General features: G+C 68.7%; 49 protein-coding genes (2 of these 49 running past the window's edge). 19 read left to right on the top strand and 30 right to left on the bottom strand.

The features are described from left to right. Together ACIBG5_RS03905 and msrB are read left to right on the top strand one after the other, a co-directional pair. Window positions 1-2210, top strand: the 3' portion of a protein-coding gene (locus ACIBG5_RS03905) for a lamin tail domain-containing protein (RefSeq protein ID WP_396389923.1). The gene continues 190 nt to the left of window position 1, outside the view; 2210 of the gene's 2400 nt are visible here — the last part of the coding sequence; its start codon lies off the left edge, out of view; it ends in the stop codon at window positions 2208-2210. 65 nt (window positions 2211-2275) lie between these two features. Next, window positions 2276-2692 (top strand): peptide-methionine (R)-S-oxide reductase MsrB, encoded by a 417-nt coding sequence (gene msrB / locus ACIBG5_RS03900; RefSeq protein WP_396389922.1) that lies wholly within the window; start codon window positions 2276-2278, stop codon window positions 2690-2692. A 22-nt stretch (window positions 2693-2714) separates the two neighbouring features. Here msrB and ACIBG5_RS03895 read toward each other — a convergent pair whose 3' ends face one another. Genes ACIBG5_RS03895 through hemE form a run of 5 tightly spaced genes read right to left on the bottom strand, consistent with a single transcriptional unit; the run spans window position 2715 to window position 6753 of the window. Beyond that, complete coding sequence (locus tag ACIBG5_RS03895) at window positions 2715-3098, bottom strand: VOC family protein (RefSeq protein WP_396389921.1); 384 nt, start codon at window positions 3096-3098, stop codon at window positions 2715-2717. A gap of 5 nt (window positions 3099-3103) precedes the next feature. Then, window positions 3104-3799, bottom strand: coding sequence for a hydrogen peroxide-dependent heme synthase (gene hemQ, locus ACIBG5_RS03890; RefSeq protein WP_360439592.1), 696 nt, complete (start codon window positions 3797-3799; stop codon window positions 3104-3106). Next, entirely contained in the window at window positions 3796-5205 is a 1410-nt protein-coding gene (gene hemG / locus ACIBG5_RS03885) for a protoporphyrinogen oxidase (protein WP_396389919.1), read from the bottom strand. Before hemG ends, hemQ begins: the two co-directional genes overlap by 4 nt. After that, window positions 5202-5696 (bottom strand): GNAT family N-acetyltransferase, encoded by a 495-nt coding sequence (locus tag ACIBG5_RS03880; RefSeq protein ID WP_396389918.1) that lies wholly within the window; start codon window positions 5694-5696, stop codon window positions 5202-5204. The genes hemG and ACIBG5_RS03880 overlap by 4 nt, the downstream gene beginning before the upstream one ends. Further along, window positions 5683-6753, bottom strand: a complete 1071-nt coding sequence (hemE, locus tag ACIBG5_RS03875) for a uroporphyrinogen decarboxylase (RefSeq protein ID WP_396389917.1) — start codon at window positions 6751-6753, stop codon at window positions 5683-5685. Before hemE ends, ACIBG5_RS03880 begins: the two co-directional genes overlap by 14 nt. A 107-nt stretch (window positions 6754-6860) precedes the next feature. Between hemE and ACIBG5_RS03870 the strand changes: the two genes are divergently transcribed. Both ACIBG5_RS03870 and ACIBG5_RS03865 read left to right on the top strand, forming a co-directional pair. After that, the gene (locus ACIBG5_RS03870) at window positions 6861-7463 is read left to right on the top strand and encodes a DUF3000 domain-containing protein (RefSeq protein ID WP_396389916.1); all 603 of its coding nucleotides are present in this window, start codon (window positions 6861-6863) and stop codon (window positions 7461-7463) included. Further along, window positions 7460-8722 carry a ribonuclease D gene (locus tag ACIBG5_RS03865; protein ID WP_396389915.1) on the top strand — a complete coding sequence of 421 codons (1263 nt, stop codon included), beginning with the start codon at window positions 7460-7462 and terminating at the stop codon, window positions 8720-8722. The genes ACIBG5_RS03870 and ACIBG5_RS03865 overlap by 4 nt, the downstream gene beginning before the upstream one ends. Here the strand turns inward: ACIBG5_RS03865 and ACIBG5_RS03860 are convergent, their stop codons facing one another. The 5 genes from ACIBG5_RS03860 to ACIBG5_RS03840 form a co-directional block, all read right to left on the bottom strand. Next, window positions 8723-9208, bottom strand: a complete 486-nt coding sequence (locus ACIBG5_RS03860; protein ID WP_396389914.1) for a VOC family protein — start codon at window positions 9206-9208, stop codon at window positions 8723-8725. A gap of 65 nt (window positions 9209-9273) precedes the next feature. Beyond that, the gene (locus ACIBG5_RS03855; RefSeq protein ID WP_396389913.1) at window positions 9274-11106 is read right to left on the bottom strand and encodes a DUF2264 domain-containing protein; all 1833 of its coding nucleotides are present in this window, start codon (window positions 11104-11106) and stop codon (window positions 9274-9276) included. Next, on the bottom strand, window positions 11076-12101 hold the full coding sequence (locus tag ACIBG5_RS03850; protein WP_396389912.1) for a family 43 glycosylhydrolase: 1026 nt from the start codon (window positions 12099-12101) through the stop codon (window positions 11076-11078). The genes ACIBG5_RS03855 and ACIBG5_RS03850 overlap by 31 nt, the downstream gene beginning before the upstream one ends. A 2-nt stretch (window positions 12102-12103) precedes the next feature. After that, window positions 12104-13597 carry a hypothetical protein gene (locus tag ACIBG5_RS03845; RefSeq protein WP_396389911.1) on the bottom strand — a complete coding sequence of 498 codons (1494 nt, stop codon included), beginning with the start codon at window positions 13595-13597 and terminating at the stop codon, window positions 12104-12106. Between the two features lie 71 nt (window positions 13598-13668). Beyond that, window positions 13669-14877: an ROK family protein gene (locus ACIBG5_RS03840; RefSeq protein WP_396389910.1), complete on the bottom strand. Its 1209-nt coding sequence runs from the start codon at window positions 14875-14877 to the stop codon at window positions 13669-13671. A gap of 34 nt (window positions 14878-14911) precedes the next feature. On the opposite strand from ACIBG5_RS03840, the gene ACIBG5_RS03835 reads away from it, so the two are divergent. Genes ACIBG5_RS03835 through ACIBG5_RS03820 form a run of 4 tightly spaced genes read left to right on the top strand, consistent with a single transcriptional unit; the run spans window position 14912 to window position 20004 of the window. After that, window positions 14912-16453 carry a sulfatase-like hydrolase/transferase gene (locus tag ACIBG5_RS03835; RefSeq protein ID WP_396390760.1) on the top strand — a complete coding sequence of 514 codons (1542 nt, stop codon included), beginning with the start codon at window positions 14912-14914 and terminating at the stop codon, window positions 16451-16453. A 2-nt stretch (window positions 16454-16455) separates the two neighbouring features. Beyond that, a complete protein-coding gene (locus ACIBG5_RS03830) occupies window positions 16456-17427 on the top strand; it encodes an ABC transporter permease (protein WP_396389909.1) in 972 nt (323 codons plus the stop codon). Beyond that, complete coding sequence (locus tag ACIBG5_RS03825; protein ID WP_396389908.1) at window positions 17424-18338, top strand: carbohydrate ABC transporter permease; 915 nt, start codon at window positions 17424-17426, stop codon at window positions 18336-18338. The genes ACIBG5_RS03830 and ACIBG5_RS03825 overlap by 4 nt, the downstream gene beginning before the upstream one ends. Before the next feature lie 37 nt (window positions 18339-18375). Then, entirely contained in the window at window positions 18376-20004 is a 1629-nt protein-coding gene (locus ACIBG5_RS03820) for a hypothetical protein (protein ID WP_396389907.1), read from the top strand. Between the two features lie 4 nt (window positions 20005-20008). Here ACIBG5_RS03820 and ACIBG5_RS03815 read toward each other — a convergent pair whose 3' ends face one another. From ACIBG5_RS03815 to ACIBG5_RS03800, 4 genes are all read right to left on the bottom strand, one after another. After that, window positions 20009-21271 (bottom strand): MFS transporter, encoded by a 1263-nt coding sequence (locus tag ACIBG5_RS03815; RefSeq protein ID WP_396389906.1) that lies wholly within the window; start codon window positions 21269-21271, stop codon window positions 20009-20011. After that, on the bottom strand, window positions 21268-21858 hold the full coding sequence (locus ACIBG5_RS03810; protein WP_396389905.1) for a winged helix-turn-helix domain-containing protein: 591 nt from the start codon (window positions 21856-21858) through the stop codon (window positions 21268-21270). Before ACIBG5_RS03810 ends, ACIBG5_RS03815 begins: the two co-directional genes overlap by 4 nt. A 150-nt stretch (window positions 21859-22008) precedes the next feature. Further along, window positions 22009-22497, bottom strand: a complete 489-nt coding sequence (locus ACIBG5_RS03805; RefSeq protein ID WP_396389903.1) for a glutathione peroxidase — start codon at window positions 22495-22497, stop codon at window positions 22009-22011. A gap of 109 nt (window positions 22498-22606) precedes the next feature. After that, a complete protein-coding gene (locus tag ACIBG5_RS03800; RefSeq protein ID WP_396389902.1) occupies window positions 22607-23278 on the bottom strand; it encodes a hypothetical protein in 672 nt (223 codons plus the stop codon). 188 nt (window positions 23279-23466) lie between these two features. Between ACIBG5_RS03800 and ACIBG5_RS03795 the strand changes: the two genes are divergently transcribed. Then, entirely contained in the window at window positions 23467-24666 is a 1200-nt protein-coding gene (locus ACIBG5_RS03795; RefSeq protein WP_396389901.1) for a thiolase family protein, read from the top strand. Next, a complete protein-coding gene (locus tag ACIBG5_RS03790; RefSeq protein ID WP_396389900.1) occupies window positions 24663-26774 on the top strand; it encodes a 3-hydroxyacyl-CoA dehydrogenase NAD-binding domain-containing protein in 2112 nt (703 codons plus the stop codon). Before ACIBG5_RS03795 ends, ACIBG5_RS03790 begins: the two co-directional genes overlap by 4 nt. Before the next feature lie 297 nt (window positions 26775-27071). Here ACIBG5_RS03790 and ACIBG5_RS03785 read toward each other — a convergent pair whose 3' ends face one another. The 5 genes from ACIBG5_RS03785 to dxs form a co-directional block, all read right to left on the bottom strand. Further along, complete coding sequence (locus ACIBG5_RS03785) at window positions 27072-28379, bottom strand: peptidase MA family metallohydrolase (RefSeq protein ID WP_396389899.1); 1308 nt, start codon at window positions 28377-28379, stop codon at window positions 27072-27074. 68 nt (window positions 28380-28447) lie between these two features. After that, window positions 28448-29929 carry an amino acid permease gene (locus ACIBG5_RS03780; RefSeq protein WP_396389898.1) on the bottom strand — a complete coding sequence of 494 codons (1482 nt, stop codon included), beginning with the start codon at window positions 29927-29929 and terminating at the stop codon, window positions 28448-28450. A 72-nt stretch (window positions 29930-30001) separates the two neighbouring features. Then, window positions 30002-31369, bottom strand: coding sequence for a hypothetical protein (locus ACIBG5_RS03775; RefSeq protein ID WP_396389897.1), 1368 nt, complete (start codon window positions 31367-31369; stop codon window positions 30002-30004). A gap of 81 nt (window positions 31370-31450) precedes the next feature. Further along, window positions 31451-32800, bottom strand: a complete 1350-nt coding sequence (locus ACIBG5_RS03770) for a hypothetical protein (protein ID WP_396389896.1) — start codon at window positions 32798-32800, stop codon at window positions 31451-31453. Window positions 32801-32835: 35 nt separating this feature from the next. Beyond that, window positions 32836-34728, bottom strand: a complete 1893-nt coding sequence (gene dxs, locus ACIBG5_RS03765; protein WP_396389895.1) for a 1-deoxy-D-xylulose-5-phosphate synthase — start codon at window positions 34726-34728, stop codon at window positions 32836-32838. A gap of 155 nt (window positions 34729-34883) precedes the next feature. Here dxs and ACIBG5_RS03760 point away from each other — a divergent pair, with 155 nt between their 5' ends. From ACIBG5_RS03760 to ACIBG5_RS03740, 5 genes are all read left to right on the top strand, one after another. Then, window positions 34884-35396: a DUF402 domain-containing protein gene (locus tag ACIBG5_RS03760; RefSeq protein ID WP_396389894.1), complete on the top strand. Its 513-nt coding sequence runs from the start codon at window positions 34884-34886 to the stop codon at window positions 35394-35396. Window positions 35397-35600: 204 nt separating this feature from the next. After that, the gene (locus ACIBG5_RS03755) at window positions 35601-36098 is read left to right on the top strand and encodes a DUF402 domain-containing protein (RefSeq protein WP_396389893.1); all 498 of its coding nucleotides are present in this window, start codon (window positions 35601-35603) and stop codon (window positions 36096-36098) included. Window positions 36099-36102: 4 nt separating this feature from the next. Continuing rightward, a complete protein-coding gene (locus tag ACIBG5_RS03750) occupies window positions 36103-36687 on the top strand; it encodes a dihydrofolate reductase family protein (RefSeq protein WP_396389892.1) in 585 nt (194 codons plus the stop codon). A gap of 97 nt (window positions 36688-36784) precedes the next feature. Next, entirely contained in the window at window positions 36785-38692 is a 1908-nt protein-coding gene (locus tag ACIBG5_RS03745) for a Na+/H+ antiporter (RefSeq protein ID WP_396389891.1), read from the top strand. Beyond that, window positions 38692-39108: an HIT family protein gene (locus tag ACIBG5_RS03740; protein ID WP_396389889.1), complete on the top strand. Its 417-nt coding sequence runs from the start codon at window positions 38692-38694 to the stop codon at window positions 39106-39108. The genes ACIBG5_RS03745 and ACIBG5_RS03740 overlap by 1 nt, the downstream gene beginning before the upstream one ends. On the opposite strand, the gene ACIBG5_RS03735 is transcribed toward ACIBG5_RS03740, so the two are convergent. Both ACIBG5_RS03735 and ACIBG5_RS03730 read right to left on the bottom strand, forming a co-directional pair. Then, window positions 39105-40748, bottom strand: a complete 1644-nt coding sequence (locus ACIBG5_RS03735; RefSeq protein ID WP_396389888.1) for an alkaline phosphatase D family protein — start codon at window positions 40746-40748, stop codon at window positions 39105-39107. The genes ACIBG5_RS03740 and ACIBG5_RS03735 overlap by 4 nt on opposite strands. Window positions 40749-40807: 59 nt before the next feature. Then, complete coding sequence (locus ACIBG5_RS03730) at window positions 40808-41380, bottom strand: HEAT repeat domain-containing protein (RefSeq protein WP_396389887.1); 573 nt, start codon at window positions 41378-41380, stop codon at window positions 40808-40810. 81 nt (window positions 41381-41461) lie between these two features. On the opposite strand from ACIBG5_RS03730, the gene ACIBG5_RS03725 reads away from it, so the two are divergent. Together ACIBG5_RS03725 and ACIBG5_RS03720 are read left to right on the top strand one after the other, a co-directional pair. Next, window positions 41462-42067, top strand: a complete 606-nt coding sequence (locus ACIBG5_RS03725) for an RNA polymerase sigma factor (protein WP_396389886.1) — start codon at window positions 41462-41464, stop codon at window positions 42065-42067. Continuing rightward, complete coding sequence (locus ACIBG5_RS03720) at window positions 42064-43119, top strand: hypothetical protein (protein ID WP_396389885.1); 1056 nt, start codon at window positions 42064-42066, stop codon at window positions 43117-43119. The genes ACIBG5_RS03725 and ACIBG5_RS03720 overlap by 4 nt, the downstream gene beginning before the upstream one ends. A gap of 77 nt (window positions 43120-43196) precedes the next feature. Here ACIBG5_RS03720 and acnA read toward each other — a convergent pair whose 3' ends face one another. The 5 genes from acnA to ACIBG5_RS03695 all read right to left on the bottom strand — a co-directional run bounded on the left by acnA (window position 43197) and on the right by ACIBG5_RS03695 (window position 54010). Beyond that, window positions 43197-45971, bottom strand: coding sequence for an aconitate hydratase AcnA (gene acnA, locus ACIBG5_RS03715; RefSeq protein ID WP_396389884.1), 2775 nt, complete (start codon window positions 45969-45971; stop codon window positions 43197-43199). Between the two features lie 143 nt (window positions 45972-46114). After that, window positions 46115-47047, bottom strand: a complete 933-nt coding sequence (locus ACIBG5_RS03710) for an LLM class F420-dependent oxidoreductase (RefSeq protein ID WP_396389883.1) — start codon at window positions 47045-47047, stop codon at window positions 46115-46117. Window positions 47048-47057: 10 nt separating this feature from the next. After that, the gene (locus ACIBG5_RS03705) at window positions 47058-50753 is read right to left on the bottom strand and encodes a hypothetical protein (protein WP_396389882.1); all 3696 of its coding nucleotides are present in this window, start codon (window positions 50751-50753) and stop codon (window positions 47058-47060) included. A 36-nt stretch (window positions 50754-50789) separates the two neighbouring features. Then, on the bottom strand, window positions 50790-51986 hold the full coding sequence (locus tag ACIBG5_RS03700; protein WP_360439682.1) for a class I SAM-dependent RNA methyltransferase: 1197 nt from the start codon (window positions 51984-51986) through the stop codon (window positions 50790-50792). Beyond that, window positions 51983-54010, bottom strand: coding sequence for an APC family permease (locus tag ACIBG5_RS03695; protein ID WP_396389881.1), 2028 nt, complete (start codon window positions 54008-54010; stop codon window positions 51983-51985). The genes ACIBG5_RS03700 and ACIBG5_RS03695 overlap by 4 nt, the downstream gene beginning before the upstream one ends. Window positions 54011-54130: 120 nt before the next feature. Between ACIBG5_RS03695 and ACIBG5_RS03690 the strand changes: the two genes are divergently transcribed. Both ACIBG5_RS03690 and ACIBG5_RS03685 read left to right on the top strand, forming a co-directional pair. Next, window positions 54131-54793: a TrkA family potassium uptake protein gene (locus ACIBG5_RS03690; protein ID WP_360439688.1), complete on the top strand. Its 663-nt coding sequence runs from the start codon at window positions 54131-54133 to the stop codon at window positions 54791-54793. Continuing rightward, the gene (locus ACIBG5_RS03685) at window positions 54793-55467 is read left to right on the top strand and encodes a TrkA family potassium uptake protein (protein WP_131352281.1); all 675 of its coding nucleotides are present in this window, start codon (window positions 54793-54795) and stop codon (window positions 55465-55467) included. The genes ACIBG5_RS03690 and ACIBG5_RS03685 overlap by 1 nt, the downstream gene beginning before the upstream one ends. 6 nt (window positions 55468-55473) lie before the next feature. Here ACIBG5_RS03685 and ACIBG5_RS03680 read toward each other — a convergent pair whose 3' ends face one another. The 4 genes from ACIBG5_RS03680 to dut all read right to left on the bottom strand — a co-directional run. Continuing rightward, window positions 55474-56304 carry a DUF3159 domain-containing protein gene (locus ACIBG5_RS03680; protein WP_396389879.1) on the bottom strand — a complete coding sequence of 277 codons (831 nt, stop codon included), beginning with the start codon at window positions 56302-56304 and terminating at the stop codon, window positions 55474-55476. Beyond that, complete coding sequence (locus tag ACIBG5_RS03675; RefSeq protein ID WP_360439694.1) at window positions 56297-56686, bottom strand: OB-fold nucleic acid binding domain-containing protein; 390 nt, start codon at window positions 56684-56686, stop codon at window positions 56297-56299. The genes ACIBG5_RS03680 and ACIBG5_RS03675 overlap by 8 nt, the downstream gene beginning before the upstream one ends. A gap of 18 nt (window positions 56687-56704) precedes the next feature. After that, a complete protein-coding gene (locus ACIBG5_RS03670; protein ID WP_396389877.1) occupies window positions 56705-57343 on the bottom strand; it encodes a DUF3710 domain-containing protein in 639 nt (212 codons plus the stop codon). A 77-nt stretch (window positions 57344-57420) separates the two neighbouring features. Then, window positions 57421-57671 carry the 3' portion of a dUTP diphosphatase gene (gene dut, locus ACIBG5_RS03665; RefSeq protein WP_396389876.1) on the bottom strand. It continues 202 nt past the right edge of the window, so 251 of the gene's 453 nt are visible here — the last part of the coding sequence; its start codon lies beyond the right edge, outside the window; the stop codon is at window positions 57421-57423.

Here is a 57671-nt window from a genome sequence, read left to right as displayed (position 1 = left end):
TGACCAACAACGGCACGGCGCCGATCGACGTGAGTGGCTGGTCGGTCCAGTACGCCTCCGCGGCCGGAAGCTCCTGGCAGGTCACCAACCTCACCGGCAGCATCGCCCCGGGCGCCGCCTACCTGGTCCAGGAAGGGGCCGGCGCCGGCAACGGTCAGCCGATGCCCGCACCGGACGCCACCGGCAGCATCCTGATGTCCGCGACGGCCGGGAAGGTTGCCCTCGTCACCACTCAGACGGCGCTGTCCTGCGGGACGACGGCCTGCCACAACGCTCCCGAGGTCAAGGACTTCGTCGGCTACGGTTTGACGGCGAGCGACTCCGAGACCGCTCCGGCGCCGGGCCTGTCGAACACGACCTCGGCCACCCGGAAGGTCCCCACCCAGGACGCGGACGACAACGCGGCCGAGTTCGCGGCGGTCAACCCGTCCCCGAAGACGCTGACCTCGACGCCGCCGGATCCGGACCCGGTGGACGCGAAGATCCACGACATCCAGGGCGCCGCGCACCTGTCGCCGCTGAACGGCAAGCTGGTCAAGGACGTCACCGGTGTGGTCACCGCGAAGAGCACCAACGGCTTCTGGTTCCAGGACCCCCAGCCCGACGGCGACCCGGCCACCAGCGAAGGCGTCTTCGTCTTCACCAGTTCCGCGCCGACCGTGGCCGTCGGTGACGCACTGACCGTCCAGGGCACCGTCGCCGAGTTCCGCCCCGGCGGCTCCGGCGGCACCGACAACCTGACCACCACGGAGATCACCAACCCGACGATCACCGTCACCGGCGCCGCGCCCGTACCGGCCCCGACGATCGTCGGCACGGGCGGCCGGGTCCCGCCGTCGACCGTGATCGACGACGACTCCAACGGCGACGTCGAGACGACCAGTACGGCGTTCGACCCGGCCAACGACGGCCTCGACTTCTGGGAGTCGCTGGAGGGCATGTGGCTCGGCATCGACAAGCCCGAGGTCACCGGTCCCACCAGTTCGTTCCGCGAACTGTCCGTCGTACCGGCCGGATCGTCGGTCCGGACCGTCCGCGGCGGCATCCTGCTGCAGAAGACCGACAGCAACCCCGAGCGCGTGCTGCTCGACGACGTGCTGACGCCGATCCCGGACGCGAAGACCGGCGACACGCTGGCCGGAGTCGTGGCGGGTGTCCTCGACTACTCCTTCGGCAACTTCAAGTTCCTCCCGACGCAGACGCCGACCGTGATCGACGGTGGCGTGAAGCGTGAGACGACCAAGGCCTCCTCACCGCTGCAGGTCTCGGTGGCGACGTTCAACGTCGAGAACCTCGACCCGTCCGACGGCGACGCCAAGTTCGACGGACTGGCCCAGGCGGTGGTGAAGAACCTCGGGGCTCCGGACATCCTCGGTCTCGAGGAAGTACAGGACAACGACGGCGCCACGAACTCCGGCGAGACTGCCGCGAAGAAGACCCTCGACATGCTCGTCGCCGCGATCCAGAAGGCGGGCGGACCGAAGTACGCCTACCGCCAGATCGACCCGGTCAACAACAAGGAGGGCGGCGAGCCGGGCGGCAACATCCGGGTCGCGTTCATGTACCGCACCGACAAGCCGGTGAAGTTCGTCGACCGTCCCGGTGGCACCTCGACCGCCGCCACGACGATCGTCACGGACCAATTCGGCAAGCCACACCTGAGCTACTCTCCCGGCCGGGTCGACCCGGCCAACCCGGCGTGGGACGCCACCCGGGTCCCGCTGGCAGGCGAGTTCACCTGGCACGGCCAGAGCCTGTTCGTGGTGGTCAACCACTTCAGCTCGAAGGGCGGCGACGACCCGCTCTGGGGCCGGACCCAGCCGCCGGTCCAGGTGACCGCGCCGAAGCGGCACCAGCAGGCGCAGTCGGTGCGCGGCTTCGTCGACCAGATCCTGGCCAAGGACAAGGGCGCCAACGTCATCGTCCTCGGTGACCTGAACGACTTCGACTGGTCGGAGACGGCCGACATCCTGGTCGGATCCGGCAAGACGTCACTGATCGACATGCCGCGGACACTGCCGGTGAAGGAGCGCTACAGCTACGTGTTCGAGGGCAACAGCCAGATCCTGGACCAGATCCTGATCTCCCGGAACCTGCAGCCCGCCTCGACGTACGACGTGGTGCACATGAACGCCGAGTTCCCGGACCAGATCAGCGACCACGACCCACAGGTGGTGCAGGTGATCCCGCTACCGTCCTGGGTGCACTGATTGCGGGAGTCTTACGGTGGCCGCCCGGGCGGGGTTTTGCTTGCCCGGGCGGCCACAATGGAGTCGTGACAGACGACACCAAGCAGTACGCCGTGAACAAGTCCGACGCGGAGTGGAAGGCGCAGCTGTCCCCCGCCGAGTTCCATGTGCTGCGCAAGGCCGGTACCGAACGCCCCTTCGTCGGTGAGTACACCGACACCAAGACGGTCGGCGTCTACAAGTGCCGCGCCTGCGACGCGGAGCTGTTCCGCAGCGAGACCAAGTTCGACTCGCACTGTGGCTGGCCGTCCTTCTTCGCCCCGCTGGCCGAGGAGCGGGTCGAGTACATCGAGGACACCGACCTCGGCATGAAGCGCGTCGAGGTCCGCTGCGCCAACTGCGGCTCCCACCTCGGCCACGTCTTCGAGGGCGAGGGCTACGACACCCCCACCGACCTCCGCTACTGCATCAACAGCATCAGCCTGAACCTCGAGCCCGCCTGATCGGCAGGCTGCCACCCCGGACTCAGATCGGGGTGGCGAGGGCTATCGGGTTGCCTTCGGGGTCGGCGGTGTAGGCCTGGCGTTCGCCCCAGGGCATGGTGGCGGGTTCCTGGAGGATGGGGTGGCCGGCCTCGCGGAAGAGCTCGACTGTGGCCTCGACGTTGTCGACGTACACGAAGAGCTCGAAGCGGGGCGCGGTGCCAACGGTGATGCCGAGTTGGGCCTCGGGCCAGTTGGCGTCGGCGATGCCCAGGGACGAGTCGCCGCGCTCGAGGCCGACGTAGTGCGGGTCGCCCTCGAGCGGGAACTGGTACGTCGGTTCGTACCCGAGCAGCGCGTAGAAACCGACGGACCGGCGTACGTCGCTCACGTACAGCACCGGGAAGGCCTTGCGGTGCCCAGTCACGGGCGTCAGGCCAGGTTGGCGACCAGCTCGCCGAGCTCGGTCCGCTTGCCCGTGTAGAAGGGCACTTCCTCGCGCACGTGCCGCCGGGCGGTCGACGCGCGCAGGTCGCGCATCAGGTCGACCATCCGGTGCAGTTCGTCGGCCTCGAAGGCCAGGATCCACTCGTAGTCGCCGAGCGCGAACGACGCGACCGTGTTCGCCCGTACGTCGGGGTAGGTCCGCGCCATCTTGCCGTGCTCGGCGAGCATGAACCGCCGCTCCTCGTCCGGCAGTAGGTACCACTCGTACGACCGCACGAACGGGTAGACACAGATGTACGCCCGCGCCTCCTCGTCGGCCAGGAACGCCGGGATGTGGCTCTTGTTGAACTCGGCCGGCCGGTGCAGCGCGAACTGCGACCAAACCGGTGCCAGGTGCCGCCCGAGGCGGGACCGGCGCAGCGCGTGGTACGCCTTCTGCAGCGCGTCCGACGTCGGCGCGTGCCACCAGACCATGAAGTCGGCGTCGGCCCGGAAGCCCTCGACGTCGTAGATCCCGCGGATCACCACGTCGTCCGTGGCCAGCTTGGCGACCAGCTCGGACAGTTCGGCGGTCAGCTCGTCCCGGTCCGCGTCCCCCAGCGGGGTCTCCACCTTGAAGACCGACCACAGGGTGTAGCGGATCACATTGTTCAGCTCACGCGCCTTCGGCTTCTCTGTCACGGAGCCATTGTCTCCAATGTGGCTAAATGAGCCTGCACCCGGGTGGCTGCCTGCCCACCCGATGCCACACACGCGGCGATCCCGACACCTCGGTACGCCGCTCCGCACACGGCCAGACCAGGCTCCGCAGCAACCGCCTCCTCTACGCGGTCAACGCGGTCCAGATGCCCCACGGCGTACTGCGGAAGCCCGCCGCCCCACCGCGTCACCAGCGACCCCACCACAGGTGCCTGGAGCCCGACAGCACGCCCCAGATCGGCGGTGGCCAGCGCCACCAGCTCCTCATCGGACCGTTGCAGGACGTGCTCCTCCCCCAGCCGCCCGACCGAGCACCGCAGTACGGCGAGGTCTCCACCAGCCGCACCCGACCACTCCCACTTCGCGTGCGAGTACGTCGACGCCTTGATCGTCCGCCCCTCCACCGACGGCACCAGGAACCCGGACCCGGTGGCCGCCTCGGGCCAGTCCTGCTTGCGGACCGCGAGCGTCACGATCGCCATGCTCGCGTACTCGATCGTCGCCAGCTCGGTCGACGCCGCCGGCACCAACTCAGCCAGCATCCGCGCCGCCGGTGTGGCCGGTACGGCGACGATCACCGCGTCGGCCTCCAACAGAGTCGGCGCCGGCACAGGCCCGGCCTCCAGCGCATAGCCGTTGGCGGTCCGCGTGATCCGTCGTACTGCGAGCTTGCGCCGGATGTCGACGCCACGCGCGGTCAGGTCCTTCTCCAGCGCGCTGATCAGCCGGTTGATCCCGCCGACAATGCCGGCGAACACCGGCGCGCCGGCCCGGCGCCGCCCGGCTTCCCGCATCTCCGCGGTCGCCGCGAGCAGGCTCGGCGCCGTCCGCAGCTTGGCGTACAGCTCCGGCACCGCGGCCGCCAGCGAGATCTCCTCCGCCCGGCCGGCGTACACCCCGCCGAGCAGCGGGTCGATCAGCTTGTCCGTCACCGCCGAGCCCATCCGCGAGGCGACGAACTGCCCGATCGCGACGTCCTCCGTCAGCCCCGGAGCCGGCAGCTCGGCCTCGTGCGCCACCGCTTCGGCTCCCTCGGACCCGAGTACGTCGGCTGTCGCGGCAGGGTCCATCGGGACACCCATGACGGTCGGCGGGATAGCCCGGATCCGGTCGCCGATCCACAGTCCGGCCGACGTCGTCGCCGGATGCACCAGGTCGTCACCGAGGCCGACCGCCTTGATCAGGTCGATCGCCTCCGGCCGCCGGGCCAGCACCGACTCGGCACCGAGGTCGACCGGCACGCCCTCGAGTACGTCACCCGCGAGCTTGCCGCCGAGCCGCGGCGACCCCTCCAGCACCGTGATCCGCGGCGGATTCGGCCCGGTTGCCAGCGCGTACGCCGCCGCCAGGCCACTGATCCCGCCACCAACCACAACGACCCGGCTCACAGGTCCTCCAGCTTCAACTCGAATCCAAGATGAGCTGCCGGGTCGGCCACGCGGCGGAACCCGGCTCGCGTCAGCACCGCCTGCGACGCCACATTCCGGTCCGACGTCCCCGCTCGCAGCATCGTCAGCCCGTACTCCGACGCGGCGAGCCTGGCGAGCGCACGGACCGCCGCCGACGCGAGCCCCCGGCCCGTGGCTTTCTCCGCGATCCGGTAGCCGAGCTCGGCCGAGCCGTTCTCGAGATCCATGAGGTTCACTCGTCCGACCACCGCGCCGACGGCATCGACCAAGACGTGGAACCGGCACGCCCCGGTCTCCTGCTCGGCCAGGAGGGCCTGATGCCGCTCCGCGAACGAGGTGAAGAAGTCGTCCCCGCGATCCTCGATCCAGACGGCGAAGTACGCCCGGTTCTCCCGCTCGAAGGCGAGGACGGCGTCGGCGTGCTCGGCGGTCAGCGGCTCGAGCGTCACGTCGTGGTCAGGCAGGTACACGGGCCGACTTCGCCTGTACGTGCTCGACGACCCGGCGCAGCACCTCGGGGTCGGCATTCGGCGGGACACCGTGCCCGAGGTTGAAGATGTGGCCGGGTGCTGCCTTTCCCTCGGCGAGGATCCGGTCGATCTCCGGCTCCAGTGCCTCCCAGGGAGCGAACAGCAGAGCCGGATCCAGATTGCCCTGCACCGGCTTCGGACCGGCTCCGGCCGCGGTGATCCGGCGTACCGCCTCGTCCAGCGGCACCCGCCAGTCGACACCGACGACGTCTGCCCCAGCGCTGCTCATCAGCCCGAGCAACTCGCCCGTGTTCACGCCGAAGTGCACCCGGGGTACGCCGTACGACGCGACGGCTTCGAACACCTTCGCGGAGTGCGGCAGCACGAACCGCTCGTAGTCGCGCGGCGACAGTCCGCCCGCCCACGAGTCGAACAGCTGGATCGCGGACGCACCCGCCTCGACCTGCACTGACAGGTACGCGATCGCCACGTCGGCCAGCCGGTCCGCGAGCGCGTGCCAGAGGTCCGGGTCGCTGTACATCAGCGCCTTGGTCTTGGCGAAGTCCTTGCTCGGCCCACCCTCAACCAGGTACGACGCCACCGTGAACGGGGCGCCGGCGAAACCGATGAGCGGCGTACCGTCCAGCTCCGAGACCAGCTGCCTCACGGCGTCCGTCGTGTACGGCACGTCCGCGGGAGTGACCGGTCGGACCGCGGCGAGGCCGGCTGCGTCGCGGATCGGGGCCGCGACCACCGGGCCGACCCCCGGCTTGATCTCGATGTCGAAACCGACCGACTTCAGCGGCAGCACGATGTCGGCGTAGAAGACCGCCGCGTCGACGCCGTAACGGCGTACCGGCTGCAGCGTTATCTCGACAACGAGGTCGGGACGCATGCAGGCTTCGAGCATCGTGGTTCCCGCGCGGGCCGCGTGGTACTCAGGCAACGCCCGCCCGGCCTGCCGCATGAACCACACCGGCGTGTACGGGCCCGGCTCACCTCGAGCGGCGAGCAGAAAGGCGGAACGGTCGAGCGCGCGGGACTTTGGCAGAGGCACACAGCGATAATCCCACGCGCGGAATTTCGCCCGTGAGCGGCCGTCGCACGCGGTTACCGGCGCGTCGACACAGGCGTCGGTGAGTAATCAGTCGTAGGCTGCGGAGCATGGGTGCCCGCAAGCAGGTCGACGCGCCACCCGCGGAGTTCGCCGAGGCCGTGACGCAGTTACGCGGTGCCCGGTTCCGGCCCGAGGTCTTCGTCGAGGAGATGCCCGCGCCGCAGCGGATCGCTCCGCACGCGGCCGCGGTCAGCGCCGACGTGACGGTCGACGGCGACGATGTCGCCACCGGCCGCCTGGTCATCCTTTACGACCCGGACGGGAACGACGCCTGGCAGTCGACCTTCCGCTGTGTCGCGTACGTGCGCGCCGCCGTCGAACCGGAGATGGTGACCGACGCGCTGCTCGGCGGCGTGGGCTGGACCTGGCTGATGGAGGCACTGGCGGACCGGGGCGCGGACTTCCAGGCGCCGAGCGGTACCGTCACCAGGGTGGTATCGGAAAGCTTCGGCGGCATGGCCGACGACGACGCGACGGCGGAGATCGAGATCCGTGCGTCCTGGAGCCCCGTGCCGGGGTCTGGTGGTCTGGTGGATGTGACCCGGCACGCGGAGGCGTGGGGCGAAGTTCTCTGCACGGCGGCCGGACTGCCGCCGGTTCCGCCAGGGGTCGTGGCGATGCCGACCCGGCGCGGACAGCGGGGCCGATGAGCCCGGCAGAAACCCAGCAGCCGCCCGTCCCGGACGACCCGACCGCGAACCTGCCCCTGCTAGAACTCCGTGACGGCCTCTCCGAGGTCGTCGACACCGACCCGGCGCTGACCGACGTGGTCGAGGCCTTCCAGGCCGGCACCGGCCCGGTCGCCGTCGACGCCGAGCGCGCGTCCGGCTACCGCTACTCCCACCGGGCCTACCTGGTGCAACTGCGTCGCGAGGGCGCAGGCTCCGCGCTGGTCGACCCGATCCCGTTCGGCGACCTGTCCGCGCTCGGCGACGCGATCGTGGACGCCGAGTGGATCATCCACGCCGCGAACCAGGATCTGGCCTGCCTGGCCGAGGTCGGGATGGTGCCGCGGAAGGTGTTCGACACCGAGCTGGCCGGCCGCCTGCTCGGGTACCCGAAGGTCGGCCTCGCCTCGCTGGTCAGCGAAGTCCTGGGCTACCGGATGCGCAAGGAGCACTCCGCCGCCGACTGGTCGACCCGCCCGCTGCCGGCGCCGTGGCTCGTGTACGCCGCTCTCGACGTCGAGATGCTGATCGAGTTGCGCGACGCGATCGAGGCCGAACTGCGCCGCGAGGGCAAGTGGGAGTGGGCCGAGCAGGAGTTCGCCTCGATCCTGTCCGCGCCGCCACGTGAGCCGAAGCCGGATCCGTGGCGCCGGACGTCGGGGATGCACCGCGTCCGCAATCGCCGCAGTCTGGCCGTCGTACGGGCGTTGTGGGAGGCGCGGGACCAGATCGCCGAGTCCGCTGACATCTCCCCCGGCCGGATCCTGCCGGACGCCGCGATCGTCGAGGCGGCGTCGGCGGTGCCGGCCGACCGGGACACGCTCCAGCGTCTGACCGCATTCAAGGGCCGCGGCGCGCACCGGCACATGCGGACCTGGTGGGAGGCGATCGACCACGCGCGCCGCCTGCCCGAGTCCGAGCTACCGAAGCAGGGCCCGCGGTACGACGGCCCGCCGCCGGCCCGTGCCTGGGCCGACCGGGACCCGGATGCCGCTGCCCGTTTGTCGGCCGCCCGCTCCTCGGTCGCCGAGATCGCCGAGGCGCACCGGCTTCCGACCGAGAACCTGCTCTCCCCCGACACCATCCGCCGGCTGGCATGGTCGCCACCACCCGAGCTCGGCCTCGAGGTGGTGACGACCTTCCTGCGCGAGCACAACGCCCGCGAGTGGCAGATCGGGCTCACCGCCGGCGTGCTGACCGATGCGATGGAGTCCGAGGCCCCGAAGGAACAGCTCGACTGATCACCCGGCCGGGCGGAACAGCGAGCTCTGCACGTACTCCAGCGCCTTGGTGAACTTCTCGTCGCCGAACCGGCGGCCCATCTCGGCCTCGTCGATCTCCTCGATCCGGGTCTGCAGCCAGTAGAGGTTGCCGAACGGGTCGTGCACCCGCGCGACGATGTCGCCCCAGAACAGATGCGTCGGCTCGGTCACGACGGTGCCGCCGGCTGCCACCGCCTGCTTCAGCGCGGTCTCCACGTCCGCGACGTAGAGCCGCAGGAAGGCAGGCGTCGGCGGCCAGTCCGGCTTGTCGAACATCATCACCACCGAGTCGCCGATCCGCATCTCGGCGTGGCCGATGTTCCCGTGCTCGTCGACGACCCGGCCACCGAGGTCCACCGCATCGAACGCGGACGCGAGGAAGTCCATCAGCCCGGCGGTGTCGTGCCCGATGATCCACGGCGTCACCGAGTGGTAGCCCTCGGGGATCGGGTTCACAGTCGTCATGTTCGCTGCTCCTTCGCGGTTCGGTTACCACCACCGTAGGAGCAGTACCGGCCAGGTTCTGGCCTCTACTTCAGCGCGACCACATCCTGTTGCTGGTCTGGCCAGGTGACGACAACCGTGGCGCCGTCGACCTCTGCAGTGATCCCGTCGGTGATGCAGTCCTGACCGCTGAGCAGCACTACGGCGGCGTACACGCGTCCGGGTTCGAGGCCGGTCTCGACCCACGGAGTGACAGACACTTCGCCGAAGGCGTTCACGCCCTCCCGGGTCGTGCTGCCCTCTTGCCACTCGCCGATCAGCGGTACGACGGCCGACACCCGCCCGGACCCTGTCAGTGGGTAGCCGGAGATCGTCAGGGTCAACGGTTCACCGTCGAACTGGCCGTCCACGCGGGCGATGCGGACCTCGAAGGGACCATGGAGGACGGACGCGGTGACAACTGAAAGGCCTGCTGTCTCCGGTTCCTCCGCCCCGAACTGCACGGGGAACCGGCTGACCGCCGTCCGCGGGCCGAGGCTCAGGAGGGTGATCGGGCGCCGCTGCGACCACCGCCCGTCGGACCTTCGCACCGCGACCTGATTGTCCGGGACCTCGTCCGCGTCGATCAGATCGGGCCCGGTGATCGTCGAGTAGGCGTGGCGGCAGTAGAGCGGATCCTCCGCAGCCAGTTCGGTCCCGGCGTGGTCGGTGCCGTGGTTGACCACGCGGACGATGCCGTCGGCCGTCGTACCCGAGATGAGCCAGCCCGGCGGCCGAGCAACGACCGAGACATCGGACTGCTCGAGCTGCAGCGGCTCCTCGCGGGCGGTCCACACCGGATGACCCGCCGGCAGCACAAGTCCGGCGAAGCCCAGACTCGCCCAGTACGGCGATCCCGGACCCGAGTACGACTGCCGCATCCGCGGGAACGCCGTACGCCACCCGAGGCCGAGCAGACCACGGTCGTCCCAGGCACCGGCATCGGCGAACCAACTGAGGATGCCACTGGTCAGACGCCGGGTCGCTCCGGGAGGCAACGGACTCGCGTCGAAGATCGCGCCCGCCCAGTACGGCGACGCGGTCGCGAACCGGTACACGAGCGAACGGCCTTGGTGGAGCGGCGCGCCATCGGCTCCGACGAGATGCTGGACGGTGCCGAGGTACTTATGCAACCGCTCGCGATAACCGTCGAGCAGCTCGCCGGTCTCGCCCGACATGCGGCAGTACCAGAGCGAGAACAGGTGCATGACCCAGCCGTTGTACCAGTCGTAGTGGGTGGTCCTGCCCTCGCGGATCCCGTCGGTGTACCAGCCGTCGCCTTGGTAGAACGTGTCCAGCGTCGCGATGTTCTTCTGGATCACCGACTCGTCGCACGGTCCGCCCACCGAGCGCAGGAAGGCGAGGGTGACGTTCTGGAACCACAGCCAGTTGCTCGCCGAGTACGTGACCTCGTTGGCCGGCGCCAGCCATTCGACGACCTGCGCACGCGTCCGGTCGTCCAGCTTGTCCCAGACCTGTGCACGGGATTCGTGCAGGGCGATGGTCATCGCGGCTGCCTCGACGCGCGGCTGACCGAACTCCGTCAGCCGCGGCCAGGCCTCCGGTGAGGTCGGGTCCGCGCCGGCGGCGAGGCCCTCGGCGTACCAGCCGGCGTGATCGTGCGGATCGTCCTCCGATCCGGCGAGCCGGAAGCCGGCGGTCAGAAATGATCTGGCGAACCCTTCCAGCCCGTCGCTCGCCGACCCGGACCTCGACGCCGGACCGGGAGGATCGACATTCGCATGACGCGGGCTCGCGAAATCCCGCAAGGCGAGCAAGGTCCGGTCAGCCGTCTGCTCCCAGTGCTCCCGTGTCCACCCTGTGTACGGCGACAGCGTTCGATCTGAGGTCAGTCGCTCGGCGTACCGTCGTTCACCCATGGCCAGCCCTCCGCATCCCAGTGCAGTTCGTCCATCATCAGCTTGCGGGTCTGCACGGACGGCAGATGGTTGCCGTCGGCGTCGTACCACGGATAGCCGTGGTAGAAGATCATCTGCCGCTGTTGCCCGCCGATCCGGACGTCGGTGATGAACTGGTGGCCGGGCGAGGCGACCCGGTCGTCGCCGCGCAGGATCGGCGTCGGGTGCTTGCCGGCGTCGAAGTTCCCCATCGGCGAGGTGGCCCGGGCGACACCGACCGCGTAGTTGCCGTTCCAGGTGTACAGATTCCCGCTGTAGAACAGGTAGTAGCTTCCGTCCCGGTAGAGCATGCTCGGACCCTCGACCGAGTTGCCTTCCCACGGCAGCGTCACGTGCATGATCTCGGTCGCCGGACCGACTCGGGTCAGTCCGTCCGGGGAGAGCCGGCCGATCGAGATGCGCTTGGTGAGCGTTCCCTGGAGGTCGTCCTTCCAGATCAGGTACCGCGCACCGTCCACGTCCTGGAACATGGTGGCGTCGATCATCGAGTAGTCGGGCATGCCCGCCAGTGGCGTGGGATTCAGCTGCCAGCCCTTCTCGAGGTCGTGTGAGGTGGCGACGTAGATCTTGTTGAACTGGCCGGGGGCCGTACGCATGTTGAAGTAGGCGACCCACTGACCACCGATCTGGTACACCTCCGGTGCCCAGAAGTCGACGTACCCGGCCGGCGGCTCGACGAAGCGCCCGAGGTCCTCCCAGGTGTACCCCGCATCGCGGGAACGGTACTGCTTGAGCCCGGTCGTGAACGCGTACCAAGTGTTGCCCTGGACAACGATCCCGGGATCGGCCGCCGGACATTCGTGCAACGGGTTCGGATACTCACCAGGACCGACGCGTGACGCGCAAGGCACCGCGGTGGCCGCCGAGGCTGGAACGGCGGCCGCGACGCTGCCGGCGCCGACCATGACCAGCGCCGCGATCGTCGCTGCCGTGCGTAACAGTAGTGGTCTGTGCACAGTCATCTCCTCGAACCGTCGATGCGCAGGAGTACTGCCCCGAGTGCAGGCACCTGGACGTCCACGTGGCCGTCCTCAACGCGGCTGTGGCCGGTTCTCCTGTCGTGGTTGGTGTCGCTGAATTCCCACAGCTCGCCCGCTCCCGCGCGCACGAGTTCGCTCAGATCGGCATCCACGCTGTACGCCGTTTCGGTCGCCGAGTTCACGACCAGGAACCAGACGTCACCGTGACTGTCGCGGGTGGTGATGGACAGGATGTCCGGAGAGCCGGCGACGCTCTCATGGGTGACACGGCCGCCTTGCAGCGCGCGGATCCCCATCCGGAGTGCGTAGTACGTGACCCGGCGGGTGCCGTCCTTCCCGACCAGGTACGCCCGGTTCGGCGCATCGTAGAGATTCACGATGTGGTTGCCGTAGACATACGAGTCCGGGCTGGACATCCGGATCAGGTTCTGCAGGATCAGGACTCCGGACGAGACCTGCTGATACGAGTCGGCGCCGTGGCCGTAGACCGGGCCCCACTCCGTCACCCACAACGGGCGATCCGGTTGCCCGGCGGCGTTCATGAGCTGGTGCACCTCGCGGAGGTTTCCGCTCGGGTCGTCGGAGAAGTCGTGGTAGTCGACCGCGTCGAAGGAGTCCGGAACCTTCTCGAGCGCGTCCTTGATCCAGCCGAAGCGGTCGCCGGCGTCGTTGACCGACGTACCTGCCGACACCGGTGCGTAGGTCTGGTACGCCCGCTGCGGAAGGAACCGCTGATAGGTGTAGTCGATGGCGTCCTTGGTCAGCCTGACGAAATCCCAGTAGTCGTCCTCGGTGCCGAGCCAGCCCTGCCCGTCGTGATTCGGTTCGTTGCCGAGTTCCCAGTCGTCGACCCGGTAGTCGTTGCGGACGTTCAGCCAGTAGACACTGGCGAAGACATGCTGCCACCACTCGTTGCGGCCCTCGGGCGTGTTCGGTGGGTTGAGCGGCGTGGCCCAGTCCGGATCCAGGGTCGCGTTCTGGACCCGCAGCGACACCATCGGCTTGACGTGCGCGTCCTTGAGGCTGCCGAAGATCTGGCGCCAGTTGCCCTGCCATCCTTCGCCGGGATTCGTCGCGTACCAGAACGGACTGCCCTCGGGCGGATGGGTGAAGGCGTTGTCCCACCACGCCCAGTTGACGACGTTCGGGTCGGACTTGATCTCGTCGATCGTGGGCGAGCCGAAGACGCCGTCGTCGTCGTCCCACTCCCACGCGTACATGTGACCTTCGTAGAAACGGTAGGTGTTGATGCCGAGATCCTTGATGTCGCGGATGTCGAAGTTCGTGATGCCGCGATCGGCGCCGATGTAGCGAGTGCTCACTCCCCACGGCTTGCCGGAGACCTTGATCGTCGTCTTCGCGGTGGCGACACCCGGCGCCGCGGCGGCGGCCGGCAGGGTGGGCAGCAGGACCGCTCCCGACGCGATCGCACTCGCCTTCAGTGCGCCTCTTCGCGAGATCTTGCCAGGCATAGCATCTTCTCCTTCGTCAGAGCGCAGCACGGATCAGACCCTTACCGCTCTTCTCCCAGACGTGCCTGCCGCTACAGCGACCCCGCGGTCTCCTGAGCCGGCGAGATCGGGCCACCGACCATGCCGGTGAGCACCAGGGCCGCCGCCCCGAGCGCGCCGCCTCGCGCGCCGAGGCGACCGAGGCGGATCGTCGGTGGCGCGAACGGCAGCCGGCGGTCGGTGACCTCCTGCAACGGACCGACGATGAAGTCGCCTGCGCGCATGGTCGAGCCGCACAGCACCACCAGGGGTGAGTCCGTCACACACAAGGTCGCAGCAACCACCGCGCCCAGGCCGCGACCGACATCGGCCAGTACCTCGGCCATTTGCAGGTCGCCCGACAGTGCCTCGTCGATCACGACGTCGGCGTCGACGCGCGACAACGGCACGCCACCGAGGCGCCTGCGCCTGGACTCACGGAGCCGTGCGACCGCGGCGCGGATGATGGCCGAAGAGCCGACCACGTCCGACACCTTCACCGGTGTCACGCCGCCCTTGCCGTCGTTGAGGTCCAAGATCATCCGGCCGACCGCCCCGGCAGCACCATCGCCTCCGGTGAACAACCGGCCGCCGCTGATCACGGCACCGCCGAGACCCTCGTCCACCACCAGGCACAGCAGATCAGTGGCTCCCCGACCGGCGCCGAACAGGTGCTCGCCGACAGCCACCGCATGGGCGCGGTTCTCGGCCACGACAGGGAGCTCGAATCGGTCGGCCAGGAACGCATGCAGATCCAGGCCGGTCCAGCCCGGGGCCTGCTGCGGAAGGAACATGCCGGGTCTCGAGCGCTGCATCCGGGTCGGCACGGCAACGCCGAGTCCGGTCACCCGGTCCGGTGTCTCCACCGTCGTCAAGAGCCGGCCCACGACACGGTCCAGGGTCCGCTCGAAGCGCCGCTGTCCGTCCTCGAGGTCACAGTCGGTCGACACCTCGCCGTGGATCTGTCCGGACAGGTCCGAGATCACCGCCGAGATGTGATGCCGGTCGACACTCACTCCGGCGGCCAGCAGCCGGTCCATTCTCAGGCCGTACAGGATCGGCCGGCGGCCGCCGGACGACTCCCCCTCGCTCACCGGCAGGACAACGCCCTCGGTCTCGAAGTCGGCCAGGATCTCCGAGATCGTCGGCACGCTCAGCCCCAGGTCGCGGGCCAGCATCGCCTTGGACAAGTTGCCGTGAGCACGGAGCCGGCCGAGCACCTGAGCCCGATGCTCGTCCCTGACTCGTCGAACGCCACCCACTTTCGGAACCCTCCTGAAGAAGTGCGTGCCGACCATGATGCGCGTGCGCCGGACTGTGCGTCAACAGGTGCCCAGAGAACGTTTTCTGATTGGGCAGAAAGTTTCCTGCGGTGTTGACGCCCAATTGGGAGGATGTCACCATGATGCGATCTTCTTAAGGACGGTTGCAAAAGTGGTCCCGAAGAGTCCCAACATCCTGTTCCTGATGTCCGACGAGCACCGGTACGACGTGGCCGGGTTCGCCGGAGATCCGGTGATCAGGACACCCACGCTGGACTGGCTGGCCGAAACGGGTGCCGTCTTCGGCAACGCCTACACCCCCTCCCCGGTCTGCATCCCGGCCCGGCAGAGTCTGATGTCCGGGCAGTTGCCACGGACGACCGGATGTCTGCGGTACGGGGAGGATCTGCCCCCGGGGCACGAGACGTTCGCCCGCACGCTGGCCCGGCACGGGTACGCGACCGTTGCCTGCGGCAAGCTTCACCACCGCGGCGTGGACCAGATGCAGGGCTGGACCCGGCGGATCGGATCCGACATCACCATCGGCGCGGACGCCGTCGACAGCCCGGCCGCCGAGTTCGCCGAGCGGGTGCCGTCGCTGGCCGAGGTGAAGTGGAGCGATGCCAAGGAGGTCAAGCGGGCCGGCATCGGCCGCGGACCACTGGTGGCGCAGGACGAATACACACTCACCGGCGCGCTGGACTTCATCGGGGAGTTCTTCACCGATCCGTACTACGACCGGCCCAGCCCCGATCAGCCCTTGCTGCTCAAGGTGAGCCTGAACCAGCCGCACTACCCGTACTTCGCGGACGAGGAACGCTTCACCCACTACCTCAACCGCGTCACGCCGTACCTGAACCAACCGGTGTCCGACCACCCGTTCCTCGCCCAGCGCCAGGTGCGCCCGGGCATCGACGCCACCGAGGTCGAGATCCGCCGGGCCACAGCGGCGTACTACGCGATGGTCGAAAACGTGGACGCCATGTTCGGGCAGGTGCTCAGGGCGCTGCGGCACCAGGGCCAGGACCTGGACGACTGGGTGATCGTCTACACCGCCGACCACGGCGAGATGCTCGGTCAGCACGGCATCTGGGAGAAGCAGAAGTTCTACGAAGCCAGTGCCCGGGTCCCGCTGATCATCCGCTCGCCGCAGCACTTCAGTGGCAGCCACATCGACGAGAACGTCAACCTCTGCGACCTGTACGCGACCCTGTGCGACCTGGCAGGGCATCCGGTGCCGGACGGTCTCGACAGTCGCAGCCTGGTCCCGTTGATGCGCCGAGAGCCGACGGACTGGTCCGGCGAATCGGTCTCCCACTTCGGCGACACGAACCTGATGATCAAGCAGGGCAACCTCAAGTACCAGTACTACGGCGAAGCCATGCCCGAGGTGCTGTTCGACCTCGAGGCTGATCCGTCCGAGCAGCGGGACTTCATCGCCGCACCCGAGTACCGCGAGCTGGTCGAGCGGTTCCGGACCCGACGCGCCGCCCTTGGCTACGGCCCGGACGCGGACCCCGACTACCGCAATGCCGGCTACACGGAAGTCCGACCGATGGTGCGTGGAAGGAGCTGACCGTGGCATTGACCATCGACAAGAGGCCGGCGGTGAAGTCAGCTCCGCCGGGATCACCGCATTCGCTGGGCCGGCTCGCGCGCCTGAAGCGCGACTGGGGCCTGCTCGTGTTCGCGGTGCCCGGCCTGCTGGTCTTCCTGGTCTTCCACTACGTCCCGTTGCTCGGCAACGTGATCGCATTCAAGGACTACCAGCCGTACCTCGGCGTCCGGCAGAGCCCGTGGGTCGGCTTCTCGAACTTCGCTCTGATCTTCAGCGGCGATCCCGACGTACTCAACGCGCTGAAGAACACGCTCGTCCTCACGGTGCTCCAGGTCGCGTTCGTGTTCCCGGCTCCGATCGTTCTCGCGCTGGTGCTCAACAGCCTGATGTACGAGCCGATCAAGCGATTCGTGCAGAGCGTCCTGTACATGCCGCACTTCCTGTCCTGGGTGATCGTCGTCGCGATCTTCCAGCAGATCCTCGGGAACGCCGGTCTGCTCAACACCTACCTGCGGCACAAGGGCATCGAGCCGATCGAGATCATCGGCAACCCGGACGCGTTCCGCGCACTGATCACGTCGCAGGTCATCTGGAAGGACACCGGGTGGGGAACGATCCTGTTCCTGGCCGCGCTGTCACGCGTCGATCAGGAGCAGTACGAGGCCGCCTCCGTCGACGGCGCCGGGCCGGCCCGGCACATGTGGCACGTCACCCTGCCGGCGCTGCGTCCGCTGATCATCCTGCTCGGCATCCTGCGTCTCGGCGATTCGCTGAGCGTCGGCTTCGAACAGATCCTGCTGCAGCAGGGTGCGGGCACCGAGGTCACCGAGGTCCTCGACACCTACGTCTACCACCACGCCTTCCAGCAGGGCGAGTGGGGCATCAGCGCCGCGGTCGGCCTGGTCAAGGGCGTCGTCGGCCTGGCGCTGGTCCTCGGCGCGAACAAGGTCGCGCATCTCTTCGGAGAGGACGGAGTGTACCGATCGCGATGAACACCACAGCCCGTACGAGGACCCACGGCCGATCGCCCGCGATGGCGCCGGCGTCCCTGCCGATCAAGATTCTCAAGGCGATCGTGCTCCTGATCGCCTGTGCGCTGGTCGTGATGCCGTTCGTCTCGGTGATCTCGACGAGCCTGGCCGACCAGCAGCAGATCACCGACGCGGGTGGTTACGTGTTGCTGCCGGACCGGCCGTCGTTGTCGGCGTACAGCTCGATCCTGGCCGGCGGCGTGGTCGCCCGGGCGCTGCTCGTCAGCGTGGGGATCGCCGTCGTCGGGACGGTTCTCGGCCTGATCGTCACCTCGGCGATGGCCTATTCGCTGTCGCGGCCGACGTCCTTCGCGCACAAGCCGATCCTCATGGTCGTCCTGCTCACCATGCTGTTCAGTCCCGGGATCATTCCGAACTACCTGCTGATCAAGCAGCTGGGACTGCTGAACAGCTGGTGGTCGCTGATCCTGCCAGTGCTGGTCACCGGCTTCTCGGTCATCGTGCTGCGCTCGTTCATGATGGGACTGCCGCCGGACATCCTGGAGTCGGCCCGCATCGACGGGGCCAACGACCTGCAGATCTTCGTGCGCATCATCCTCCCGCTGTCCAAGGCCGCCCTCGCCGTCATCGGGCTGTTCTTCGCCGTCGGGTTCTGGAACTCGTGGTTCAACGCCCTGCTCTACATCAACGATCCGTCGAAATTGCCGCTCCCACTGGTGCTCCGCACGTATGTCGTCGACAACGCGCGGCTCGGTGCGGAGCAACTGTCCGGGGAGGCCGGCGTGCTGCCGCCGACCCAGTCGCTCCAGATGGCCATTCTCGTCATCTCGCTGATCCCGATCCTGCTCGTCTACCCCTTCCTCCAGCGCCACTTCACGAAGGGCGTTCTGGTCGGCGCCGTCAAAGGCTGAGCCGCCGTCCATCGCCGGCTTCGAAAGGAGAAACGCCATGTCCGAGTCAATGAGTCGCCGTACCCTCCTCCGGCTGATGGGAGGAACCGCGGCCGCCGCGGCCGCCGGCCCGACCCTCAGTGCCTGCTCCAGCTCCCCCACCACGAGCCAGCAACAGCAGAACTCCGGGGTCCAGCTCCCGTCGTACATTCCGTATCAGGGGGTCAAGCCGGACCTGGCGCCGACGAAGGACGGCGTGATGTCGGGCTTCCTGCGGTACCCCGGGACTCCGATCGTCGGAGTCCCGGACCGGCCGGGCACGGGCTCGGAAGAACTCACCGCCTTCATCCAGCAGTTCCGGCCGATCCCACCGGCGGCGTCGAGGAACGAGTACTGGCGCAACGTCAACGACAAGCTCGGCGTCACCCTGAACCTGCAGATGGTGCCGAGCGCGAACTACGCCGACAAGCTTCCGACCGTGCTCAGCGGCGAACTGCCGGACTTCACCATGATCGTCAATACGCCCAACCTGCCGCAGTTGCTGGACGCGAAGTGCCAGAACCTCAGCGAGTTCCTGGCCGGCGACGCGATCAAGGACTACCCGATGCTGGCCAACCTGCGCCCGGAGGCCTGGCGCACGACGGTGTTCAACGGCGGGATCTACGGCATCCCGATCCCCCGGGAGCGGGTCGGCGTCATCTGGTTCACCCGCGTCGACATCGTCAAGGCGCACGGCCTCAATCCGGCGCCCGCGACGTTCGCTGAGTTCAAGGAGCTCGCCAAAGGCGTCACGAACCCGAAGGAGAACCGCTGGGCGTTCCACGGCGCGCCCGGAGTTCGCGACCTCATCCTGCGGATGATGGGAGCTCCGGTCGGTTGGCAGGAGGAGGGCGGCAAGTTCACCTCGATCAACGAGCTGGACCAGACCAAGCAGGCGATCAGCGACACCCGGGAACTTGTCAAGGCCGGCTACTTCCATCCCGACACGTTCACTCAGGGTGCGCCGTTCAAGGACTGGATCGGCGGCGGACGGGTCGTGATGGTCAGCGACAACTACTCCGCCTGGCCGCAGTACGTCACGCAGTACCTGAAGCCGAACTCACCCGTGCAGTTCGACGGCATGCTGCCGCCGAAGTACGACGCGGGCTCGACGCCGAACCTCGGGCGCGGCGTTCCGTCGTTCAGCACGACCGCGTTCAAGAAGACCGACGACAAGGAGCGGATCAAGCTGATGCTCCGGGTCGCGAACTACCTCGCGGCGCCGTTCGGCACCCAGGAGTACCTGATCAACCGGTACGGCAAAGAAGGCGTCGACTACACCATGGTGAACGGCGACCCGATCCTGACCAGCAAGGGCGAGGTCGAGCACACCGCCGAGTTCTACCGGATCGCGGACGCGCCCTGGCCGCTGTACGAACCAGGTCACCCCGAAGAGACCACGAAGGAGCACGCGTACCAGGTCAAGGCGGTGCCGATGACGCTCGCCAACCCGGCCGACGCGCTGTACTCCGAGACCTACAACCGCAAGCGGAACACGCTGACCAAGCTGCTCGACGACGCCCTCGCCGAGGTCCTTCAGGGTCGCAAGGACCTGGCGGCCTGGGACGAAGCGATGGACCGCTGGCGCAAGCAGGGCGGCGACCAGGTCCGCAAGGAGTACGAGGAAGCGTTCGCCGCGTCCAAGTGACCGGTCAGAGCAGGTCGGCTCCGGAGGTGGGATCCGCCTCCGGGGCAGCGACCGGATCCACCGGGTGGCGGTCGCTGGTCGTCAGGTCCGCCCGGATCTCGCGGCGCAGCGTGAGGACGATCTGCAGTGCGCCGAGCAGGATGACCGTCGCGATGATGGCGAAGATCTGCCGGTAGCTGAGCAGGCTCACCAGCAGGCTGCCGATGGCAAGCGAGATCGCCTGCGGCGTGGACACGAGCACCTCGACCGCGGTCGACACCCGGCCGATCAGGTGGCCCGGCGAACGCCGTTGCATCAGCGTCGTGAAGGCGACGAACGTCCACGGCAGCCCGACACCGCAGATGCCCGCGCCGACCAGGACCAGGACGATGCTCGGCGCGGCCGCGCAGACGATGGTGGCGGCGGCCAGAGCCGTCAGGCCGAGTGCGCAGGTGGCGATCTCACCGAGGCGACGGACGGCGCGGCTCGCGGTGAGCCCGCCCATGACCGCGCCGACGCCTTGGCAGGTCACGAAGACGCCGGAGAAGGTCGGCGGCTTGCCGAAGGCGTCCATCAGCGCGTAGATCGACGACTCGAAGAAGCCGATGACCAGGATCGAGATCGCGAGCCCCAGCAGGACGTGGCGGAGTACGCGGTCGTTGACCAGGAACCGGACACCCTCGAGGACGTCCTCCCGGAAGGTGTGCTTCGCCGGCGCGGGCGCCTCGGTGATCGTGATCGTCGCGATCAACAGTCCGGCGATGACGAACGTGCCGGCGTCGACGACCGCGACCAGCCAGCCGCCCGTGGTCGCGAAGATCGCGGCCCCGACCAGCGGCCCGAACAGCCGGTAGCCCTCCTTGATCGTGGCCAGGCTCGAGTTCGCGTCGACCAGGAGCTCATCGGGCAGCAGGTCCTTGAGCAGGCCGTTGAGTGCCGCGGGCAGTACGACGAACGAGACGCCGTACAGGAAGGCGACGACCCAGATCAGCCAGACGTCGTTCGCGTCCCGCACGAGCACGAGCGGGAGGACCGCGGCCGCGCTGGCGAAGTTGCCCCAGACAAGGATCGCCTTGCGGGGCAGCCGGTCCACCCAGACGCCGAGGAGTGGGGCGCCGAGCGCCGGCAGCACCATGAAGAAGAAGGTCAGACCGGCCATCGCGTTCGAGTCGGTGAGGGTCTTCACCCACATGCTCAACACCAGCAGCATCACCGAGTCGCCGAGCATCGACGTACTCAGCCCACCGAAGAGGCGAGGGAACCCGGGCTGCGCGAACAGTTTCCTCATGCCGGCTCGACCCCCGGGAAGTACGTCGGAACGCCCCACGCGACGAACTCGCACAGACGCGCGCCGGATGGTCGCTCCTTCGGTTCAGTCAGTCGCTCCACATAGCGGTCGAGGACCGCATTGATCGCGACGTTCATCTCCTTGAGCTCGTCCGCAGTCAGCCACGCGACCATCTCGGTGCTGCTGTGCGCCGCGCGCCATTCCTCGGACTCCTCCGGCGCGCGCTGCTGTGCCTCCCGCAGCCGGTCCATCGCCCGGCCCATCGTCACCTCGGACAGCGCCTGCGCAGCCCGACGTTCGTCGATCGACCCCGAGGCGTGCTCGTCGTCCCAGCGGAAGCCGAGCCCCGGCACCTGCCATGGCCGCTGCCGGCCCTTCCCACCTTCGGCCTCCTCCACGAACCCGTGCTGCGCCAGCTTGCGCAGGTGCCACGAGCAGTTGGCCGGCGTCTCGTCGAGCCGGTCGGCCAGTTCGGTGGCGGTCAGTGGTCCGCTGATCGACAGCAGCTCGACGATCGCCATCCGCACCGGATGGGCCAGGGCGTTGAGCTCACGGGGGTCGCTGAGACGGCGATGCGGGTTCGGCATCCATCGAAAGTACTCTTTCGAAAGAGTTGTTGCAATGAGTTGTGGGCACAGAAAATCGCCCGCCGCGCGGGGCGCGGCGGGCGACGGAGAAGCAGACCGGACAGACCCGGCGAGGGGCGAGCGGGCCTGGCTGGGCCGGCGCGGGATGCCTCAGGCCGGGAGGTGGGACTCGATCGCGGTGACGACCTCGGCGGACTCCGGCTCGGTGCGCGGGCGGAAGCGGGCGGCGACCGTGCCCTCCGGGGTGATCAGGAACTTCTCGAAGTTCCACTGGATGTCACCGGCCTCGCCGTCGGCGTCCGGCGTCAGGGTCAGTTCGGCGTACAGGGGGTGCCGGCCGTCGCCGTTCACCTCGAGCTTGTCCAGCATCGGGAAGGTGACGCCGTACGTGGTCGAGCAGAAGGCGGAGATCTCGTCCGCCGTACCCGGCTCCTGACCGCCGAACTGGTTGCACGGGGCACCGAGCACGGTGAAGCCACGGGCGCCGTACTGCTTCTGCAGGTTCTCCAGGCCCTCGTACTGCGGGGTCAGGCCACACTTCGACGCGACGTTCACGACCAGGACGGTCTTGCCTTTGTAGTCACCGAGCGAGGTCGGAGCGCCGGCGAGGGTGGTCAGCGGGATGTCGTACAGGCTCATGCAGAACCTTTCGAGGTTGGGAGGACGGGGCCGGGACGCGACTGTACGCCGCGAGGCCGGCTCGGCGGCGTCGATTGCCGGACGTCACACGGTGAAGAATACTGCTCGGCTAGCGAACTTCCACGGACTCGGTCCGGATGGGCTCCGGGGCAGGAGTTGGCGAGGGCATCCAGAGTTTGCACTCGGTGATGGCCGCCGTGAGCAGGTTGTACAGCCGGTCGTCCGGGTCCGGCACACAGGCCTGCGAGATGCCTTCCACCGCGCAGGACACGGCGCGTGGCGCGGTCCGCTTGGCGAAGTCCGGCGTACCCCGATGGGCCCTTGCGGTGAAGGACCGCGCCCACTTGGTCGCGGCCGGAACCGCCTCCAGGACCGCCTGCGAGTCGGGCTCGAGGTCGTCGAGTGGACGCCCGTCCAGCGCGGCGAGTTGCTTCTCCCCCACCAGCAGAGCCACTGCGAGGATGTACTGCCGCTCCTGCGACACCACCGGCAGCGCATGCTGGATACAGCGGGCGGTCACCCGCGCTACGACGTGTGGATCGTCGGGAGTCAACCCGATCACCGATGGGATCAGTGGCGCCAGCCGGGTGCGGCCGGCATCCGTCGTGCAGTCGTTGACGTCGCGCGCCACGCCCGCCAGCAGCGGATGCGTACAGGCCGGATGGTCCGACCATGGCTCGCCTGCCAGATAGGAGGCGAACTCCATGAAGCAGGCACCCTTGCGCGGGTTGCGGTGTTTGCCCCGGCTCAGCACCGGCACGGAGAGATCAGCATTGTTCATGAACGGCTCCAGACACACGGACCTTGCCACCAGCATGCGCCGAATCGCGCCGGTTCGCCACGGGTTGTGGTCTGCGTGAGCAACCGGGTGTGCGCTGTGAGCAGCCGCACAGGCGTGGCTGCTTGGGGAGTTCTGTTACCGACGGGTAGCATCGAGGTAGCTTTCCCGACCCCCAGAGGAGGGCCCCCGTGCCCCGTGAGATCCGCGATGTCGTGTTCGTCGACGGCGTTCGCACCCCGTTCGGCAAGGCCAAGGGCCAGTACGCCGAAACCCGCGCCGACGATCTGGTGATCAAGTGCATCCGGGAGCTGCTGCGGCGCAACCCGGAGCTTCCGCCGGAGCGGGTGGACGAGGTCGCGATCGCGGCCACCACCCAGATCGGCGACCAGGGCCTGACCATCGGCCGGACCGCGGCCCTGCTGGCCGGCCTGCCGAACACCACTCCCGGCTACGCCATCGACCGGATGTGCGCGGGCGCGATGACCGCTGTCACCACGACCGCCTCGGGCATCGCCTTCGGCGCGTACGACGTGGTCGTCGCCGGCGGGGTCGAGCACATGGGCCGCCACCCGATGGGCGAGGGCGTCGACCCGAACCCCCGCATCATTGCCGAGAAGCTGGTCGACACCTCCGCCCTCGTGATGGGTTCCACCGCGGAGAATCTGCACGACCGCTTCCCCGGTATCACCAAGGAGCGCGCCGACGCGTTCGCCGCCGCGTCTCAGGAGAAGGCGGCCAAGGCGTACGCCAACGACCTGATCCAGCCGGACCTCGTCCCGATCGCGACCCGGTCGGCCGAGCAGGGCTGGGGCTACGCGGCCACCGACGAGCCGATGCGGCCGGGCACCACGGTCGAGGACCTGGCCACGCTGAAGACGCCGTTCCGCCCGCACGGCCGGGTCACCGCGGGCAACTCGGCCGGTATCAACGACGGCGCGACCGCCTGCGTGCTGACATCCGCCGAGGCCGCGGCCGAGCTCGGCCTCACCCCGAAGATGAAGCTGGTGTCCTACGGCTTCGCCGGCGTCGAGCCCGAGGTGATGGGCGTCGGCCCGATCCCCGCCACCGAGAAGGCGCTCAAGCTCGCCGGGCTGACCATCCACGACATCCAGGCGTTCGAGGTGAACGAGGCGTTCGCCGTTCAGGTGATCGCGTTCCTGGAGCACTACGGCATCGCCGACGACGACCCGCGGGTCAACCCGTACGGCGGCGCGATCGCCTACGGCCACCCGCTGGCATCCTCCGGCGTCCGGCTGATGAACCAGCTGGCCACGCAGTTCGAACAGCGCCCCGAGGTCCGCTACGGCCTGACCACGATGTGCGTCGGCCTGGGCATGGGTGGAACGGTCATCTGGGAGAACCCGAACTGGGAAGGTGCCTCGGCATGAGCTTGCAGGAACTGATCGACTCGGCCTCTGCTCTGTCGACGGACGAGGTCGTCACGCTCGCGCACTCGCGGGACGTCGTGCTGCCGGGCAAAGCCGGTGTCATGGCGCTCATCACGCTCGACAACGGGCACGACCACACCAAGCCCAACACGTTCGGGCCGAAGGGCCTGGCGTCGCTCAACACCGCGCTCGACGCGGCGCTCGCGCGCGACGACATCGCCGCGATCGGTGTCACCGGCAAGCCGTTCATCCTGGCCGCCGGTGCCGACCTGACCGGCGTACCGAAGCTGACCGATCGCGAGCAGGCGCTGAACCTGGGCCGGATCGGTCACGGCGTGATGCGCAAGCTGGTCGACGGCGGCACGCCGTCGTTCGCGTTCGTGAACGGCGTGTCGCTGGGTGGCGGTCTCGAGGTCGCGCTGCACGCCACGTACCGCACCGTCTCGGCCGCGGCCGGCGTGCTCGCGACGCCCGAGGTGTTCCTCGGCCTGATCCCGGGCTGGGGTGGCAACTTCCTGCTGCCGAACCTGATCGGGGCGGACAAGGCGGTGAAGGTCGTCGTCGAGAACGCCCTGAACCAGAACAAGATGCTGAGCGGGCCGGAGGCGGTGAAGTTCGGCATCGGCGACGTACTGCTGGACTCGGCCGACTTCCTGGAGCAGTCGCTGATCTGGGCCTCGAAGGTCCTCACGGGTGAGATCACGGTCGAGCGGGCCGAGATCGACCGCGGCGAGGCCTGGGATGCGGCCGTTGCCCGGGGCAAGGGCTTCGCCGATGTCAAGGTGAGTGGTGCGGCGCCGGCGCCGTACCGGGCGCTCGAGCTGATCGCGGCGGCCAAGGACAACAACCGGGACCGTGGTTTCGCGGCCGAGGACGAGGCGCTTGCCGACCTGATCATGAGCGAGGAGCTGCGCAGCGGCCTGTACGCCTTCGACCTGGTGAACAAGCGGGCCAAGCGCCCGGCCGGCGCGCCGGACAAGTCGCTCGGCCGCCCGGTCACGAAGGTCGGCGTCGTCGGCGCCGGTCTGATGGCCGGCCAGCTGGCCCTGCTGTTCGTACGTCGCCTCGAGGTGCCCGTCGTACTCACGGACCTGGACCAGGAGCGGGTGGACCGCGGCGTCGGGTACGTGCACGGTGAGATCGACAAGTTGCTCGGCAAGGGCAGGATCCGACCGGACAAAGCGAACCAGTTGAAAGCCCTCCTCACCGGGTCGGTGGATCGGGCCGTGTTCGCGGATGCCGACTTCGTGATCGAGGCCGTGTTCGAGGAACTGCGGCTGAAGAAGACGATCTTCGCCGACCTGGAGAAGATCATCCGTCCGGACGCGATCCTGGCCACAAACACCTCCTCCCTCTCGGTGACCGAGATGGCCGAGGACCTGGAGCACCCAGAGCGGGTCGTCGGCTTCCACTTCTTCAACCCGGTCGCCGTACTGCCGCTGCTCGAGATCATCCGGGCCGACCGGACCGACGACGCATCGCTGGCGACAGCGTTCGCGGTGGGCAAGACGCTGAAGAAGTCGTGCGTGCTGGTGAAGGACGCGCCTGCCTTCGTGGTGAACCGGCTGCTGACCCGCTTCCTGGGTGAGGTCAGCGCTGCGGTCGACGAAGGGACGCCGATTCCGGAAGCGGACAAGGCGTTGTCGGCGCTGGGGCTGCCGATGCCGCCGTTCGTGCTGCTGCAGCTCGTCGGTCTGCCGGTCGCGTTGCACGTGGCGGAGACGATGAACCGGGCGTACCCGGAGCGGTTCGCGGTGTCGGAGAACCTGGCCAAGGTGGTTGCCGCCGGCAAGACCTCGTTCTACCTGTGGCCGGAGGGCAAGCCGGTGGTCGACCCGGAGGTCGAGGCGCTGGTGACGGTCGGCTCCACCCCGTCGACCCCGGACGAACTCCGCACCCGGGTCCTGACCGCCCTCGCCGAAGAGATCCGCATCATGCTGGACGAGGGCGCGGTCGCGGAGGCGCAGGACATCGACCTGTGCCTGCTGCTCGGAGCCGGCTGGCCGTTCCACCTCGGCGGCATCACGCCGTACCTGGACCGGTCGGGCATCTCCGAGAAGGTCAACGGCACCCGCTTCCTGCCCAAGGGCGTCGCCAGCCTGACCTGACAGCAATCAGCTGGGGGTCGGCGCAACCGGCGACCGGCGTCGATTCTGTTTCGGTGTGCAGCTCGACAGGAAGTGTCGGTCCAGGGAGCAGGTCCGCTGAGGCATTCGCGCCTCAGACCAGCCGGATCGCGTCGACACATCCTGTCGAACTGCACCACTGCATCCCTCGACCCACGCCAAGCCGACCCTCACCCACGCCTCGAGCAGGGCGCGGATGACCCTCGCATTTGTCGGTTCTCTGGTCGTGTGCAGAGGGAGAAGGTGGAACGCGAGTGGTTATTCCCGCACCCGGAGAAATCAGCCTTTGAACTTCTTGGCGGCGGCAACCAACTGGGCTGGGGTCTTGCCGGTGTGTTTCTTCAGGATGGTGGCGAAGGCGGCTTGGGTGGTGTTGTGCTGGGCCAGGTCGGCGTACAGGGCCGCGACTTTCGTCCCGCCCAGTTGGTCTTCCAGGTACGACGTGATCCACCAGCTCTGGCCGTAGGCACGGTCGCCGCTGGCGTTGAACTCGGGTTGGCCGGGGAGGACCTTCATCGACGAGAGGTACTTGGTGCGGACCGATTTACGGTAGGGGTCGACGGTCCACTTCGGGTCGTCTTCGATGGAGGCGGTGCGGACGTACTCCGCGATACCTTCGACCAGCCAGAGTGGTGCGCGTGCGCCGAGGCGCAGCGTCGCGACGTGCGTCATCTCGTGCACGAGCAGGTCCCGATCCAACTGCTGACGGACAGCCGGGTTGACCACGATCCTGCTGCTCACCGGCGCGGTCTGGCGCTGCGTGAACGGATCACCGTCGTACAGGCTGACCGCCTTGGCGGCCACGGTCCAGCCGCTGCCGGAGCCGTAGGTCCACAGGATCGAGAGCACCTGCGGCTCGGACATGGCGACCACCATGACGGCGCCGTTCCACGGACGCGGCCAGTGCCGGCGGACGCCGTCGACGGCTCCTTGGGACGCCCTCGCGATCTTGTTGCCCAGCGCCTTCTCGCCGCGATCGACCACGACGACGACCTTGCCGCGGCGAACCACGGCCACCGGGCCGAAGTCCCAGGGCTGGCGATGACCGTCGGGGCTGAGGGTCTCGTCGATCGCTGTGTCCGCGACCAGGACCCACGCAGTACCGCGCCTGACGAACGTGTACCCGACGTCGGTCTGCACCGGCTTCGCGTCCAGCCCCGTCAGCTGGTACCGCATCATCACCCGGGTCGAGAACGTCGTCCGTCCGTACCGCGCGACCTGCGCGGGAGCCAGCCGTTCGTCGCCGACGAAGTAGGTCAGGCTGGTGAACGCGAACTGGCGCAGGTTCGTGAACAGGGTCCGCTGCCGGGCCACCAGTTGCGGCTGCTTCGGATCGACCGCCGCGAGGAAGCCCTTGACGTCACCCTTCAGGACCGCCGCGGAGCGCCGCGCGAGGACCACGTCGACCTCACGCTTGCGGACCGCCTTCTGGGCGTCGGTGAGCTCGCCCGCCGGCGTCGCCTCGACCGCCGCCGCGCTGCTGCCCGGCGTCGACCCACCGTGCTCGAGCCTGACCACCACCACACTCGCGCTCGCGGCGAGCGCCAGCACGGCAACGCCTGCGAACAGGCGTCTCGGGTGTTTCATGCCGGGTCCCCTCTGATGGTCGGCTGATCCTACCGCCCGCCGACCATCAGAGCAGGTAGCCCTACCGCTCAGGCTTTGGTGACCACGCCGGTCCGCTCCTCGATGCCGACCCGGCTCCGGCGGTAGCCGTAGAGGAAGTAGACGACGAAGCCGAGCACCATCCAGATCGCGAACCGCAGCCAGGTCTCGATCGACAGGTTCAGCATCAGGTAGAGGCAGATCAACGCGGCCAGGATCGGGATCACCGGGCTGCCCGGCACCCGGAAGGAGCGCTGGATGTCCGGCCGGCTCCTGCGCAGCAGCGGTACGGCGATCGACACCAGGGTGAACGCGGCCAGGGTGCCGATGTTCACCATCTCCTCCAGCTTCCCGATCGGGGTCAGGCCGGCCACGATCGCGACGACGATGCCGATCGCGATCGTCAGGCGGTACGGCGTACCCCACTTCGGGTGCGTCTTGCCGAGCTGACGCGGCATCAGGTGGTCACGGCTCATCGCGAACACCACGCGGGCGGCGCCGATCATCAAGGTCAGGACGACGGTGGTCAGACCGGCCACCGCACCGGCGGAGATGAGGGTCGCGAAGCCACTGCGCCCGACCGAACGGAACGCTTCGGCGAGCGCTGCCTCACCGCTGATGTCGGTGTAGTCGACCATGCCGGTGATCACGATGCAGACGAGCACGTAGAGCACGGTGCAGATCGCCAGCGAGCCGATGATGCCGCGGGGCAGGTCGCGCTGCGGGTTCCGCGCCTCCTCGGCGGTGGTCGCGACCACGTCGAACCCGATGAACGCGAAGAACACCAGCGACGCACCCGACACCAGACCCATCACCCCGAAGGTCGACGGCGTGAACCCGAAGATGGCCTGGAACAGCGGCGTGGTGAGCTCGACGCCACCACCCTCGGCCGGAACGCTCGGCGGGATGAACGGCGACAGGTTCGAGCCCTTGATGTAGAAGAGGCCGGCGATGATCACGAACAGCACCACGAACAACTTGATGGCCACCAGCACCAGGTTGACCCGCAGGGACTCCTTGATGCCGATCGTGGCCAGCGTCGCCAGGACCAGCACCAGCAACATCGCCATCACGTTCACGTTGCTGTCGGGCCCGATCGAGTCGGGCCAGCCCAACCCGATCTGATCCAGGAACAGCGCGGCGTACGTCGACCAGCCCTGCGCCACGACGCTCGCCCCGAGCATCAGTTCGAGCAGCAGGTCCCAGCCGATGATCCAGGCGAAGATCTCGCCCAGGGAGAAGTACGAGAACGTGTACGCCGATCCCGACACCGGCACGGTGGACGAGAACTCGGCGTAGCACAACGCGGCGAGCGCACAGCAGATGGCGGCGAGGACGAACGAGAGCGCGATACTCGGCCCGGCGTACAGTTTGGCCGCGCGGCCGGTCAGCGTGAAGATGCCGGCACCGATGATGACGCCGATTCCGAAGACGGTCAGATCGATGGCGGTCAGGCGTTTCTTGAGCTGGTACTCCGGCTCGTCGGTGTCCGCTATCGACTGCTCGATCGTCTTCTTCCGCAACAGGCTCACTCTGCTCGCCTCCTCGAAGTGGACGGAACCCTCCGAGCGTGCCTCTCTGACACCACGAGGTCAAACCACCACTCAGCGTGGCGGCTCGTAGTCTTGGAGTGCCACCCACAGGGTGGCTTCGGTGAGGCCGCTGCGACTGAGCAGGATCCGGTCCCGGGACGCCTGGTCGGTGCCGTGCTTGGCCATGTCCTCGTACAGTTCCTCGACCTTGGCGAGCCCGATCCGCTGGACCAGGAAGCGCACCGCCAGCCAGCTGACGCCGTACACGTCGGCCGAGTTCTGGTAGAAGCCGGCGTCGCTCGGCAACGCGGTCAGCGCAGGCATCGCGTCGTCGATCACCTCCTGCTCCCACTTGCCGACTTCGCCCGGTCCGCTGATCGCCTCGATCCCCCGCCACGACACGTACTCCGCCGCGCCTTCGGCCAGCCACAACGGCTCGTACCCGCCCAGGTCGGCCGTGGCCACATGGGTGATCTCGTGTGACAGCAGGATCTCGTCGACCCGGTCGCGTTCGTTCGGGTTGATCACGATGTAGGAGCCGGCGACCGTACCGTCGGCGGTGTCCTGACCGGGCAGCGAGGAGAACGTCGTCCCTGCGCTCGCGGCCGACTCGATGTCCTCGTCGGCGAAGCGCGCGTCCCGTACGTCGGTCTCGTCGAGGGCGATGACGAACACCGACCCGCGCCAGGCTCGCGGCCAGTACGACGTCACCTCGCCGATCGCCTCACTCGCCTCGGCGGCGATCGAGTGCCCGCGCTGGGCGTCGGCCTTCTCGACCACGACCATGACCCGCGGCGACCGCAGTACCTCGATCCGGCCGAGGTCCCACGCCTCCTTGTGCGCGCCCGGGCCGAGGTCCTTGTCCAGATCGTCGTCGTCGGTCAGCACCCAGTGCCCGCCCCGGGCGACGAAGGTGTAGCCGAGCTCGGTCGTCACCGGGGTGACGTCGACGTTCGGGATCTGGTAGCGCATCAGCACCCGGACCAGGTACGTCGTCCCGCCGTGTGCACGGACCGCGGACTGGTCGAAGCGTTCCTCGGCCTGGCTGTACCCGAGTTCTTCGAACCCGATCTCGACCAGGTTCGCGAACAGCACCTTCTGCGCGGCGCGGAGCTTCGTGTTGGTGGGGTCGAGGTCCTGCAGGAAGAGCGCCTCGTTCACGGTCTGCACGGCCTGGGCCCGGCGGAGCAGGATCGTGTCGACCGCGACCCGGCGGGCGGCGGTCGCCGCTGCGGTCTTCGACGGTGGCTTGGTGCCCTGGTTCGGGCCGGGCTGCGTCGCGACCACTCGCTCCCGGGCGTCCTGGTTGCGCTCTTCAACGGTGTAGGCCACGCCGCCCGAGACGAGCGCGACCGCAACCAGCAGCCCCACCCAGCGGCGAGGGCGTGGCGGCGGAACCTGAGCGCCGGGCGGTTCGGCGCTAGGGATGGTCGCACTCACTTCGGGTCATTCCTCCGAGTACCCGTCAGTCCAGCCCGGCTACCCTACTCGCTTCCCCGGATTCCACCACCGACACGCCGATCAGGCGGCAGCAGCGGCCTTCAGAGCCTGGAAGAGACCGGCCTCGGTCATGCCGACGTGTTCGAGCATGATGCGGTCGCGCTCGGCCTGCGTCGAGCCGAGGGCGGCCAACTCCTGGTAGAGCGTGGCGACCTCGGTGCCGCCGAACCGGGTGAACAGATAGTCGACCGCCAACCAGGCCATCGGGTACGAACTGCCGGCCTGCTGGAAGAAGACCGCATCAGCCGGCAGGCTCTTCGCCTTCGCCAGGTACTTCGTCCGTACGTCCTGCCGGAACTTGTCCAGCGCCAGGTCCTCAGCGCCGTCCATCGGCAGATACTCGACGTACGTCGCCGCGCCCTCGACCATCCACCGCGGCGCATAGGCGCCGTACGGCGCGGTGGCGACGTGGGTGAACTCGTGCGCGAGGATGCGGGCGTCGACCTTGGCCCGGTTGTGCGGATTCACGACGACGTACGAGTCGGCCCGCTGGCCCTCGCCGGTGGCCTCGCCGGGCAGCGTCCGGTAGACCCAGGTGGCCATGGCGATCGCGTCCTCGGCGTTCTTCGGCACGGTGTAGTCGGCACCGCGGACGATCTTGTCGTCGAGCGCGATCACCACACCGGAGCCGTTCCAGCCGCCGGGCCAGCTCTTGGTCACCGCCTTCACCGCGCTGCTCGCCATGCCGGTCAGCCGCGTCGCGAGCTGGTCCTGACCCTTCTCCACCACCACGAGCACGCGCGGCGCGCGCTTGACCAGCACCTCGCCGGTGTCCCAAGCCTCCTGGTGGGAACCGCGGGGCAGCCGCTTGTCCAGGTCGGTGTCCGAGACCAGCAGCCAGCGACCGGTCCGCGTCTCGGTGAACGTGTAGCCGAGCATCGCCCGGACGGGCACGGTGTCGATGCCGCGGATCTGGTACGTCATCGCGATCGCGACCAGGTACGTCGACGGGCCGTACTTCCGGGTGATGGCGTCGTCGTACTGCTGCGACAGCTGCTGGTAGGCGAGCCGGGCGAAGCCGAACTGGCGCAGGTTGGTGTACAGCGTGGTCTGACGCGCGATGAGGCCCTTGTTGCCGGGGTCGACGTCGGCGAGGAACGCCTTCTGGTCGGACTGCAGGACGGCCTGCGCCCGCTTCTTCAGGACCTGGTCGACGGCGGCAGCACGGGCGGCCAGGTCGATGTCCGGTGTCCTCGGCGCAGCCTGGTCGCTTCCGTCGGCCTGCTCGGTGGACCTGTGCAGGGCGAGGCCACCGGCGACGGCCACCAGGACGAGGACCAGGGAGAGCAGTAGCGGCCAGACGCGGGTAAACCGCCGAGCGGCTGCGTGACGGCTCCGCGGTGGTGCGGTGTGCCGCCCTGTGTCAGGCACTGTCCGGCTCGGCCATCATCCGGGCATGGTCCGGCTCAGGCACTACCCGGGCGACCGCTCGCCCGGTCCGGTTCGCTCATCGCGTCACCGTGGTGCTTCGCGATCAGCTCGGTGATGTCCCGGGCCAGGTCCTGCCCGGTCAGTCCGATCTCCTGCAGGACCGCGGGACGCTTGGCGTGGTCGAGGAACTTCTGCGGGATGCCGAAATCGCGGACCGGCGTCTTCACCGCTGCGTCGCGGAGCGCCTGCGCGATCATCGATCCGCAGCCACCGGCCCGGCCGTTGTCCTCGATCGTCACCACGAGGTTGACCGCCCCGGCCAGCTCGATCAGCTTCGGGTCGACCGGCTTGACCCAGCGCGGGTCCACCACCGTGACGCCGAATCCCTGCGCCTCCAGGCGGCCGGCGACGTCCATCGCGGTCGCCGCCATCGCGCCGATCCCGACCAGCAGGACGTCGGTGCCGGACCGCTTCAGCACGTCCAGACCGCCGATCCGGTCGATCGCGTCGATGTCCGGGAGCACCTCGCCCTTGGCGAAGCGCAGTACGGTCGGCGCGTCGGACACCTCGACCGCCTCGTTCAGAAGCTCCTCGAGCCGCTTGCCGTCGCGCGGCGCGGCGAGGCGCAGGCCGGGAACGACCTGCAGGATCGACATGTCCCACATGCCGTTGTGGCTCGGACCGTCGTCACCGGTGACACCGGCGCGATCCAGCACGAAGGTGACGCCGAGGCTGTGCAGCGCGACATCCATCAGAACCTGGTCGAAGGCCCGGTTCAGGAACGTCGAGTACAGCGCGACGACCGGGTGCAGGCCGCCCAGCGCGAGACCGGCGGCGCTCGTCACTGCGTGCTGCTCGGCGATGCCGACGTCGAAGATCCGGTCCGGGAACTCCGTCGCGAACGCGGCCAGGCCGGTCGGGTGCAGCATCGCCGCCGTGATCGCAACCACGTCCTGGCGGCGGTGACCGATCCGGATCATCTCGTCGGCGAACACGTCCGTCCAGCCGCGGGGCTTGTTGACCGGCCGGATCTGGTGAAAGTTGTCCTCCTCGTCCTGCTCGGCGGCGGCGTACCCGAAGCCCTTCTGGGTCACCGCGTGCACGATCACCGGACCGCCGAACGCCTTGGCGCTGCGAAGCGCGTCCTCCATCGCCTCGCGATCGTGACCGGCGACGGGACCGACGTACTTGAGGCCGAGGTCCTCGAACATGCCCTGCGGGGCGAGCATGTCCTTCAGGCCCTTCTTCACGCCGTGCAGCACCTCGTACATCGGCGGGCCGACGTACGGCGTGCGGGCCAGGTTCTTCTTGATCAGGTCGAGGACCTTCTCGTACCGCGGGTTGGTGCGCAGGCTGGTCAGGTGGGTGGACAGGCCTCCGACGGTGTCGCTGTAGGAGCGGCCGTTGTCGTTGACGATGATGATCAGCTTGAGGTCCTTGGCGGCGGCGATGTTGTTCAGCGCCTCCCAGGCCATGCCACCGGTCAGGCCGCCGTCGCCGATCAGCGCGACGACGTGCCGGTCCTCCTTGCGCAGCCGGTAGGCCTTGGCCAGGCCGTCGGCGTACGACAGGGCGGTCGAGGCGTGACTGTTCTCGATGATGTCGTGATCGGACTCGGCCTGGCTCGGGTAGCCGGACAGGCCGCCCTGCTGACGCAGCGTGTCGAACTTCGGCGCCCGGCCGGTGACGAGCTTGTGCACGTACGCCTGGTGACCGACGTCGAAGACGAGCCGGTCGTGGGGCGAGTCGAACACCCGGTGCATCGCCAGGGTGATCTCCACCATGCCCAGGTTCGGACCGAGGTGACCGCCGGTCCGGGACACCGTCTCGACCAGGACGCCCCGGATCTCCGTCGCCAGATCGGTAAGCTCCTGCGCGGTCAGCTTCTTGAGGTCCGCCGGCCCTCCGACCGTCTCCAGCACGCGCATCGAGCTCCTCCCGCGTCGTCCTCGAATGCTTGAGTCTATGCATCCACCGCCCGGAATCCGAACCCGATAGCGGGCACCGGGTCAATCTCACACTCCAAGACGTCAGCCGCGTGTGCTTTGTTCGCGGTGCTCTACGTCTCACTTACAGTGATCGCATGGAGATGGTGAGCACGCTGTTCCAGAAGTACGACGGACAGCCGCATCGCCTGGTGGAAGCGGTTCGGCTGGGTGAGGACGACCACGGCCTCTGGGTCGGCTCGGTGCCGGGCCAGCGCGGCCGCCGCGCGGACGGCACCTGGGTCTCCATCGATCACCACCGGGTCCGGCTGTTCCCGCACGGCCAATGGTGGAGCGCCCTGTTCAACGACGACCCGCACCAGACCCGGATCTACTGCGACGTGACCATGCCGGCCGAGTTCGGCGTCGACACCGTCACCACCGTCGACCTCGACCTCGACATCCGGCTGATGCGCGACGGCACGGTGCGCGTGATGGATGAGGACGAGTTCCGCCAGCACCAGGTCAAGTACAACTACCCGCCGCAGGTCGTCGCCACCGCGCAAGCCACCTGCGACTGGCTGGCCGCCCACATCCTCACCACGGAACCCTTCACCACGGCGTACCTGCCGTACCTGGAGCAGATCCGCGCGCTCAATCCGACTGCTTGAGCGCACCAACCGGCCCCCACCGGCTAGGAGCCCCCCTGAGCCGGCAAGGGCCGATCAACGGCGCCGGTCTCGTAAGAGCCGACCGGACCATGCTCGAACACCAAGCGTGTCTGGTCCACACCTCAGAGCAAAGTTGCACGAAGCTGCAGATCTGGGCCGGCGGTCTGGACAAGGGGTGCAACCCTGCGCCGATAGGTTGAGCGCATGCGGAACGTCCGGGTGGTCTATCGCAAGTACGACGAGAAGCTGCACTGGCACCAGTGGATGCGCTACCTGGGCGAGGACGAGTACGGCGTATGGCTCGGTGCCCCGCCGAACTCGGTGGCGCAGCGCGGCGACGAGCCGGAGATCGTCCAGTCGCAGGCGGTGGTGCAGTTGTTTCCGCGGGACAAGTGGTTCACCGCGGCCTTCAACGACGAACCGCGCTGGACCGAGATCTACTGCGACATCACCACGCCGGTGGACTTCGGCGAGGACGTGTTCACGATGATCGACCTCGATCTCGATGTGATCCGGCGGCGGGACGGGACGACGGTCCTGGTCGACGACGAGGACGAGTTCGCCGAGCACCAGGTGAAGTACGGCTATCCGGCCGACGTGATCAAGACGGCGCGGGAGACCTGCGACTGGCTGGTCGGGGCGGTCGTGACCGAGGAGCCGTTCCTGACCGTTTACAAGACCTACCTGGACAAGGTGCGGTAGCCCGATGGCCACGATCCGGGTGTACATGACCATGTCGCTGGACGGGTACGTCACCGGTCCCCAGGACAGCATGGACGATCCGATGGGGGTCGGCGGGTTCCGGCTGTTCAACTGGCTCGACCGGCGCAACGACCCGGGGGTGAGTGGCCAGGTGGTCGAGGAGTCGATGGCCACCCGGGCGCTGATCGCGGGACGCCGTACCTATGAACACGCCGGTCACTGGCAGGGCGACCACCACAACGGCGTTCCGATGTTCATCCTGACGCACAACGTGCCGGACGGACCGCCGCCGGGCACCGTTCACTTCGTCACGGACGCGCGCGAGTGCGCCGCACAGGCCCGCGAGGCCGCCGGCGACGGAGACGTGATGGTGCACGGAGCCGGCGCGACGCAGGCTTTGCTCGAGGCCGGTGAGATCGACGAGCTCGAGATGCACGTCGTACCGGTTCTGCTCGGTCAGGGGCGCCGCCTGTTCGACAACCTGCCGCCGGATCACGTCGAGCTGGAACTGATGCGGCAGCTGACCTCGGGCGACGACGTGAACCGCGCGCAGCAGGTCACCCACCTGCGCTACCGCGTGGTGCGGTGAACGCTCAGCGTCAGCGGCGACCCCACTGACCGGCTCCCGGCTCCGCTGAGGGCGAACCGAGGGGGCCGAACCGGCTCCGCACTGCCAAACTGTGCGCGTGCATATCGCGATCGAGGTCGTGGCCCTCGTCGCCGTGGTCGCGGCCGGGGCCGCGCTGGCCCGGCGGCTCGGGATCTCGGCTCCCCTGCTGCTGGTGGTCATCGGGATCGCCGCGTCGTACCTCCCGTTCGTCCCCCGGGTCGAACTCGAGCCCGAAGTCGTCCTGGTCGGCTTCCTCCCGCCGCTGCTGTACTCCGCGGCGATCAAGACCAGCCTGGTCGACTTCGCCCAGCACCGGCGCTCGATCGGACTCCTGTCGGTCGCGCTGGTCGTGTTCACAGCCCTTGGCGTCGGCCTGGTCGCGTACTGGCTGCTCGGTGTGGTCGCGGAGTCCCAGGGCCAGGAGCCGCTGCCGTTCTGGGCCGCCTTCGCGATCGGCGCGGTCGTGGCGCCGCCGGACGCCGTCGCCGCGACCGCGATCGCGAAACGGGTGGGACTCCCCCGCCGGGTAGTCACGATCCTCGAGGGCGAGAGCCTGCTGAACGATGCGACCGCGCTGGTCTGTCTCCGGACGGCTATCGCGGCGGCGGTGGTCGCACCAACCGTCCTGGACGTCAGCCTCGACTTCCTCCGCGCGGCCGGTGGCGGTGTCGCGATCGGCCTGCTCGTCGCCTTCGTGCTGGCCAAGGTCCGCCGCCGCTTCACCGACCCGGTGCTCGACACCACTCTCAGCCTGACCGCGCCGTTCATCGCCTACATCGCGGCCGAGAACCACTACGTGCACGCGTCCGGCGTTCTGGCCGTGGTGGTCACCGGGCTGCTGCTCGGCCACAAGGCGCCGATCATCCAGTCGGCCAAGTCGCGGATGTCGGAGCGCACCAACTGGCGGACGTTCCAGTTCCTGCTGGAGAACACGGTCTTCCTGCTGATCGGCCTGCAGACCCGGTGGATTCTGGACGATCTGTCCGAGAGCCCGCTGCCGGGCTGGCTGATCGCGGCGACGACGATCGCCGTGTACCTCGCCGTCGTACTGCTCCGGCCGATCTGGATCATCCCGACCACTCTGCTGTCCCGGAGGGTCCTCGGTCCCTCCCGGCCCGGACCGGTGTCCTGGGGGGCGCTGATCGTCGTCTCGTGGGCGGGTATGCGCGGTGTGGTGACGCTGGCTGCGGTGTTCACGCTGCCGGAGAACACGCCGGACCGCGAAGTCCTGGTGTTCATCGCTCTGGCCGTCACCGCGGGCACTCTGCTCGTGCAGGGATCGACGCTGCCCTGGGTGGTACGGCGGGTGCGGTTGCCCGGACCGGACCCGGCGGAGGATGCCTTGCAGGAGGCCGCCGTACTGCAGGGAGCGCATCGTGCCGCGATCGAGAAGCTGGATGAGATCGCCGGGCCGGATGACCCGCCGGAAGTGCTCGACATTCTGCGTCAGCGGGGCGAGGCACGGGCGCAGGCCGCATGGGAGCGGCTCGGCCGGCCGGAGACCGAGTACGAGACTCCCAGTGAGGCGTACCGACGGTTGCGGATCGCGATGCTGGGGGCCGAGCGGGAGCACATCCTGAAGGTCCGGGACGCGGGGCTCGTCGCCGACGAGGTGCTGCAGCGGGCGCAGATCGCACTCGACATCGAGGAGTCCGTCCTGGACCGTGACGAGGACGACGACGTCGGCGGGCAGTCCGAGGACCTGCGGATCAAGATGCCGCCGGGTGGCGCCTGCAAGCACCTCGAGCAGGCTCCGCTGGTGCTACCGCCGAACACGCCGGACGGGTGTGAGGAGTGCCTGGCCGAGGGCAGTACGTGGGTGCATCTGCGGCTGTGCTTGGGTTGTGGCCATGTCGGGTGCTGTGACTCATCGGTGATGAAGCACTCGAGCAAGCACTATGAGGAGACCAAGCACCCGGTGATGCGCAGCTTCGAACCGGGTGAGAACTGGCGGTGGTGTTTCGTGGACGAGAAACTCGGCTGATGGCGGATTGCCTGTTCTGCTCGATCATCGCCGGTACGACGCCGGCTCAGATCGTGCTGGAGACCCCCGAGATCGTCGGCTTCCTGGACATCCGGCCGGTCTTCAAGGGCCACACGCTGATCGTGCCGCGTGAGCACGTGCTCACCATGGTCGAAATGACCGACGAGCTCCTGGTGCCGCTGTTCGGCGCGGCCCGGTCGGTGGCTTCCGCGGTCCGAACGGCGTTCGATGCGCAGGGGTCGTTCGTCGCGGTCAACAACGTGGTCTCGCAGTCCGTCCCCCATCTCCACGTGCACGTCGTGCCACGGACGAAGGGGGACGGACTACGCGGCTTCTTCTGGCCCCGCACCAAGTACGCCGACGAATCCGAAGCCGCGGAGTACGCCGGCAAACTACGGGCCGCCCTGGCCGGTTAAGGCCGGGCGGTTTCCCAGGCGACTGTGTCGTTCGCGGTGGATGCGGCCAGGGTGCGGGCGGCCGCTGGTGGGTTGTCGGCGGTCAGGTTCAGGCCGGGGTGGCGGTCTTCGATGGTGAATTGGGCTCGGGTGAAGACCTCCGCGTCCTTGGTTCGGACCGACGGGACGGTGCGGAAGTCGGCGACCAGGGAGTCGCGGGTGATCGTGGTGTTCACGTAACCGCGGAGGTTGTTCTGGAACTTCAGGTGTGGGTTCCACTTCAGCCACGGGTGCGCGGTGGTGCCGGAGTCGGCGCCGTCGCCGCCGGTCGTGATCGACGAGCAGATCAGCTCCGACCCGACCGTGGCCGACGCCGGGTCGTCGTAGTCCAGCTTCAGGTCCGACGCCCAGTGCGCGTGCACGTCACCGGTCAGTACGACGGCGTTCCGCACCCGCGCGTCGACCCAGCCCTTGGTGATCCTGGCGCGTGAGGCGACGTACCCGTCCCAGGCGTCCATCGAGGTGAGCTTCAGCGGACCCTCGTTGTTGTCGCGCTGGGCGAAGAAGACCTGCTGGCCGAGGATGTCCCAGCGGGCCTCGGAGCGACGGAACCCGTCGATCAGCCACTTCTCCTGCCCTGCACCGGTGATGGAACGCTTCGGGTCGACCGCGGCCGGGCAGTCCTTGTACCCGTCGTCGCACCCCTGGTCGTCGCGGTACTGCCGGGTGTCGAGCATGTGGAACGTCGCCAGCTCGCCCCACTTCACCCGCCGGTACAGCTGCAGGTCGATCCCGCGCGGCTTCGACGACGCGCGCAGCGGCATGTTCTCGTAGTACGCCTGGAAGGCCGCGGCGCGGCGGGCGAGGAAACCGTCCTCCGGCTTCTCCGGGGTCTCGTCGGCCCAGTTGTTGTCGAGCTCGTGGTCGTCCCACACGACGAGCCACGGCGCGACCGCATGCGCCGCCTGCAGGTCCTCATCACTCTTGTACTGCGCATGCCGCTGCCGGTACGACGCCAGGTCGGTGGTCTCCGGCCCGTCGTGGTCGCGGACGTTCCCACCGGGAGCGACGTACGTGTTCCTGGTGTACTCGTACTGGTAGTCGCCGAGGTGCAGGACGAGGTCGGGGTGGTCCTGCGCCAGCCGCCGGTACGCCGTGAACCAGCCGTGCTCGAACTGGGAGCAGGAGACGAACGACATCGCCAGCTCGCGCGGCGTCGTACCGCGAGCGGGCGCTGTCAGGGTCCGGCCGACGCGAGACACGTGGCCTTCGGCGCGGAAGCGGTAGTAGTACTCGTGGCCCGGGTGCAGGCCCTGGACGGTCACGTGGACGGAGTGGGCGTGCTCGGGACGGGCGACGGCGACACCGGAGCGCACCACGTGGTGGAACCGCTCGTCGGTGGCGACCTGCCACTGGACGGCGTACGCGCGGCTCGGCATGCCGCCGAGGCCGTCGTCGGCCACCGGGTCCACGGCGAGCCGGGTCCAGAGCACGAACCCGTCCGGCCACGGGTCGCCGCTGGCGACGCCGAGGGTGAACGGGTCCTGCCGGACCGGGGTCGCGGCAGCAGTCGTCGGGGTGGTCAGGGTCGAGGTCAGGCCGGCCACAGCCGCAGTGGAAGCCAGACCGGCTTTCAGGACGGATCTACGGGAGGTCTCCATGGGCCGACCGTTCCCGCCGAGGGTGTGCGGCGGCTGACCTCCAGGTGACCATCGGGTGACTAGGTACGCCGTTCGAAACGGCGATCAAGCCGCTTCTCCAAGCGGGCCAGCGCTGCCTCGGCGGCCGCTCGCACGGACGGGTCCGGATCGTCCGTCAACTCCTGCAGCGACTCCGCGTGCTCGGCCTCGCCGGCGGCCCCGATCGCCCGGGCGGCCGCGGCGCGGACCCGGGGAAGCTCGTGCGACAGATCCGGGACGAGCGCGTCCACCAGTTGACCCAGCTCGTGCTTCGCGGTGATGCGGGCGACGTGCTCACGAACGCGCCAGGCCGGGTCTTTCACGGCGACCAGGAGTGCGTCGACGACATCGTCGCGCCACACGTAGAGGAATACCCGGGCCGCCCAGACGCGGATCCAGTAGTAGTTCACCGGGTCGACGGGCTCCGACCAGCCACCCGGGTTGACGCTGCCCGTGATCGCCGCCAGCTTCGGCAGGTCGGCGCCGTACGCGTCCTCCCCCGAGATCTCGCCGGTGAGGAAGGCGATGCACCAGTCGATCACCGTGTCCTGCCCGTGCTCGGCACACGCGCGCAGCACGACCTCGCGGGGATGGTCACGACCCTCGGCAGCCATACGGTCAGTAAAGCCGCACCCGCCGACAAATTCTCGACGCCGACCTGTAACGACCCCCGCGGTCCCGGACATGGATCCGATATGACGAGTACGCCGAGTCCACCCCGACCCCGACCGGTGGCACTTCGCGCCGTTTCGGATCGTGAACTCCGCTTCCGCGAGCTCTTCGAGGACAACTACCGGCAGCTGCTCGGCTACGCGCTGCGACGCGTGGCGTCGCCCGACGACGCCGCCGATATCGTCGCGGACACCATGCTCGTGGCCTGGCGCCGGTTCGAAGAGGTACCGGTCGACGGCACCGCGCGGCTGTACCTGTACGGCGTGGCCCGCCGCGTCCTCGCCAACCACCGGCGCGGCGAGATCCGGCGGGACCGGCTGGCCGAGCGGCTGCGCTTGCAACTGGCCGACGCCGCGCCGGACCAGACCAGCCTGGCCGACTCCGCGGTCGCGATCCGGGAGGCACTCGCCCAGTTGAGCGACAGCGATCGGGAACTGCTCATGCTCACCGGCTGGGACGGCCTCGATCCGCGCGAGGCCGCGGTCGTGCTCGGTGTCCCGGCCCGCACCGTCCGGACCAGGTTGCACCGGGCCCGGGCGAGATTGCGCCAGGTCGTCGGAGACGCTTTCACCGGTGCCGGACACGTACGGGATGACAAGCACGCGCCAGCGGTTCAGGAGGAGCAATGAACGACCACGAGCTCGACCGGCTGCTCGCGCGGGCCAACCCGTTCGGCGACGACTCGGTCCGGCGACTGCCGGCCGATGCCGCCGCGTCCGACCTGTTGGAGGAGATCGTGACCACCACCGCACCGACCCCCGAGCTGAGACCGAACCGCCGGCGACGCGTCATTGTCCTCGTCGCCGCCGCGGCGGCGATCGTCATCGCGCTCACCGGTGTGTTCTTCCCGCGCGGCAACCCCGCCGCTCCCACCTCTGCGTACGCCGCCGAGGTCCGCGCGGTCGCGGAGGCGAACCAGCGGCTGCTCGTCGACGCGCCCGGCTGGAAGGTCAGCCGGGTCGACGAGTTCACCGCCGACCTCGGTGAGATGGCATTTGCCCACGGCAACCAGCGCCTCGACGTGTTCTGGCGGCCGGCGAGCCAGTACCGGACGTACTCCGACGACCGGGCCCACGACAACACCCACCAGCCGATCGAGCTCCTCGGCCAGCACGGGACGATCTTCCGGTACGGCGACTCCACGGACTTCACCACGATCCTGGAGCCGAAAGGCAACAACTTCCTCGAGATCCGCGCCGACCTCGGCTCGGAGGCGGCGTACCGGGAGCTGATCGGGAAGCTGAAGTCGGTCGGCGTCGACGAGTGGCTCGATGCCCTGCCCGCGTCAGCGGTCAAGCCGGCCGACAACAAGAAGGCCGTCGACGGGATGCTCGAAGGCCTGCCGCTGCCGGACGGGTTCGACAAGGCGCCGCTCTACCAGCAGACCGTCAACGACCGGTACCAGGTCGGAGCCCGCGTCACCGGTGCCGTCAGCTGCGCGTGGCTGAACCAGTGGACCGCGGCGAAGAAGTCCGGTGACAAGGCGAAGGTTGCCGAAGCGGTCGCCGCGATGAAGACCAGCCACAGCTGGCCGATCCTGAAGGAGATGGCCAAGGGCGGCGACTACCCGCGCGTGCTCTGGTCCTACGCCGACAGCATCGCGAAGGACCAGGCGCCGGCAGGGCTGACGAGGACCCCCGATGCGGAGCTCGGCTACGTGGACGGGCTCGGCTGCAAGTAGTCCACAGACGAGTACGGCGTACTCCGGTTGAGGGGCCGGGGTACGCCGTACTTTTGTTGCTGTCAGCCCGCTTGCTGTCAGCCCGCGATCAGGGAACGGAGCACGTACTGCAGGATGCCGCCGTTGCGGTAGTAGTCGGCCTCTCCTGGGGTGTCGATCCGGACCACGGCGTCGAACTCCTTCACAGAGCCGTCGGGCGAGGTCACCTTGACGTGCACGGTGCTCGGGACTTCTCCGTCGTTCAGCGCGGTGACGCCGGTGATGTCGAACGTCTCCTCGCCGGTCAGGCCGAGCGACTCGGCGGTCTCACCTTCGGGGTACTGCAGCGGGAGAACACCCATACCGATCAGGTTCGACCGGTGGATTCGCTCGAAGGACTCGGTGATCACGGCCTTCGCGCCGAGCAGCGCCGTACCCTTGGCGGCCCAGTCCCGCGACGAACCCGAGCCGTACTCCTTGCCGGCCAGGATCACCAGCGGCGTACCGGCCTCGGCGTACGACTGCGCCGCATCGTAGATCGAGGTGACGGGGGCGTCGTCCTTGGTGAAGTCGCGGGTGAAGCCGCCCTCGGTGCCGGGGGCGATCTGGTTGCGCAGCCGGATGTTCGCGAACGTGCCGCGGATCATCACCTCGTGGTTGCCGCGGCGCGACCCGTACGAGTTGAAGTCCTTGCGCGCGACGCCGTGGTCGGCCAGGTACGTGCCGGCCGGGCTGTCGGCCTTGATCGAACCGGCCGGGGAGATGTGGTCGGTGGTGACCGAGTCGCCCAGCTTGGCCAGCACCCGGGCACCGGCGATGTCGGTGACCGGCTCCGGGTCCTTCGCCATCCCGTCGAAGTACGGAGGCTTGCGCACGTACGTCGAGTCGGCGTCCCAGGCGAAGGTCTTGCCCTCGGGCGTCGGCAGCGACTGCCAGCGCTCGTCACCGGCGAACACGTCGGCGTAGTCCTTGGTGAACATCTCCTTGCTGATCGAGGAGGCGATCACCTGCTCGACCTCGTCCGCGGCCGGCCAGATGTCCTTCAGGAACACGTCGTTGCCGTCGGTGTCCTTGCCCAGGGCATCGGTCTCGAAGTCGAAGTCCATCGTCCCGGCCAGCGCGTAGGCGATCACCAGCGGCGGGCTCGCCAGGTAGTTCATCTTGACGTCGGGGTTGATCCGGCCCTCGAAGTTCCGGTTCCCGGACAGCACCGAGACGACCGCCAGGTCGGCCTCCTGCACGCCGGCCGAGACGGGCTCGGGCAGTGGGCCGGAGTTACCGATGCAGGTGGTGCAGCCGTAGCCGACGAGGTGGAACCCGAGCTTCTCCAGGTACGGCGTGACGCCGGCCTTCTCGTAGTAGTCGGTGACGACCTTCGACCCGGGCGCGAGCGACGTCTTCACCCACGGCTTGGACGCCAGGCCCTTGTCGACCGCGTTCTTCGCCAGCAGGGCGGCCGCCAGCATCACCGACGGGTTCGACGTGTTGGTGCAGGAGGTGATGCTCGCGATCACGACGTGGCCGTGGTCGAGCTCGATCTCCGCGCCGTCCATGCTGATCGTGGTCTTCTTCGACGGACGCCCCGGGCCGCCGTGCGGCACGTGCGGTTCGTCGTTCACGTTGCCGTGACCGTTCGGCGCGTCGCTGGCCGGGAAGCTCCCGGTCTCCGACGGGTCGACGTCCAGCTCCTCGGTCGCGTAGTCGGTCAGCGCACCGCGGAACGCCTCCTTGGCCTCGCTCAGCGCGACCCGGTCCTGCGGCCGCTTCGGCCCGGCGATCGACGGTACGACGGTCGACAGGTCCAGCTCGAGGTACTCCGAGAACCGCGGCTCGACCGACTGGTCGTGCCACAGGCCCTGCTCCTTGGCGTACGCCTCGACCAGCGCGACGTCCTGGTCGCTGCGACCGGTCAGCCGCAGGTAGTCCAGCGTCACGTCGTCGATCGGGAAGATCGCGCAGGTGGAGCCGAACTCCGGGCTCATGTTGCCGATCGTGGCGCGGTTCGCCAGCGGCACGGCCGCGACACCCTCGCCGTAGAACTCGACGAACTTGCCGACCACGCCGTGCTTGCGCAGTTGCTGGGTGATGGTGAGCACCACGTCGGTCGCGGTCGCACCGGCCGGCACCGCGCCGGTCAGCTTGAAGCCGACGACCTTCGGGATCAGCATCGACACGGGCTGGCCGAGCATGGCCGCCTCGGCCTCGATGCCGCCGACGCCCCAGCCGAGCACACCGAGGCCGTTCACCATCGTGGTGTGGCTGTCGGTGCCGACGCAGGTGTCGGGGTAGGCCACACCGTCACGGACCATGACGGTGCGGGCGAGGTGCTCGATGTTCACCTGGTGCACGATGCCGGTGCCCGGCGGGACGACCTTGAAGTCGTCGAACGCGGTCTGGCCCCAGCGGAGGAACTGGTAGCGCTCACCGTTGCGCTGGTACTCGAACTCGACGTTGCGCTCGAACGCGTCCGGCCGGCCGAAGACGTCGGTGATGACCGAGTGGTCGATGACCAGCTCGGCCGGGGCGAGCGGGTTGATCTTGGTCGGGTCGCCACCGAGCTCGGCGACCGCCTCGCGCATGGTGGCCAGGTCGACCACACACGGCACACCGGTGAAGTCCTGCATGATCACCCGGGCCGGGGTGAACTGGATCTCGGTGTCGGGCGCCGCGTTCTGGTCCCAGCTGCCGAGCTTGGTGATGTGCTCGGCGGTGATGTTCGCGCCGTCCTCGGTGCGCAGCAGGTTCTCCAGCAGCACCTTGAGCGAGTATGGCAACGTGTCCGCGCCCTCGATGCCCGCCAACCTGAAGATCTCGTACGACTGTCCGTTGACCTCGAGTGCACCCTTGGCACCGAAGCTGTCGACGCTGGCCATCAGCCTGCTCCTCTATCCGGTCCTGTTCGCTGAACCCATCCTGCCGAGCACCCGGCCCGGCCGCGAGGTCAGGTCTCCCTAACCTCGCGCCACAAACTCTCTCGACATCAAGATACACGACATCGAGCCACCCTCGTGAACCTTCAGGAAACCTGTGGAAGAACCTCGGCGGCGATGAGGTCGAGGTGGTCCAGGTCCTGCAGGTCCATGATCTGGACGTACTGGCGCTGCGATCCGGCCGCGGCGAACCGGCCGAGGCGATCGACGACCTCGGCGGGGGTGCCGGCGATCGAGTTCTGCCTCAGGTCGTCGACGTCGCGGCCGATCGCGTCGGCGCGCCGCCTGACCTCCGCGTCGTCCTTGCCGACGACAACGGTGTGTGCGGTCGAGAGGGCGAGCGTCTGGGGGTCGCGGCCGGCTGTCTCGCAGGCCGCCTGGACCCGCTTGAAGAGCGTCTCGGTCTCCTCGACCGAGCGGAACCCGGCGTTGAACTCACTCGCGTACTGCGCCGCGAGGGCCGGCGTACGCTTCTTGCCCGCACCGCCGACAATGACCGGCGGGTGTGGCTGCTGGACCGGCTTCGGCAGCGCCGGCGAGTCGGTCAGCTGGTAGTGCTTGCCGACGAAGTCGTACTTGTCCCCCACCGGCGTGTCCCACAGGCCGGTGATCAGCTCGAGCTGCTCGGTCAGCAGGTCGAAGCGGCCAGGGGTGTCCGGGAAGTCCAAGCCGTACGCCTTGTGCTCCGCCTCGTACCAGCCGGCCCCGAGGCCCAGCTCGGCGCGGCCGCCGCTCATCTGGTCCACCTGCGCGACCGTGATCGCGAGCACGCCCGGATTGCGGTACGTCGCCGAACTGACGAGCGTGCCGAGCTTGATCCGCTGCGTCTCACGGGCCAGGCCGGCCAGCGTGATCCACGCGTCGGTCGGTCCTGGCAGGCCGTCGTGGTCGCCCATCACCAGATAGTGGTCGGACCGGAAGAACGCGTCGAACCCGTTCTCCTCGGTCTTGCGTGCCACCGCGAGCAGATCGTCGTACGAGGCACCTTGCTGGGGTTCGGTGAAGATCCTGAGAAGCATGGCGCCAACGCTATCTTGCGCTCGTGTACAGCCTCTCCAGGTACGACGGTTGCCACTGGGGACCGCGACCGTACAGCCGCCGGACCAGACCGTTGACGTCGAGCCGCGGCTCGACCGGGTTGTCCCACCAGTCCGGGACGCGGTCGTACCACCGATCCACCCGCATGGTCCGGCCCGCCGCGTCGATCCGTGCGAACAACCAACCGCCGAGCTCGCTCTCCGCCTCGGTCACCCACAGGTCGCCGAGCAGCCCGCTCAGCTTGTCCGCGGCGAACTCCGGGTCGTCCACGTCCGGAGGCTCCAGGTCGAACCGGTACGACGGCGCGGCCGGGTCGAGCACCTGGACCTGGATGGTGAACCCCGATGGGGTGATCGCGGTCCTCGCGCGGCACCACGCATGCAGCGCCTCGAACGCCACCGACTCCTGCGGTCGCGGCCGGGGACGCTCCACCTCGGCTCGCAGCGCTTCCTCGATGGACCCTGGCACGAGCTCGATGCCCGGCCCGTCAGAACCCGCCAGCGCGAGCCCAGGGATCGACATCCGATCGATGACCCGAGCAGCCGGGACACCTACATCTGGACTGACCCCGTTCGGCACCCCATCCGACTCCGGCGGGCCGTCGGCGCCGACCACCGGTACGGCACCCGTCGGCGTGTCATCGTCATCCGCACCCACCACCGGCACGGCACCCGTCGGCGTGTCGTCATCCGAGAAGCCGTCGGCCGCCACGACCGGCACAGATCCAGTCGGCACATCGTCGTCCGCACCCGGAAAGCCGTTCGCCTGCACGACCGGCACAGACCCGGTCGGCACGTCGTCGTCATCCACACCCCGGAAGCCATTCGCGTGCACGACCGACCCGGTCGGCACGTCGTCGTTGTTCGCACCCGGGAAGCCATTCGCCTGCACGACCGACCCGGTCGGCACGTCGTCGTTATCCGTAGTCGGGAAGTTGGCGGCTCCGACCGCCGTGACGGACCCGGTGGGCACGTCGTCGTTCTGGGATCTGGCGTCGGCGTTCACCACAGGCACGGGGCCGGTCGGCACCTCGTCGTCCATCGGACCTGAGGCCGCGGTCGCCTCGTGCGCATTCACGATCGGCGTGGGCCCCACGGCGACGTCGTCCTCGATCACCGGGATCTCCCCGGTCGGCGCGTCCGCATCCGCCACCGGCACGGAGTACGCACCAGCGTCCTCCGCCTGCCAGGCCCCGCCCGGGGACTCGTCCCACACGTCCGACCCCGACGCCTGTGCAGCCGACGCGTGCGGAGCCGACTCCGGCTCGGCCTGAGCCCAGTGCTCCCGCGCTTGTGCAGGTTCAGCCTGTCCCCACCGCTCGTCTTCCGGATCCGGCTGGTGCCAGGGCGCGGTCTCCTGCTCTGGCTGCTGGTAGTGGGCGGCCTCGGACACGGGCTGAGCCCACCGCTCGTGCTCGCGCTCCGGCTGTGAAGCCGGCTCCGACCGGGGCCAGTGGTTCGGGTCGTGCTGAGGCCCGGGGCCGGGCTGGGTCCGGTGGTTCGGGTCCGGACGGGGCTCGGCGTGGGGCTGGGTCCACTGGTTGGGGTCGGGGGCCGACCAGGGCCCTTGGTCTGGATCGGGCTCTGGTTGTGGCTGAGGGGTTGGGTCCGGTTCCGGGGTGAGTGGTTCTGGCTCGGGGTCGGGCCATGGCTGGGGGTCCGGATCTGGCTCTGGGTGCGGCTGCGGGTCCGGTGTCGGGTGCGGCGCGGGCTCCGGGTGGGGCTCGGGGCGCGGGAACGGGTCCGGTGTTGGCGACGGCTGTGGGTCCGGTTGCGGCCAGGGCGCCGGGTGGGGCTCTGGTTGCGGCCAAGGCTCCGGCTGGGGCTGCGGCCACGGTTGCGGTTGAGGGTGAGGCTCGACTTGAGCCTTAGCCTCGACCGGAGCCTCAGGCAGCTCCGCGGACACGGCCGGGACCTCGGCCGTCTGGTCGTCCAGCTCGTCGACCCGAACCGCGGGAACCTCAGCGGTCTGATCGTCCTCGGGCTCCTCCACTGCCACCGGCGCGAACGGCGACGGCCCGGTGAACGACGCCAACTCCTCGTCGTCCTGATCCTCGGACGAGTCCACCTCGCCCCGCGCAACGCCGGCCTCGCCCTGCGCAGCGCCGGCCTGGTCGCGTGGGGGGACAGCCTCGTCGCGTGCGACCTCGGCGACGAATGGTGACTGCTGGGGTCCTGGGTTGACCGGCGCGAAAGGCGACTGGGCTGCTTGTGGCTCTGGCGTGGGTGCGTCGGGGACGGCGGCTATTTCTGCGGTCGGGGCTTCGTCGTCATCGGAGGGGGTGACCGGCTCGGGGTGGTAGCTGGCGGGATCCTCGACCCACAGCCCGTTGATCCAGGCGCCACCCACCCATTCGCGTTCGGGTTCAGGCTCGGGTGCGGCCGGCTCGTCGGCGAACGGGTTGTACTCGCTGGTGGCTCCCTGCTCGCTCCAGCCGGCCTGCTCGGCGGTCTCCCAGTCCTGCTCAGCCGCGTCCTGCTGGTACGACGCAGCAGAGGGACCGTCCGCGAACAGACTCGCGTAGAAGTCCTCCCCCTCGTGCACCCCACCACCGACACGCGGCGGCTCCGACGAAGGCAGCCCACCGCCGTACAGCGGCAGCCCTCCACCCGACACATCGTCCGGCAGATACGTCCCAGGAGCCGGCCCACCGGCCGCACCACCGCCCTCGAAACCGGTCGGCTGCTCGGGCTCAGGCACGTTGTCGTGCTTACGCCGCCGCAGCCAGCCCTGCTTCTTGTTGGTGACCCCGTACTCCGCCGGCGCCTCCGGCCGGTACGCGACCTGCTGGTACACCGCGGGCCCCTCGTACGCAGGCTCCTCATACCCAGGCTGCTCGTCGTACACAGGCTGCTCGTACGACGGGACCTGTGGGGCCTCGTCGATCGGCTGGCCGGTGAACGGGCTGATGCCGGGAGGCACGATGAAGGACTGCTCGTCCACCTCGTCCACCGGGAGTGGCCCGTCGGATGCTCCAATCACAACATCCTCAACGACCGACACCTCGGCTGTGTCAGGGTCGTCGGCCAAACTTTCCGCGACTGCAAAGTTCCGGGTGAAGTCCTCCGCCGCGACGACGCCGGACGGCAGGTCCGGCTGGACCGGCGACCGCGCGTCGATCTCGAAGTGATCGAAGAACTCCTGCAGCGCCTCGAAGGAGATCCCGGACGAGCCGGCGGTCTGGATCAGTTGCACCCCGAACGGCTGCAACTCGTCCAGTCCACCGAGGTAGTCCGCCCACTCCGCGACCCACTCGATCATCTCTGCGGCAGCGTCCGAGTCCGACGTGATCCACTGCCCGATCTGCGTGAACCCGTCCTCGGCCGGCTGCCACGGGTCTCCCGGGTACGCCGCTCGCGCCCACGTCCCGTTGAACGCGCCGTACACGAACCCGAGCTCGCCGGCGGTCTGGCGACGCCGCACCTCCGGCTGGCCGATCCAGTCCGGCGACCCCGCCAACAGGTCGGCGCGCCTCGTCTGGCTGTGCTGGGTGTGGAACCCGAACAGCACCGCACGCCCGTCCTCGAGCCGCACCATCCGCAGCACCGACCCGGTCTCGTCCTGGTGGTGGTACCCGTCCTCGTCGGCGTACCACCGCCGGTCGAACCCGGTGGCATGGGCGACCGCGGCGAGTGCGGTCCAGCGGGCGCGCAACTCCTCCGGGTCGTCCAGGTCAACGAGCGGCATCAGGTCTCCAGCGCATTGGAATCCAGGGCCAGAACGCTACCCGAGCCCTCCGGACACCACCACTTCACTGTCCACCGGCTCGAGGATGGCGACGCACTCGATGTGGTGGGTCATGCCGAAGAGGTCGAACGCCCGCAGCGACGCGATCCCGTATCCGAGCTTCCCGAACGTCTTCAGATCCCGCGCCAGCGCCGCCGGGTCACACGCCACGTACGCCACCCGTCGCGGCGCCAGCGCCGCGATCCGGCGTACGACGTCCTTGCCGGCACCCGTCCGCGGTGGGTCGAGCACGACCAGGTCCACGTGTTCGAGCCCCTGCCCGGCGGCCGCGTTCAGCACGCGGTCGACGTCACCGGTCTCCAGCGTGACCCCCGGCAGGTCGTGCAGGTTCCGCCGCGCGTTGCGCACCGCGTCCTTGTCACCTTCGATCGCCAGTACGGCGCACCCCGCCTCGGCCAGGAACGCCGCGAACAGTCCGACCCCGGAGTACAGATCCAGCGCAGTCTCGCCCGCCGAGGGCTCCAGTCCGCTCAGTACGGCGTCCACCAGCGTCTCCGGAGCGGCCGGATGCACCTGCCAGAACCCACCGGCCTCCACCCGGAACCGCCGGTCGCGCACCACCTCGACGACCCGTCCGCCTGGCTCCTCGCCTGTCAGTACGGCGGTCTTGCCCTCCGACGACACGACAGCCTGCACTGACGACTCGCCCGGCCACCGCTGCCCGAGTACGTCAGGCGTGTCCGGGTGAGCGATCAGGCACCGCTCGATCGGGATCAGGTCATGCGAGCGGTGCGCGTACATGCCTGGTCGTCCGTCGACCACGGCGTACCGCATCCGGGTGCGCCAGCCGAGGCCGTCGTCGCCCGGCGACTCCATCACCACCGTGCGCTCGATACCACCGATCCGCCGGAGCGTGTCCGAAACCACCGTGGCCTTCAGTCGCCGCTGCTCGACGATGTTGGCGTGCTGGAAGTCGCACCCGCCGCACAGCCCCGGTCCGGCGTACGGGCAGGGCGCCTCGATCCGCTGCGGTGACGGTGTCAGTACCTGCACGGCGTCAGCCCGCAGGTACTTCGCGGTCTGCTCGGTGATGCGGGCATGGACCAGCTCACCCGGCAACGCGTGCCGGACGAAGACCACCTGCCCCTCGTGCCGGGCCACACAGTGTCCCCCGTGCGCTACTGGTCCTACTTCCAGCTCGACTACCGTCCCGACGATGTCCTCGTCCGTCACCGATCTCCTGACGCCTTGCGGGCCCCACGCCGTACCTGGCCGGCCACCCGTTCCACCCGATCCTGCCGTTCCTCGGCCACCTGCGAAGAGATCAGCTGGTAAGGAACGGACGTAACCATCACACCAGGTGTGAACAAGAGCCGCCCCTTGAGCCGCAGTGCGCTCTGGTTGTGCAGGATGTGCTCCCACCAGTGCCCGACCACGTATTCGGGGATGTAGACCATCACCACATCGCGCGGCGACTGCCGCCGGATGTCGCGCACGTACTGCAGGATCGGCCGGGTGATCTCCCGGTACGGCGAGGCGAGGCGCTTCAGCGGAATCGGGATACCCCGGCTGTCCCACTCGGCCTGCAGGGCCTCCGACTCGTCTCGGTCGACGTCGACCGTGACCGCCTCGAGCATGTACGGCCGGGCCGCCTTGGCGAACGCCAGCGCCCGCAGGGTCGGCTTGTGCAGCTTCGACACCAGCACGATCGAATGCACCCGGGACGGCAGCATCAGCGGCTCGTCGCCCTCGACCGCCATCTGCTCGCTGACCCGGTTGTAGTGCCGGCGGATGCCCTTCATCAGCAGGAACAGCACCACCATAGCGATGATCGCGATGTAGGCACCGTGGGTGAACTTGGTGATCAGCACGATGATCAGCACGATCCCGGTCAGGCTCAGACCGATCGCGTTGATCACCCGGGACCGGATCATCTTCCGGCGTTTGGCCGGGTCGGTCTCGGTCTTCAGATGCCGGGTCCAGTGCCGGATCATGCCGAACTGGCTGAGCGTGAAGCTGACGAACACGCCGACGATGTACAGCTGGATCAGCTTGGTGACCTGGGCGTCGAACGCGATGATCAGCCCGATCGCGCACAGGGCCAGCAGGATGATCCCGTTGCTGTAGGCCAGCCGGTCGCCGCGGGTGTGCAACTGACGCGGCAGGTAGCCGTCCCGGGCCAGGATCGAGGCGAGGACCGGGAAGCCGTTGAACGCGGTGTTCGCGGCCAGCACCAGGATCAGCATGGTCGCGCCGATCACCAGATAGAAGCCCGGCGTGAAGTTCGAGAAGACCGAGTCGCTGATCTGACCGATCACGGTCTTCTGGGTGTAGCTGTCGCCGACCGGCTCCCCGTTGCGATACAGCTGGGTGGCCGGATCCTCGGCGAACCTCAGCTTGATCTTGTTGGCCAGGAACAGGATGCTCATCAGCATCGTGACGGCGACCGTGCCGAGCAGCAGCAGCGTGGTGGCGGCGTTCTTGCTCTTCGGCTTGCGGAACGCGGGGACGCCGTTGCTGATCGCCTCGACACCGGTCAGCGCGGCACAGCCCGACGAGAACGCCCGGGCCAGCAGGAAGACCGCGGCCAATCCGGTAAAGATCTCGTGCCCCGGCTCGGGGCGGACCTCGAACCCCGCGCTCTCGGCCATGGGCAGATTCCCCGCGGTCAGCCGGATCAGGCCCCAGATCGCCATCCCGATGATCGACACCATGAAGATGTACGTCGGGACCGCGAAGATCGCCCCCGACTCGCGGACGCCGCGCAGGTTCATCGCGGTCAGCAGGAGGACCAGGCCGACCGCCAGTGGCACTTCGTGGCCGGCCAGGAACGGCAGCGCGGACTTCGCGTTCTGGACGCCTGACGAGATGGACACCGCGACGGTCATCACGTAGTCCACCATCAGCGCGCTGGCCACGGTCAGTCCGGCCGACGGCCCGATGTTCACCGTGGCGACCTCGTAGTCACCGCCGCCGGACGGGTAGGCGTGCACGTTCTGCCGGTACGACGCGACCACGACGAGCATCACGAAGGCGACCAGCAGGCCGATCTTCCAGGAATAGCTGTACGCCGCCAGACCGGCAATCGACAGGGTCAGGAAGATCTCGTCCGGGGCATAGGCGACCGACGACAGCGCGTCGCTGGCGAACACGGGGAGGGCGATGCGCTTGGGCAGCAAGGTCTCGCCCAACTGCGTGCTGCGCAGTTTGCGTCCGAGCAGCAGCCGTTTACCGATATCGCCGAGAGCGGGGGTCACACCGGTGATGTTAGAGGGAAGCGCGGTCCGTGATGTCAGAGGGAGCCCCGGTCCGGTGTAGCGTCTATCCCTGCCGAGTCCGACCCAGCGGCCCCAGGCGGGGCAGGGAGTGATCACCGAGTGCACGTCGTCATCATGGGCTGCGGCCGCGTCGGGTCGACGCTGGCGCGAGGCCTGGAGAAGCGGGGCCACACGGTCGCGATCATCGACCAGTCGGCCGACGCCTTCCGCCGGCTGAGCCCGAACTTCACCGGCCGGACCATCGTCGGGATGGGCTTCGACCGGGAGATCCTGATCGAGGCCGGGATCGAGGAGGCCGAGGCGTTCGCCGCGGTCTCGAACGGCGACAACTCGAACATCCTGGCGGCCCGCGTGGCCCGGGAGACGTTCGGCATCAGCAACGTGGTCGCGCGGATCTACGACCCCGGACGCGCCGAGGTGTACCAGCGGCTCGGCATCCCGACCGTCGGTACCGTGCGCTGGACCGTCGACCAGATGATGCGCCGGCTGCTGCCCGAAGGGTCAGAGCCGGAGTGGCGCGACCCGTCCGGGACGGTCCGGCTGGCCGAGGTGCATGTGGACTCCGAGTGGGTCGGCCGGCTCGCGTTCGACATCGAGAAGGCCACCGGAGCCCGGGTCGCGTTCCTGACCCGGCTCGGCGAAGGCGTGCTGCCCAAGGCCGACACGGTCATCCAGGAGGGTGACCTGGTGCACGTCGTGATGCTGGAACGGGACGTCGCCGCGATCGAGTCCCAACTCGGCACCAAGCCTGAGGAGCTGTGATGCGGGTAGCCATCGCCGGTGCCGGGAACGTCGGTCGTTCGATCGCCGCCGAGCTGCTGGAGAACGGCCACGAGGTGCTGCTGATCGACAAGGACCCGCGGGCGATCAAGGCCGAGTCGGTGCCGCAGGCCGAATGGCTGCTCGCCGACGCCTGCGAGCTCTCCTCGCTGGAGGAGGCAGCGCTGCAGCGCTGCCAGGTGGCGATCGCCAGCACCGGCGACGACAAGGTCAACCTGGTCGTCTCGCTGCTCGCCAAGACCGAGTTCGGCGTTCCCCGGACCGTTGCCCGGGTCAACCATCCGCGCAACGAGTGGATGTTCAACGAGGCCTGGGGTGTCGACGTCTCGGTGTCGACGCCGCGGATCATGTCCGCGCTCGTCGAGGAGGCGGTCTCGGTCGGCGACCTGGTCCGGCTGTTCACCTTCCGCCAGGGCGACGCGAACCTGGTCGAGCTGACCCTGCCCGAGGACTCCCCCATGATCGGTCAGCGGGTCGGCGACATCGACTGGCCGCTGGACACCGCGCTGGTGGTGATCCTGCGCGAGGGCCGGGTCCTGCGCCCGGACCCGGAAGGCACGCTGGAGCTGAACGACGAGCTCCTGTTCGTCGCGGCCGACGAAACCGAGGAACAGCTCGAGGACATCCTCTCGCCGCACCACCGAAAGAGCGAGTAGAACCTCTTACTTCTTGTTGCCCCGGAGCAGGTGGGTGACCTGGTCGCGTGCCTCGTCCCACTTGTCCGGCGGCAGCGATCCGCGCAGTACGGCGTACGCCATCCACAGGGCCAGGGCGTAGAACGGGAGGCCGAGGCCGACCTTGGCGATGCCGAGTGCGTTCAGGTAGCCGGCCAGGTACAGCGGGACCTGGACGATCAGGCGGATCGCGAACAGGCCGACGAACACCAGCGTCGCCCGCGAGAACCCCTTGAGCATTGCCGGGTCCTTGCGCCACGCGGTGCCGGTCTGGGTGATCACGCCGTACAGAACGCCGAACAGGGGCCAGCGGATCAGCACGGTGATCAGGTACAGAGCGCCGTACCCGAGGTTCGTGAGCAGGCCGGGGACGTAGACGTCCTTCGCGTCGCCGGTCCGGTTCGCGACCCAGGCGGAGATCAGGACGCCGACGAAGCCGCCGAAGACGTTGCGCAGCGGCTGCTTGCGGATCAGGCGGAGTACGGCGACGAGAGCGCCGGAGCCGATCGCGACGATCAGCGCGAGCCGCAGGTTGTGGTCGGTCGCGCCGTAGACGATCAGGAACGCGATCCAGGGCAGGCCGATGTCGAGCAGTGCACCCCAGCCACCGAGCGCGTGGAAGAAGTCCTTGTCGGTGGTCTGGGCCGGCTTCGCGGGCTCCTCGGCCGGCTGCTCCGGCTCCGGAGCGGGCTGCTGGTCCGCGGTGAGTTCGTGCTCGGCGGCGTCGAGTTCGGGGCGCAGGATCTCGACCAGCTTCTCCTCGAGGTTCTCCTCGACCTGGTCGCGACGCGACTGTGGCCCGGACTGTGGGTCAGCCATGCGCGGCCGTCGGACGGAGTTCGTAGCGCGGGTTGAACATCACCCGGTCACCGTCCACGACCCCGATCCGCCCGGAGGCGATCAGTTCCGAGCCGGGGTGGATCCCGGCGATCTTGCGCCGGCCGAGCCAGATCAGCTTGACCGTGCCGGTGCCGTCGTACAACTCGCCCTCCAGTGCCGGTACGCCGCCGCGTGGGCTGAACGTGATGGTGCGCAGCGTGCCGTACAGCGTGACCAGTTCGCGGTCGTGGCAGCCGGTGATGGACCGGGCACCGCAGTCCTGCGCGAAGTCCTGGAGAACCTCGGCGTCCTGCTGGTCCCGGTCACCGGCCAGCCCCCGGAAGGCACGCCGAAACAATCCCTCGGGTTTGTCGCTACCCATGAGTCGAGTGTAGTCCGTTCAGCCCTGTTCCTCGTCCGCGGGCTGAGCGCCCGGCGGGAGCCGCAACGGCAGCGATTCGCGAACGGCCATCGGCTCGCTCCCGCGGACCACGACGACGTTGCGCAGCGCATCCTCCATCGCCGACGCGGCGTCCGGTTCGACCGCGGCGCGGCCGAGCACGGTAGCCCGCAGCAGCCAGCGCGGGCCGTCCACACCGAGCACCCGCGAGGTCTGGCTGAAGATCTGGCCTTCCGGGTCCTCGACCGGCACGACCAGCACCAGTTCGGTGCCGAACGATCCCTCGGACTCGGTCGCCGTACCGCCCATCCGGCTGGCCTCGGCGGCGATCTCCCGCCGTACCTCGGACCAGATGCCGCTCGTCTTCGGTGCCGCGAACGCGCGCAGTTCCAGCGCGGAGTCGTCCAGCACCAGCAGTACTGCCTGCACCTGGCCGCTCTGCTCGTCGACCTGCAGCCGCAGTTCCATCCCGGGCATGCCGGTGACCACCAGCGCGCCCAGGTCGATGCGGTCCTCCGCCTCGAGCACCTCGGGGTCGACCTCGGTGGAGTCGAACGGCCCGACGGCCGGTTCCTCCGGCGCGGCGTCCTGCTCGGTCGCCTCGGGGTCTTCGTTCTTGGCCTTGCGGCGGAAGATCACTGTTCTCTACTTCCCTGGTTCGTCTTGGTACAGCCGCCGTAGTTTCGCGCATCCGTCAGGTCAACGGGCGCACCTGATCAGCGTGTCACATCACCGAAACCGCCGGTCGAGCCGTACCCCCCGTCACCGCGGGCGGAACCCGGCAGCGACGTCACCTCGACGAACCGCGCCCTCTCCACCCGCTGGATGACCAACTGCGCGATCCGGTCGCCGCGCCGCAGCGTCACTTCCGCGTGCGGGTCGAGGTTGATCAGGCACACCTTGATCTCGCCCCGGTATCCCGCGTCCACGGTGCCCGGAGCGTTGACGATCGAAACGCCGTGCTTGG

The organism is Kribbella sp. NPDC050241 (genome assembly GCF_044459685.1).
Taxonomy (GTDB): Bacteria; Actinomycetota; Actinomycetes; order Propionibacteriales; family Kribbellaceae; genus Kribbella.
The sequence above is the reverse complement of the archived record's forward strand: the minus strand, read 5'-3'. Positions and strand labels throughout refer to the sequence as shown.

Excerpts from the sequence above, each read along its gene's own strand:
- ACIBG5_RS03870 (WP_396389916.1), top strand. The coding sequence starts at position 6,861 with ATGGGTGCCCGCAAGCAGGTCGACGCGCCACCCGCGGAGTTCGCCGAG.
- ACIBG5_RS03865 (WP_396389915.1), top strand. The coding sequence starts at position 7,460 with ATGAGCCCGGCAGAAACCCAGCAGCCGCCCGTCCCGGACGACCCGACC.
- ACIBG5_RS03860 (WP_396389914.1), bottom strand. The coding sequence starts at position 9,208 with ATGACGACTGTGAACCCGATCCCCGAGGGCTACCACTCGGTGACGCCG.
- ACIBG5_RS03855 (WP_396389913.1), bottom strand. The coding sequence starts at position 11,106 with ATGGGTGAACGACGGTACGCCGAGCGACTGACCTCAGATCGAACGCTG.
- ACIBG5_RS03845 (WP_396389911.1), bottom strand. The coding sequence starts at position 13,597 with ATGCCTGGCAAGATCTCGCGAAGAGGCGCACTGAAGGCGAGTGCGATC.
- ACIBG5_RS03835 (WP_396390760.1), top strand. The coding sequence starts at position 14,912 with ATGATGCGCGTGCGCCGGACTGTGCGTCAACAGGTGCCCAGAGAACGT.
- ACIBG5_RS03825 (WP_396389908.1), top strand. The coding sequence starts at position 17,424 with ATGAACACCACAGCCCGTACGAGGACCCACGGCCGATCGCCCGCGATG.
- ACIBG5_RS03820 (WP_396389907.1), top strand. The coding sequence starts at position 18,376 with ATGTCCGAGTCAATGAGTCGCCGTACCCTCCTCCGGCTGATGGGAGGA.
- ACIBG5_RS03815 (WP_396389906.1), bottom strand. The coding sequence starts at position 21,271 with ATGAGGAAACTGTTCGCGCAGCCCGGGTTCCCTCGCCTCTTCGGTGGG.
- ACIBG5_RS03810 (WP_396389905.1), bottom strand. The coding sequence starts at position 21,858 with ATGCCGAACCCGCATCGCCGTCTCAGCGACCCCCGTGAGCTCAACGCC.
- ACIBG5_RS03805 (WP_396389903.1), bottom strand. The coding sequence starts at position 22,497 with ATGAGCCTGTACGACATCCCGCTGACCACCCTCGCCGGCGCTCCGACC.
- ACIBG5_RS03800 (WP_396389902.1), bottom strand. The coding sequence starts at position 23,278 with ATGAACAATGCTGATCTCTCCGTGCCGGTGCTGAGCCGGGGCAAACAC.
- ACIBG5_RS03790 (WP_396389900.1), top strand. The coding sequence starts at position 24,663 with ATGAGCTTGCAGGAACTGATCGACTCGGCCTCTGCTCTGTCGACGGAC.
- ACIBG5_RS03785 (WP_396389899.1), bottom strand. The coding sequence starts at position 28,379 with ATGAAACACCCGAGACGCCTGTTCGCAGGCGTTGCCGTGCTGGCGCTC.
- dxs (WP_396389895.1), bottom strand. The coding sequence starts at position 34,728 with ATGCGCGTGCTGGAGACGGTCGGAGGGCCGGCGGACCTCAAGAAGCTG.
- ACIBG5_RS03760 (WP_396389894.1), top strand. The coding sequence starts at position 34,884 with ATGGAGATGGTGAGCACGCTGTTCCAGAAGTACGACGGACAGCCGCAT.
- ACIBG5_RS03755 (WP_396389893.1), top strand. The coding sequence starts at position 35,601 with ATGCGGAACGTCCGGGTGGTCTATCGCAAGTACGACGAGAAGCTGCAC.
- ACIBG5_RS03750 (WP_396389892.1), top strand. The coding sequence starts at position 36,103 with ATGGCCACGATCCGGGTGTACATGACCATGTCGCTGGACGGGTACGTC.
- ACIBG5_RS03740 (WP_396389889.1), top strand. The coding sequence starts at position 38,692 with ATGGCGGATTGCCTGTTCTGCTCGATCATCGCCGGTACGACGCCGGCT.
- ACIBG5_RS03735 (WP_396389888.1), bottom strand. The coding sequence starts at position 40,748 with ATGGAGACCTCCCGTAGATCCGTCCTGAAAGCCGGTCTGGCTTCCACT.
- ACIBG5_RS03730 (WP_396389887.1), bottom strand. The coding sequence starts at position 41,380 with ATGGCTGCCGAGGGTCGTGACCATCCCCGCGAGGTCGTGCTGCGCGCG.
- ACIBG5_RS03725 (WP_396389886.1), top strand. The coding sequence starts at position 41,462 with ATGACGAGTACGCCGAGTCCACCCCGACCCCGACCGGTGGCACTTCGC.
- ACIBG5_RS03720 (WP_396389885.1), top strand. The coding sequence starts at position 42,064 with ATGAACGACCACGAGCTCGACCGGCTGCTCGCGCGGGCCAACCCGTTC.
- acnA (WP_396389884.1), bottom strand. The coding sequence starts at position 45,971 with ATGGCCAGCGTCGACAGCTTCGGTGCCAAGGGTGCACTCGAGGTCAAC.
- ACIBG5_RS03710 (WP_396389883.1), bottom strand. The coding sequence starts at position 47,047 with ATGCTTCTCAGGATCTTCACCGAACCCCAGCAAGGTGCCTCGTACGAC.
- ACIBG5_RS03705 (WP_396389882.1), bottom strand. The coding sequence starts at position 50,753 with ATGCCGCTCGTTGACCTGGACGACCCGGAGGAGTTGCGCGCCCGCTGG.
- ACIBG5_RS03685 (WP_131352281.1), top strand. The coding sequence starts at position 54,793 with ATGCGGGTAGCCATCGCCGGTGCCGGGAACGTCGGTCGTTCGATCGCC.
- ACIBG5_RS03680 (WP_396389879.1), bottom strand. The coding sequence starts at position 56,304 with ATGGCTGACCCACAGTCCGGGCCACAGTCGCGTCGCGACCAGGTCGAG.
- ACIBG5_RS03675 (WP_360439694.1), bottom strand. The coding sequence starts at position 56,686 with ATGGGTAGCGACAAACCCGAGGGATTGTTTCGGCGTGCCTTCCGGGGG.